Origin of the sequence: Psychrobacter sp., from assembly GCF_049295055.1 — a bacterium.
Taxonomy (GTDB): domain Bacteria; phylum Pseudomonadota; class Gammaproteobacteria; order Pseudomonadales; family Moraxellaceae; genus Psychrobacter.
Map to the genome: position 1 here is coordinate 115,344 of NZ_JBAQQF010000053.1, position 57,671 is coordinate 173,014.

Below are 57,671 nucleotides of genomic sequence, written 5' to 3' on the forward strand. Positions count from 1 at the left end.
CGTATAACTTTGGTTCTTATCATATTCAATAGTATGAATGGGGGAGGTATCAGGCGCATCGATGCTTTGGATATTATTACAGCCGGCTAAGGCCATGGTTGCTGATAATCCTAATAATGATAAATATGATAGCGATGACAGCCATGATAATGATGAAAACCAAGATTTGGATAAATACTTCATAATAATATTTCCTTATAAATAGCGCTCGATAACTTCCTGTTATTGACAGTCAGCTTTAACCATATAAGTCATAAAGGGATCTAAATTCATAGTAGCTTATTTATCAGCAGTCATCCACTGAATGATCGTCAATAAAAAACCCAAGCTTAATAATAAGCTTGGGTTTGAATTTTAATACTATAAAAATATTCGCAACTTTAGAGTATTCTGCTAAATACGGTAGTGTTATTTAACAGGCTTATCGTCTTGATTAAGCTGGATATATTTATCGAAATTTTGGGCATAATCAGTCAAGTTGTCGCTGAGCATTTGACGATATTGTTTGGTGTAAAACTCAACAATATCATCTTTTTCTTTGGCGAAATCATCACCCTTTACAAAGCCAATAGAAGCAACAGACGAGCTATAGCGTGCAGCGGCATAAAGCAATGAAGCACCTACTTGTCCTGAATGCGCATCAGAACCCAATTGACTGTTTGCTACACCGATAATGGCATCGGCACGTTGATAAAACGCCTGCATTTCAGGGGTGATTTCAAGCGCGGCGTCAATCTCGTCATTTTGAGTATTATTTGGCATGTTGTCTTGAGACATAAGCGACTCCTAATAATGGTCGGTGAATTTATATTTATCACAGCAGTCTAATGACTGAATAAGATAATAAGTAATTAAGGATAAAAAACGTTTAAGCACAAATTTTATAGACCAGCGTCCGCTTTTAAAATGTCAGCTTTGTCTGTTTTTTCCCAAGTAAAGGCCGTTTCAGAACCTTGGCGACCAAAGTGTCCAAAACTAGCCGTTTGCTGATACATCGGCTGTAATAAATTCAGCATACGGGTAATGCCATACGGACGTAGGTCGAAATGTTTACGGATTAAACGAATGATCTCATCGTTGCCGATTTTATTAGTACCAAAGGTATTGATCGAAATAGACGTTGGTTCAGCAACGCCAATTGCATAGCTTATTTGGACTTCACAGCGATCGGCAATACCGGCGGCAACTAGATTTTTGGCGACATAACGTACCGCGTAAGCTGCACTGCGATCGACTTTTGAAGGATCTTTACCACTAAATGCACCGCCGCCATGACGCGCCATGCCGCCATAAGTATCAACGATAATTTTACGACCAGTAAGACCGGCATCACCGACTGGGCCGCCAATGACGAATTTGCCTGTTGGATTAATATGATAGCGCGTACCAGCATGCAATAGATCCGCTGGCAATACTTGCTTAATAATGGATTCCATTATCGCTTCTTGCAAATCTGCTTGTGAGATACTTGGATCATGTTGGGTCGATAGCACCACCGCATCAATAGCAACGGGTTTATTGCCGTCATATTTAAGGGTAACTTGTGCTTTGGCATCCGGACGTAACCATGGTAGCTCACCTGCACGGCGCAATTCAGACTGACGCTGCATCAAGCGATGCGCATATTCGATAGGAGCAGGCATGAGAACTTCAGTTTCATTACTGGCATAGCCAAACATCAAACCTTGATCGCCTGCACCTTGCTCTTCAGGGTCACTGCGATCGACACCTTGGGCAATCTCAGGAGATTGCTTGCCAAGCATATTAATCACAGCGCAAGTCTCGCCATCGAAGCCTAAGTCTGAATGATGGTAGCCAATACCGTTCACGGTATCACGGACAATACGCTCAAAATCGATGTTGGCGGTTGTGGTTATTTCACCGGCCAATACGACTGCGCCAGTTTTGACCAGTGTTTCACACGCCACACGCGCATGAATATCTTCACGCAAAATAGCATCAAGGATAGCATCTGAGATTTGGTCAGCCATTTTATCAGGATGACCTTCGCTCACAGATTCTGAGGTAAATAAGTTATATTCGCGCATAATAGGATCGCTTAGTTGCAAGGACTGTAATCTATAAACTCAGTCATTATTAAATGTTAACAGAAAAATAGGAGATAAAATTGAATCAAAAAATTATGCCATTTTAACGTGAATTGAGGTAAAACTCTAGCTGTTGATATTAATGAAGAGATACTGTGTAGCAACTGGACAAAAAGACTGAAGAGTATTATGATTTTATCTCATATGTTGAAGTAAATAAGCATTTACTGATTCTGTTAACCATTTAATTAATTCGTCATCCATATATTGATATTCGTCAGGAATATCTAGAACAATCAGTCTTTTATTATTAAGTTGGTCGCGGAAATGGTCAGTGATATAACTTTTATGCTTATTTTCCATCACAAATATGATGTCTGACCAATTAATATCTATCGAATTTATAAGTTTACGAGCTGATTGGCTAATACCAGCAGAGCGAACATTTAAATTAGGATGGTCTTGGTAAATTCTCTCAGCAGTTGGACTACGCCATTGGTTTTTGCTGCAAACAAACAATAAATTCATTAAAGCCTTCATTATAAAGTGTATTTATACTTCTACAAACGCCGCTTTATCCTTAAACATACATTCGTCATAGACAGGACAAGCGCCACATTTCGGCGTGCGTGCTTGACAAGTATAGCGCCCATGCAAAATCAGATAATGATGCGCATCAACGATAAAGTCGTCTGGAATGCGTTCAACCAGTTTTTTTTCAACGATTAAGACATTCTTACCTGTCGCAAGCCCCGTCCGATTGCCAACGCGAAATATATGGGTATCGACTGCCATCGTAGGTTGCCCAAAGGCGGTATTTAACACCACATTTGCCGTCTTACGCCCAACGCCAGCCAGTGATTCCAAGTCTTTACGGTTATCAGGAACGGTACTATTAAATTTCTCTATCAAATCACGGCAGGTTTTGATCACATTTTTAGCTTTGGCATTAAATAAGCCGATATTTTTAATATACGCTTTAAGTCCTTCCTCACCTAATGCCAAAATGGACTCAGGCGTGTTTGCTAACGGATATAACTTGCGAGTGGCAATATTGACACTCACATCAGTTGCCTGTGCCGATAAAATCACCGCGATAAGTAGTTCAAAATTGCTGCCATAGTTCAGCTCAGTGACTGGCTCATCAATCGTTGCTGCCAATTTTTCAAAAAACGGACGTACGTCACGATTGGGCATGCGCCTCGATGGTGGTGTATCAGCAGTTTTATGTTTGACGGTTTTACTCATGGCATTGACTATTACTTTGATTATGAATGATAAGAATTGATAAGTTGATGGCTTTATATGATAAAAAATTTATCTGTTATTAAAGCTGTAAAAGTTCTGCTTGCAATGCCTCAAGCTCTGCTTGTTTACTATCATTTGCTCGCATACTAAGCTGCTTTTCTAGTTTTTTAATTTTGCTGCGTAGTTTGGCGGCGGCAATGGTGTTTTTTGCTTGCGCTTCACTGATATTTAACGACTGACTAGCAGCATTATTTAGTTTCGCTTCTACCATACTGACCACGGGTCTGTCGTTGCTGCTATCAGCAAGCTGCTCACTGACTCGTCTTAAATGGGTATGGTAACGCTGGCGCAAATCATCTTGCTCAAGGGTGCGCTCAGGGGTCGAAAGCGTGCGCTCAACCGTGACCAAATCAATGCAATCAACAGGGCAGGGCGCGATACATAGCTCACAGCCGGTGCATAAATCGGTGAAAATAGTGTGCATATGCTTGCCAGTACCAACGATGGCGTCGACTGGACAAGCGGGAATACATTTTGTACAGCCGATGCAATCATCTTCACGGATGACGGCTCGCACTTCAACAGGACGCTGAGAAGTAACATCTAGCGGCCATTTTGAAGATTCAGCGCTTAGTGTTGGCATACCAGCATTGATAATCTGCGCAATAGTATCTGTTACAGGCTGACCACCAGGCACACATTTATTATGTGGCTCACCATCCATAACGATTGCAACTGCATATGGTAAGCACCCATCGGCATGGTCGCAGAGACCGCACTGTGTTTGCGGTAGGCTGGCATCAATACGCGCAATCTGTTCCTGAATATCGGCAGGCAACGTTTCTATATTCAGCGAATCGAATAAGATTGGCAGATTGATTAATCGGATATTGATACTGCTTTTGCTAACGGTGCTTTGCATGTGCTTTAAAACCTTCGTATCAGTGCTAAATGCTTATGATCATTGAGCGCTGATAGTAGAATAAATAAGATAATGGCGATATGGATAAATGCCGAATGATGCATGATGCCATGATATTATAGATTAAAGCGCTACACCTTGCTCATTGGCAATTTGTGCAATCAGCTCATAAGCAATGCTACCTTTAAATGGTATCTTTGGCAGATTTGAGAGATCGAAAAAGTCGGCGTGTGATAGCTCATCTTCTTGTATAACAATGTCACCACCCGCATAAGATGCTCGAAAACCCAGCATCAAATTAGAAGGAAACGGCCACGGTTGACTGCTCACGTAGCGAATATCGGATAAGCTAATACCCACTTCTTCTGCCACTTCGCGTACCACCGCATGCTCTAGACTTTCACCGGCTTCTACAAAGCCTGCAATTAAACCGTATTGTAGACCTTGTTCAGAGGTCGTTTGCTGAACGTAACGATGGTGATGAGCGAGCAAAATTTGTATTTCACCCGTTTGCGGATTGGGTCGGGTAATGGCGGTAATAATGCAAGGCTGTACCCGTGGATACTGCCGCAATCGGCAAACTTGACATACCATGGCGCGCTCACCATGCTTAGCATGAACAACTGGCGCCGCGCAACGACTACAAAACCGCGTATCTGCTTGCCAACGCAAGAGCTGTATGGCTTTGCTAATTTGGGCAGAAAGCGCGACTGGTAGCTGAGTAATGAGTAGGCGATAAGGGACAAAGGCGTTAATACTGATTTCTAAGTGATTGTTGTCTGAACTTCTAGTAGCCAAGTTATTACTTTCTAAAGCATCGCTTTCTAAAATTATGGGTAAGGAAATATTATTTGCTATTGCATAGTCATAAGTAATGGCGCTGGCTGCTTCAGCGGTTATATCATTATGGCGAGTATTTGCATTCGCTTTATTTATAGTATCTGTATCGTCACTAGATAGCCAGTGAGTGGGCGCTAAGCTTTCAAATAGTGCTACCTGCCCAATTTGATAAGCTTGCTGATAGTCGCTAGCGCTTGCTTCGGTAGGATTATCTGATTGAGGCAACTTAACCTGCAAAGGCCACCAGCCGTTAGGCGTCTGACGACATAAGATGGTTTCGTCATTAAGTATAAAGGCAAAGGACATAAAACAAGTTTCCAAACGGTCAAAGATAAGCTCACACCAGCTTAGATATGAGCCTACTAAAATTATTTATTAAGCAACAAGCAGCGGACTCAAGTTATTAAGCAGCAAGTAACTGGCTCAAGCTCTGCTGTCCGACATCAAGTGCCTGCTTACTGACTGGGCGATTATTTTCAAAACCATCTAGATGATGATCTACTGCCATCATCACATCAGCGATATAAGCTAATGTGCCATCATCAATACGGGTCCCACCATTGATACGTTGCTGCAAGTAACTCGCCAACTGGCTAAGCATACTAGCAGGCGTTGGCAGTTGCAAAAATCGTACGGCACCAGACACTTGACGTAGCATTTCAGGAATGTTTTGAATATTAAGTACATCGCGTTCAGGCTCAGCTAGATAGTCATTGATGCCTTGCTCGGCACTAGCAATAGCCGTACGGCTTTCTTGTATCAACGTATCATAGGCGGTGTTGAGCTGGTGCAATGAAATATGTGGATTATTCAAAGGCAGATAGATTGCACCTGGCGTATGCATTTCTGCCATCGCGATGGTGGCATTTTCAGCATGCATCAATGCCAATAGTAAATGGTCAAAATCTTCAGGAGAAGGCGCACGCCACGTAGTCACCGCTTCTGCTGCTTTCGTAAGGCTATTGGCAGCATTTGATAGACCCAGCAGATGTAATGATGAGCTCAATGTGGTCAGATCTTCAATGATTTGAGAAGTCTGCATATCAACAGGATTGATGGAGTCGCCACGCGCATAGCTATCGACGTTTTCTTTAATGGTATTGATTTGAGTCTGAATGATCGTATTCAAAGTGTCGGTGAGCGCGCGGTTAGGGCCGAACAAGAAGCGCTCCATTTGTTTGCGTTGCGGATCTTCTAGCTGATTTGCCGCATATTGCTCACGTAATATTTTTGCTTCTTCAACATCACGCTGGCAGGCAAAACTGACCAAATCTGCGAAACGCGTATCCATCACAGGTAAGTAGCTTTGGAACTGCTGTTCTAAGTAAATGAGTGTGTGTTTTTGGCTCAAGTTAAGAGGTAAAATGGTTGCGATATCAGTGACCGCTACGGCTGCTGCTTGCCAAAACAGACTGCTGCTATTTACCGCTATCAAAGCGCAAGCCGCTGACATTGCATCCAGTTTTTGCTGATCGTCTTGGCTAATGTTACCGTCTTGATTAATCAAAGCTACGCCAAGACCAGTACGATAAGCATAGGTCAATAAGTCACTATCAAGATTTAGCTCATTAAGCGCTTGAAAGTTTTGTTCAGGATTGGCAATGATAACGCTACTATTACCGAAAGTAGCAAAATACTCTGCATCAATAGGCGCAACTTGACTATGAGCATTGAGCTTATTAATAATAGGTAATAATAAAGTCGGCTCTACTGATTCTGTCAGCAGCACGAACTCAATATAACGATCAAGCGTCATAATGGCTTCTGACAAATCCATAATCAATTCGACATTGCTATTGTCGCCACTATCATAAAGTTGTTGTAAGCCCTGTACAACCGCTATGTTAAGCGTTTCTGCACCGACCGAAGATATGAGCTGAAAAATACAAGTCAGCTGTTTTAATACAATAATAGAATCTAACAATAAAGGTGCTTGGCTATTGTCGTCAGTAAATTCGCCCAAATGAATCTCAGTGTCTTTAAGTATGACATTGATCTCATCGTGCAATAAATGGAGCGATGGTAGATTAAAGTTAGTCACACTCAGCGTTGGCGCAGTTAATTTCATTTGGTTGGATTTATTCATAGTTGTTTTTCCATAAGATACTGACGAAAATAGCAATTATTTAAATAATAGACTAAAAAAGGTATGTGGCTAAGGATTTAACGCTTATCATTATAATAATCAAGACTATATCTCCTAATGGCCATTTTAAGAAGCTATTTTAATGTCTGTTACATTTTGGCTCTTAGCTCAGGATAGTCTTCTGCGAGCGCAGCATACCAAATTTGATTGGCGTTCTCATTAATACTCGACTCAAGCAATAAGTTGGCTAAACTTGCAAAGCTAGCATGGGCAGTCTGTCCACCATCTGCTTGGGTATCTTCCTCAATCGCTAACGTGACCTGTCCACCGGTCATCGCCAGATAAACTTCCGCTAAAATCTCTGAATCTAGTAATGCCCCGTGAAAAGTACGGTCTTGCTTGCCAACATCTAAGCGGCGCACGAGAGCATCTAGGGTGTTTTTTTGCCCAGGATATTGCTGTTTGGCCATTACCAGCGAGTCGGTCACTTTTACCCGCTCGGCAAAGTCATGCATACCAACTTTGGCAAACTCCATATTTAGGAAGTTCATATCAAACGTGGCGTTATGAGCGATGACCTCTGCACCGTCCATAAAATCATAAAGCGATTGAGCAACTTGATTAAAGGTTGGTTTATCGCTCAAAAACGCTTCAGAGATACCGTGAATCCGAATAACTTCTTCATCCATGCCGCGCTGTGGATTGATATAGACGTGTAGCTTTTCGCCGGTAAACTTACGCCCGATCATCTCCACAATACCAACCTCGACAATGCGATCGCCCTTTAACGGATCAAGACCTGTGGTCTCAGTATCCATGATAAGTTGGCGGTCCGATTCATGACGATTGATAGGCTGAGGTAGCAGCGCTTTAAAATGTGGATTGGCACGGCTCGTGTCGCCATCGAATTTTGGTATTTCAGTATCCATACCAGCTTCTATATCAGTATTTATATTGGGCATATTAGCGTTTATCGTGGTATCAGTCATAATAGTCTGGGCTTCCAGTATATCTTTGGTAGTCATTGGTTTACTAATATTATTCTGATAGTAATTTACTTCTATTATGTTCTTTTTATTCACCATATCATCGACATGATTTCTATCAGCAGCAGAGTTTTTTGCTACATAGCTGTCTAATATGTCGCTTTCTAGAGTCTGGCTTTCTAGCATAGGATCATCTGATGGCTCTTCATCAAGCTCATCATTCATCATATCAAAACCCAATGGATCGAACTTTAGCCAATCATCGCTTGTAGAGGGGTTTTTATCAGAGGCTATTTGCTGAACAGACACTATGCTTGCTCTTTTTTTTTAGCAGTATCTTGTGTTTCCACTATCGATAAACCTTCACTACTAGACGTTACGCCCAAATTTGCTAGCTCATCTGCCTTTTCATTACCAGCATGTCCAGCATGACCTTTGACCCAATGCCAATCAACATCGCGTGGTTGGCAAAGCTCGTCTAACTGTTGCCAAAGGTCTTGATTGGCGACTGGTTTTTTACTGGCTGTTTTCCAGCCTCGTTTTTTCCAACCTTCAATCCATTCGGTGATGCCTTTTTTAACATAGCTTGAGTCTGTCCAAATCTCAAGATTCTGCTCATGTGGACTGTATTTTAATGCTTGTATTGCGCCCATCAGCTCCATACGATTATTGGTCGTCTGACTATCGCCACCATACAAATCCTGCGTACGCCCGTCACTAAATATAAGATGCGCGCCCCAACCGCCAGCGCCAGGATTACCTTTACATGCACCGTCGGTATAGGCAACCGTCGTATCTGATTTGGCGGCCAACGGATTCACGGCGTTATTGGTATTGAATTGCTGCGCTGAGATAGGATTGTCTGACATAAAAATTTGTTGACCTAATAAGGATAATTATAGGGTAGCGCGAAGAGGTTTTGCTCACGTTTTTTACGATGGCTATTCCTGCGTATGCTGAGGCTAAGTATAACAAATCTAGCATTAGGATGGGCAGTTGCCATGCACAAAAACGCAAAACCCTATATCATAACAGTAACCATGCCGTTTTCTGTTAAAATATAAACGCTCATGAAACATCTACTGAGATGCTGAGTATTGTCAGCGTGATGATGTTGTAAAAATGCCAGCAATTATAGTAATGCCAGTAATGCTACATATTTTGATACTGTTATTTGATGGTAATGCTTGATGATAATGTTCGATAATAGTGTTAGACGATACTGTTAAATAGTAACGCATAAACGATAACGCGTAAACAGTACCGCGCCCAATCAAAGCTTTTAATGCACGAATGCAGGATAACCCTACTATGTCCTTACGCTCAAAGTCCTTACGCTCAAATATTTTTTATAAAAATCTCAGCCACTTAATGGTTGGGGTAGCTGCGAGCAGCGTACTATTTTTGACTGCTTGCAATGACAGCAGTAGCAGCAAAATCGATGCTAAAACAGTCGAGACTGCAGCAGATTTGTCGGTCTTTGAAGGTTGTTATACTGTCAGTCACGACGAGCCTGCGCAAATAAAAGTCAGCCAACAGGGCGGCTCGTGGGTGATGCAAATGAAAGAGCCAGCTAGCGCTAAGCGCGTTTGGGATGACGCTGAGCCATTAGAGGTGATTGAAAGCAGTGATATACCAAAGTTTTTCTCTATCGACCCTGATAACGTCGACGCAGTCATTGGTCGTCCGGATAGAGTGCTGGTACTGGCGCATGTCAAACCCGTTTATGCTAATATCGATCCGCTACTAGATAGTGAATATTTATCTTATATCTATAAAGGTGCCAATACCATTTACCGTGTCGAATGTGATGACGTCAATACTGATATTTTAGCCAATCCACATGCCAATATCATTATTGATAACGTTAACGATAGTGTTTAGGTAAGCGTTATAAATAAGTATTCAATAAATAATTATCGAAAACATCTTTTGTTATAAGCCATCCTATTAGTAAAGTTGGACAATATGAATTTTTTCAGTTATGTGGTGTTGGGTGGATTCTCTTATGCCGCCGGTTGGGCAATCAGAACCTATGTACTCAATAAACAGCCAAAACCTGAGCAGCCTTATAATCTAAAGCATCCAGCCATCTTGGCATACTTAGGCGGCTTCTTTATTATTATGCTGATTGTCTCATGGCTAATCGGTCGCTATATACTTGGGCATATCACTATTGATTTGCCATTTATTATTATGAACAGCATAGTGGCTACTTTTGTGTATTCATTCGGTCTTAATCCCGAAAAGTCTAATTATAATGTACCTGACTAGAGCACTTAAATAAGCAGCTCATAATAAGTAACTCATATAAGTAGCTTAGTTAATTAGCTAACTTTAATAAAAAAAGCCACGACCGATAAGTTAATTATCAGCCGTGGCTTTTTAATGTCTTTAAACGCCTAGGATTTTTTCTTTAAATTAGCACTAGGTTTGGCAGTAGACTGACTTTTCTTCCACGTTTGATACTTTTGCAAATCCTTTTCAATCAGTTTTAAGCAAAAGGTAAGTACTAAAGCATCGTCAATATGACCAATAAAAGGGATAAAGTCTGGAATGATATCAATAGGGTTGAGGGTATAGAGTAAACCGACAATTCCCGCTGAAATGGTCTTGTAAGGAATATCGCGATAGTTGCCTTTATAGTAATCTTTAATCAAACTCATAAATAGCATCAAATCTTTGGTAAAGCGTTCAAGGTGGCTGCTATCTTTTAGTTTTTCTTTGAGCTTCTCTTCCTCGTTAATGATGTATTCAAGATCAGCATCTAATACTTCATCCTTTCCCTGTTTATCAGTCGTTTTATTAGACATTATTATTATCCTCATTTAGTAGCAGTCGGTATTCTCATATTACAACAAAGTTATGACGTGTGCCAATATTGCGCCATAGTGATTTGTTGAATTTATAATTGTAAGTATGCAGGTTACTTGAGCAATGTCATGGCCTGAGATAGCGAAAAAGTAAATAGGAGTAAAAGTTAAGCAACTATGCGCTTTAGCAAATAAGCTACAATACGCTGTTGTCATGTTTTAAGCGAATGGGTAGTAAATATAAAAACCCTTTAAAACTATAATAAAGACTATTTAAAATTATACCAAGATAAAAATTGATAGGTAGTAGCAAGATATGGCTTCAAAGATACCGTCTGCACAGCAGTTAATAAACGCTAAAAAAGAGAAAGAATACGCCGTAACTGAAACAGCGGATGGGCTGAGTAGGCGACAATTTTTACGTCAAGTCGGCATAAATGCAAGTGTTGGATTACTAGCGACCCAAGGCATAACTCAGGTGCTGGCTTCTAATACAATTGATGCAAATAATAGTACGTCACTTACCAAAGATGATCTGCCAACTGCACTTTTGGATGAAAGCTTTGCATCACAACCAATATCGTCGCAGACAGTACAGACGCAAATGGGCTGTATCATACCAAGTATTGAGACACGGCTTTTTGCCAGCTCCAACGTTGGTGGTAGTAATGAACGCAATCAATTGGCATTAGATCGCATGGCTTGTGCGGGCTTTAAAGTAGATAACCCTGCGATTACCAATCGGCAGTACCTGCGTTTTGCTGGTACGGATTCACAGCGAGCCAGCGATCTACAAAATATCGCCACTGGTGCCATCGCAGCACCCAAATTATTGCTTGGCGTACGTGGTGGCTATGGTGCGATGCGCTTATTGCCGATGATTGATTGGTCGACATTGGGTAGTATCATGAAGGAGCGCGGCAGCATACTCGCAGGCTTTAGTGACGTGACCGCTATCCAGTGTGCGTTACTGGCAAAAGGAAGCATGAGCTCGCTGGCTGCTCCGATGCTCTATAGCGAGTTTGGCAAAACCAAACCCGATCAGGTTAGCTGTCGACAATTTGCAGAAGCACTAACCAACCCTAATTTAGCAATCACCATTCGAGATGCGTCTTTAACCAGTTCAAGTTTACCTAGTATTTTGGCAACTACTGAGTCGAAAACAATAACGGGCACTATTTGGGGCGGCAATCTGAGTGTGGTCTCAGCGCTGGCAGGTAGCGAGTATTTACCACGGATTGCTGGCGGCATTGTGTTCTTAGAAGATGTGGGCGAGCAAACCTATCGTATCGAGCGCATGCTGTATGATTTGTACTTAGCAGGCGTGTTTAAGGGTCAGCAGGCGATTGTATTTGGTGCCTTATCGGGTACGGGTGAGGACAGCTATGATAAGCGTTATGATGTCGCCACGGTGATTCGTCAATTGCACAAGCTGACAGGATTACCGATTTATAGTGGCATGAGCTTTGGTCATATTGGACAAAAACACAGCTTCCCACTTGGGGCGATGTGTCAAATTAATCCTAATGCAGCTGATGGCTATCAGTTGGCATTTACTGACTATCCAACGATTAAAGCCGATGCGGTTCATGTCGAAGGGTTATGGCAGACTGCTTAATGTTAATTAAGAATACTAAATTGCAATTCGTGAGAACTTATCCTGATATTCTTTTGGTGTCAGCTCAGTGGCGCGTTTAAACAGACGAGTAAATGATGAGATGTCATCATAGCCAACTTGCTCCGCTAGCGATTTTATCGTCACATCGCCTGATTCCAATAAGCGTTTTGCCTGCTCGATTCTCACCGCTTGAATATATTCAATCGGACGCATGGCGACAGCGGATTGAAAGCGTCTATTCAACGTGCGCGGTGTGATATTGACCATGGTAGCCAAGCTGCTGACTTGGATGGGCTGCTTGAAATTTTCTTCAATGAACTCTTGTACTTGCTTGACCAGTTGGTCTGCATGCGGTTTATGCAAGGTCACATTGGTATAGCTGTTTTGATTGCCTCTTTTACTATCGATGATCTGGGTTTTTGCCACTTGAGTCGAAATCTCACGCCCGCAATAACGCTCTATTAATAACAATCCCAAATCATAAAAGGCACTACCGCCTGCCGCACAAAATATATTACCTGACTGATTTTTTGACTCGCTTTTTGATTGAGTGACGAACTGATTTTCTTGTAAATCAACCAGCGGAAAATCTGCCTTAAACTTATTGGCATAGCCCCAATGGGTCGTCGCTGTTTTATGATCTAATAATCCTGCCTCCGCCAAAAAGAAAGCGCCGCTACAATTACTGGCGATATCTGCTTTGGTATTCGCTAGCCGTTTTAAATGTGGCAATAATTCACTATTTTGCCTCAATACCTTATCAATTGAATCGCCAATGGTTGGGATTAATAATAAATCACACTCCATCACCTCGCGAATATCGCAATGCGCCTGTATGATTAAGCGATTGCTACATCTAATATTTGCCCCGCCTAGGCTCGCTATCTGTACATTAAATCTGGGTTCTACGGCTTCATCTAAAAATCGTTGCCAACTGACACCGGTAAATGAAAATAGATCCAATGCGCCAGCAAGTACGCTACCAAGCACGCCATCGAAGCCAAGAATAATCACTTTAAAAGGTTTAAAGTAGGGCATAGATATCTGAATTCCTTTATCTGTTTTTCCATAGCTATCTTTTGATAACTGCTGTCTAAAATAACGGTTTTCTTGGCTAATAACCTCTGTATGTCTCTAATTGTATATATCTAGTTTTATGTCTTATTTGACCATAATTATGTCATAAATGACAATACGGCAATGGGTTAAATTAGACTAATATTAATTCATCACTTATTTATCACCATCATAATAGGGACATGACTATGGCAGCAGATACGCTTATCAACGACTTTGAGTTACCGTTTCAATTGTACGATGTATTGGGTACTGAAACTTTAACCGAGCATCCTAAGTTTGCAGAACACAGCCGCGAAACGTTTGATGCGGTATTGGACACTGCCAATAAAATTGCGACCCAGCTATTCTTACCTCACAATCATATTGCGGATAAAAACGAGCCACAGTTTGATGGTAAAAAAGTGACCATGATAGACGATGTGAAAGTCGCCTTTGATGCGTTCCGTGAGTCAGGATTTATCGCTGGTCGTTATTCATTTGAAGATGGTGGCATGCAATTACCCGAAACGGTGATGACAGCGGTGGCAGGCTATTTTATGGCCGCCAATCCATCAACGACGGCTTATCCATTTTTAACGACTGCGGCGATTAATGTCATCTCACATTTTGCCAGCGATGAGATTAAAAATGCCTTTATGCCGCGTATGCTAACGGGCGAATTTACGGGCACCATGGCATTGACTGAGCCGCATGCTGGCTCGTCGCTTGCTGATATCAAAACCACCGCTGTTAAACAAGACGATGGCAGCTATCGTGTCAAAGGCAGCAAAATTTACATTTCAGGTGGCGATCATGAGCTATCTGACAATATTGTCCATTTGGTATTGGCCAAAGTACCGGGCGGTCCTGGTGGCGTCAAAGGTATCTCTTTATTTGCCGTGCCGAAGTATCGCTTAAATGATGATTTATCGGTTGGCGTGCGCAATGATGTGCATTTAACTGGACTCATTCATAAGCTAGGCTATCGAGGGGCGACTTCTACCGCATTAAGCTTTGGTGATGTAGGCGAGTGTCACGGCTATCTTATTGGCGAAGAACATTTCGGCTTGCGTTACATGTTTAAAATGATGAATGAAGCGCGTATCGCTGTTGGTTTTGGCGCAGCGATGATTGGTTATCGCGGTTATCAGTATTCGCTCGATTACGCCAAAGACAGAATGCAAGGCAGAATCGCACCGAATAATAAACCTGAGGATCCAGCCACCGCTATCATTCAGCACGGTGATGTGAAGCGTATGTTACTTGCGCAAAAAGCCTATTCTGAAGGCGGGATTTCATTGTGCTTGTATGGCTCAAACCTGATTGACCGTATCAATACTTGTGAAGATGCAACACTAAAAGCTGAGCTATCAGAGTTATTAGACCTGCTAACTCCAGTATTAAAGGCATGGCCGTCTGAATATGGGCCAAAAGCTAATGATTTGGGTATCCAAGTATTGGGCGGTGCAGGCTACACGCGTGAGTATCAGGCTGAGCAGTTTTGGCGTGACAACCGTCTTAATCCCATTCATGAAGGCACAAATGGCGTGCAAGCATTAGATTTGTCATTCCGTAAGTTATGGCAAAACAAGGGTCTTGGGATTCAAATTCTAAAACGTGAAATCACCCAAGATTTAGAAAGCGCAACTACTCTAAAAACCACACCAGAAGCCGCGAAACTTGCTGGTAAATTAATGCCGTATATGGGTCATTTACATGAAGTGTTGGTACATTTAAGCAAAATTCTCCAGACGGAAAAAGCACTGACGCTAACTGGAAATGCACAAGCATTGATGAATATTTTTGCTTCCATCGTAGTGAGTTGGATTTGGATTCGCCAAGCCAGTAAGGCCGAACAGTTATTAAATGATACAGCGGATGTTGAAAAACAGAATTTCTATCACGGCAAGCTACAAGCAGCAAAATACTTTATCGATTGGGAATTACCATTAATTAAGCGCGATATCGAGCTGTTAAATAATGACAATGCAGTATGTACCGATATGCAAGCAGAATGGTTCTAAGAGATTGTTTGGGAGATGTTTAATATAAGAACATCCTCTAGTAATTTATATATCGATTTGGTTTAAAAAGACCATAGTGATGCTGGGATGAATTTTTCGAAGCATCTGGAGTGCAAAGCACACAGCAAGCGAGAAAAATTTATACCAGCAGAGCGTTCTTTAATATATTTCTTTTATTTCGACCAAAGCATATGAATGACTTTCTATAAAAACTTTAAAGGAATAAACAATGACAACAATGAATAAGCAATGGCGTTTAAAAGCAAGACCTGTTGGTGAGCCGAGCGCTGAGACTTGGGATTATACTGAGTCAGAATTACCAACTATTGCAGACGGTGAGTTATTAATTAAAATTGAGTATATCTCAATGGATCCAGCGATGCGTGGTTGGTTAAACGATGCCAAATCTTATATCGCACCAGTACAGATTGGTGAGGTGATGCGCGCTGGTACCGTGGGCAAAGTGATTGAAAGCAAGCATGAGAAGTTTGCAGTCGGTGATTATGTCGCAGGTCACAATGGCGTCCAGTCGTATGCAGTTAGCGATGGCACGGGACTATACAAAGTCGATCCAAACCTTGCGCCGTTGTCTTATTACTTAGGCGTGCTCGGTATGCCCGGAATGACTGGCTACTTTGGGTTGCTAAAAACGGGCGAGCCAAAAGCAGGCGAGACTGTCGTCGTCTCTGGCGCTGCTGGAGCCGTAGGTGGCTTAGTTGGACAAATTGCCAAAATCAAAGGCTGCCGTGTGGTTGGTATCGCCGGCGGTGCTGAGAAATGTAAATTCTTAATTGATGAGTTGGGCTTTGATGCGGCAATCGACTATAAGAATGAAAATGTGAAAAAAGCGTTAAAAGAAACCTGTCCAAAAGGCGTCGATGTATTCTTTGACAACGTAGGTGGTGATATTTTAAATGATGTGCTCACGCAAATTAATCTGCATGCGCGTATCGTAATTTGCGGTGCTATTAGCCAATATAACGCCACTACGGAAGTAAAGGGTCCATCAAACTATCTATCATTATTGGTCAATCGTGCCCGGATGGAAGGCATTGTGGTCTTTGATAATATTAAAGAATACCCGACGGCAATGAAAGATATCGCTAGCTGGATACAGTCAGGCGAGTTAAAAGTAAAAGATCATATCGTTGAGGGTATCGAGGCTTTCCCTGATACGTTAATGATGCTCTTCAAAGGTGAAAACTTCGGAAAACTGGTACTTAAGGTAGAGGGATAAGTCATGACACTGAATACAAATGGAATTGAGTCAAGTAATCTAGCAGATATGCCAGCTTCAAACGTAGCAGGTAAACGGATTTTAATCACCGGCGGTGCGTCTGGTATTGGCGCGGCAAGTGCGTTATTGCTAGCGAGTCGCGGGGCTAAAGTCGTGATTGGCGACTTAGCAGAAGATATGGGCGTAGCCGTTGCTAAGCAAGGGCAAGATGCTGGTAATAGCATTGTCTTTAAAAAGGTCGATGTTACCAGTGGCGATGATGTACGCGCTTTGTTTAAATTTGCCATGCAAGAGCTTGGCGGTCTTGATGTCGTAGTCAATAATGCCGGCATTGATCATAAGCCTGCGCCGATGCATGAGCTAAGCGATGAGGATTTTGACCGTAATATAGCCGTTAATTTAAAAGGCGTCTGGCATTGTATGCGTGCCGCCGTCACTTGTATGGCTCCCAATGGCGGTGGTCATGTGATTAATGTTGCCTCCATCGCTGGTCTGCGTTCTGCGCCGTTGCTGTCAGCTTATAGCGCTGCTAAGCATGGCGTCATGGGGCTGACTAAGTCTGCTGCCCATGAATATGCCCGCGTCAATATCCGCTTTAACGCGGTCTGTCCAAGCTTTATCGATACGCCAATGGTGCGCAATACCATGGCGAAGATGAACGAGCGCGCCCAAAAAGCAACTATTAATGCCAGTCCATTACGCCGTTTAGGTAAAGTCGATGAAGTGTCTGGCGCGATTGCTTGGCTGGCGAGTGATGAGAGCAGCTTTATGAATGGTCATGCCTTTACCCTTGATGGCGGTATGTTAGCTTGATAGTTTTATGACAATCCCAAAAATATGATTAGCGGTGTCAAACTCGCTTAGTCTACGAATTGTAGTACTTGCACTCGTTTTCCTTGCTACTCAAATTTTTGGAAATATCGATAATTTCTTAAAAAAGTTAATAAATTTTGTAGAGCTGATAGTGACATTGCCCAGCTCTGCTATGTCTCCAAAATATATAAGCGATATAATATTTTTAAAAATACAAGGAATAATGATGAAAGATTTATTTGATTTAACCGGCAAGATTGCTTTAGTGACTGGTGCCAGCCGTGGTATTGGTGAGTCTATTGCCCGTTTGTTAGCATCAAGAGGTGCGCATGTGATTGTGTCTAGCCGTAAGATTGATGCTTGCCAAGCGGTTGCCGATAGCATTGTTGCTGATGGTCATAAAGCCAGCGCCTTTGCTTGTCATGTTGGCGAGATGGCGCAGATTGATGCTATTTTTGAGCATATTAAAAGCGAATTTGGTCAAATTGACATCTTAGTCAATAATGCCGCTGCCAATCCTTATTATGGTCATATCTTAGATACGGACTTAGCCGCTTTTGATAAGACCGTCGAAGTCAATATTCGTGGTTATTTCTTTATGTCGACAGCCGCTGGCAAGATGATGCGTGAGCAGGGCGGTGGCGTGATTTTAAATACGGCTTCAGTTAATGGCTTAGTCGCTGGTGATAAGCAAGGTATCTACTCAATCACCAAAGCCGCTGTTATTAGCATGACTAAGTCGTTTGCCAAAGAGTGTGGGCCGTTAAATATTCGCGTCAATGCCTTGTTGCCAGGTCTAACTGATACTAAATTTGCCTCTGCTTTAACGACCAATGATAAAGTCTTAAAGATGGCACTACATGCTATCCCACTAGGACGCGTGGCTAACCCAGATGAGATGGCTGGCACGGTATTATATCTAGTGTCTGATGCTTCAAGCTATACGACGGGTGCAACGATAGTCGTCGATGGCGGCATGTTGGCTTAGTTACTCTATCGTCATTCAAAAATGGCTCTTTTTAAACCGTATGCTTATAAATGGCATACGGTTTTTTATTTCGTTATAGTAAGTACTAATGTTTTAAGTATAGTAGAGTCACTTTAAAACCAATACAACACTGCTGATATAAATTTTTCTTGCTTGCTGTGTGATTCGCACTACAGAGGCTACGAAAAATTTATCTCAGCAATACTTGTTTATCAATGTATCGATTTTATATCGTACTGACTATAAATAGTATTTATGAGTGGAGCCAAGCATGCAAGTAGCTATTATTAACCGTTTTACTAATACCAAGACTTGGTTATTCGTTCCCGCTACTCGTATAGATAGAGTGGCAAAAGCGTTTGCTAGTGGTGCAGATGCGGTGATTGTTGATTTAGAAGATGCGGTTGCTGACGTTGATAAAACACAAGCTCGTACATCAATAAAAAATTATTACGACAGTGAGGACTATCAGCCTATTTGGGTGCGCATCAATCAAGCGGGTAATGAAGATTTTGAGCAAGACTTAAAAATGTGTCAGCAGATGCCGCAGCTTGCTGGGCTAATATTACCAAAAGCGGAGCAAGCAGCAGATATTGAAAAAGTTCATAACGCGACTGGTTTACCAATTATTGCATTGATAGAGACAGCGCTTGGTTTGTACCAAATCGATAGCATGACAAAAGCTTCGGGACTGCTCGCATTTAGCTATGGTTTTTTAGATTTATGCAATGATTTACAAGTGCAAGTGGGAACTCTAGCAGCAGATATTATTGCCAATCAGATTCGCTATCAGCTTTTGCTCAACTCAAAAGTACATAATCTATTAGCGCCTATTGATACGGTTTATACCGATTTTGATGATGATAAAGGGCTTGAGCAGCGAGTTCAGTTGTGGTCGCAAATGGGCATGTCCGGCATGCTTTGTATTCATCCAAAGCAAGTGGCTGTCGTCCAGCAATCGCTACAACCGACTGATGCTGAGATTGAATTCGCTAAACAAGTAGTAGAGGAGTATCAGCGCAGTGGGCAAGCCGTATTTAAAATAGATGGCAATATGGTCGATGCACCCGTGATTGAGCGCTGTCGCCAGCTATTAAGTTAACTGTTAGATCAGTTATTGACGAAGTAGCAGGAAAGCAAATAATGGTTTATCATTCACCAAACTTATTTATGATTTAAAAAGAGCTCTATGATTTTTATCAGCAACAGCATTAGCCTGAATGATAGCGACGTCGAGATTAGCGCGATACGTGCGCAAGGAGCAGGCGGGCAAAACGTCAATAAAGTGTCCTCTGCGATTCATTTACGTTTTGATATTAATGCATCAAGTCTGAGTGATGTCCACAAGCAACGTTTGCTAGACAGTAAAGACAGCCGGATAACCAAAGAGGGTGTGTTTATCATTAAGGCGCAGCAATTTCGTACCCAAGAACGCAATAAAATCGATGCCTTTGAACGGCTGCAAAGCTTTATTATAAAAGCTACTTATATAAATAAAACACGCAAGCCTACCAAACCAAGCAGAAATGCAAAGCGTAAACGCGTCGATCAAAAAACTCAGCGCGGCAAGACAAAAGTGTTGCGCAGTAAGGTGGATTTTTAAGTAGAATAACGTTAATTTAACGATAAAAAATACCAGCCTATTTAAGAGGCTGACATTTTTTATAGGATTATTTACTATCAGTTTTTTAGCTAGCCGAGCCTTCTACCTAACTCAGGAAAGCGCTTTATCATATATAGCATCAGTAGCAGCGCTATACTAGCGATAGCCGCACCTACATATCCCACACTTGATATTGAGATATGCGTCACCGCATAACCGCCAAATAAAGCACCCGTACCAATCCCTAAGTTAATAATCCCTGAGAACATCGACATCAGCATATCTTGCGCATTGACATCGACCATGATGACTTTAGCTTGCATAGAGATAATCAGCAGCATGAGTGCAGCGCCCCATAGTAAGGCAATTAAGCTGAGCGCCCATACTGAGGTCACAGCAAGCAACAGCGCAAGCATCGATACCAAAATCAATATCGTCGATATCAGCATCAACCTAGTATTAAATCTATCGCCCCAGTGACTGAATATCACACTGCCCATAATCCCTGCGACACCAAATAATAACAATACGAAAGTAGCTGAGTTTTCACTGATGGCGCCGACTTCGCGCATAAAAGGCTCGATATAAGAATAAGCGGTATAGTGTGCGGTAAAGACAATTAAGATCAGCACATATAGGCTGACTAATAAAGGATTTTTGAGTAACTCTGGGATTTTTCTGAAAGATCCTTCAAACATACTGGGCAGAGTAGGTAATAGCCTTGCTTGCAATATAAATACGATAAAAGCAATCAAGCCAATACCACCAAACGTCGCTCGCCAGCCGAACCATTGACCAATCAAACGTCCTAATGGCACACCAAGCACCATCGCTAATGAGGTTCCAGTCGCAAGTACACTAAGTGCCAACGCCTTTTTGCCTTCAGGTGCCACGCGTATAGCAATCGCTGCCGTGATGGACCAAAATATCGCATGCGATAGCGCAATCCCAACTCGGCTGATAAGCAGCACTTGAAAGCTCCAAGCAAACACTGATAACACATGGCTGGCAATAAAAACGGTAAATAAGGCTAAGAGTAAACTCTTGCGCTCAAATCGACTGGTCAGTAGCATTAGTGGCAAGGACATGGCTGCGACAATCCAAGCATACAGCGTCAACATCCAGCCCGTTTCTGCTGTGGTAATAGAAAAGTCTTGGGCAATGTCGCTTAATAGAGCGACAGGGACGAATTCCGTAGTATTCATAATGAATGCGCTAACGCCCATCAAGAACACTTGAAAATACTGAGTCCGGCGAGTGTGTGGGCTCGCCTCAAAGTTATGTGTCATAGAATCCAATATTGAGAAGATGGCAATACAGCAAAATGTGCTTAAAAACGGAGTTAAGGGGTATCAAGAAATGTAAGAATGGAGGGCAAGATAGCAAGTCAATAACAATAGTTAAAGTAGTTTTTTGATAATAAGAGTGATTATGTAAAGAGAATTGATATTATTAAATAGGTATCAGTTTTATTAATATAGAGTTGAATGTAAGAATCAAGTTCTACAAGGTATAGACGTTGAATACGAGAAATAGCCTAAGTATTAAATATAGAAATCACTAGATGATGAAACCTCTTCAAATAGCCAGTCGCGAAAGGCTTTAATCTTTATCATATTTACAGATTTGGGTTGGTAGACGACGTAATAGGCAAGTGGGGAGATAAAGGTAACCTCGGGGAATAGTCGAACCAAGCGTCCGGCAGCAATGTCATCATCCGCCATTACACTGCGAGCCAAGGCAATACCATGCCCATTAATCACCGCTTGTAGTACTGCCGCAGAGTTATTGATTTGCATACCACGCGACGTATCTATTTTGGTTAGGTTTTCCTCTGTTAAACCCGCTTGTTTGAGCCAGTCATCCCACGATGCAAAGCCAATATAACCGTCCATTGAGCGGTCATGGATGAGTGTTTCTTGGGTTAGATCAAGAGGGTTTTTCCCCTGTAATAGCTGCGGAGAGCAAACAGGGTACATTTCTTCTTCCATGAGCTTCTCACTCATCAGACCTGCCCAAGTACCGGAGCCGTACCGCACCCCGATATCTACTTCTTGCAACGCAAAATCGACTGATTTAGTGCTGGTGTCAAGACGTACATCGATATCTGATTGTAGGTTTTGGAATCGATCAATACGTGGCAATAGCCATTTGGCAGCAAAAGCAGGACTGACAGTGACCGTCAGCACACCGCTGTTTGAGCCTTCTTGTAATTGTTCTAATCCAAGTGCCAATTTGTCTAAACCAGCTTTGATATTCGGTAGGGCCAGCTCTACTATTTTGGTAGGAATTAAGCGAGACTTACCGCTGGTTTTTCGATAGAACAGCGGTGTACCTATTGAATCCTCCAAATTACGCACCAGTTGACCGACTGCAGCAGGCGTTACATTTAGCTCTTGTGCTGCAGCAGAAAAACTTTGATGACGCGCACTGGCTTCCAAAGCACGAAGGGCATTTAAGTAGAGCGCTTTATTCATAGCGATAAACATTTTCTTTTAGATAAGTGAATATTATCTCGTTTGTCAAAGGATGTAAATCAGTTGATAATCGAAGTCAATAAAACTTATGCTTGGAAAGTATACTATGCTCATTAATGCAGATTTTTCTTGTCGAGCCTCATTACTGCCTGAACAGCATCAATGGGTTAAATCACCACAACAAGGTGTCGAGCGAGTGATGCTTGATCGCGTTGGTGCAGAAAAAGCACGTGCAACCAGTATTGTACGCTACGCCCCCGATTCACACTTTCCTCATCATCTTCATCCCGGTGGTGAGGAGATCTTAGTATTGTCCGGTACGTTTTCTGCAGATGACCGCCATTATCCTGCTGGCTGGTATCTACGTAATCCTCCAACCTCAGGGCATCAGCCTTATAGCGATGAGGGCGCTGTTATTTTTGTCAAACTTTGGCAGATGTCAGCAGACGAGACGCATCATGTGGCTATCGATACCAAAGATGCCAAAAATTGGCAAAAAAAAGGTAGCCGTGATGTCTGTGAATTATATTCAGACACAACAGAGAAGGTAAGTTTGCAGCGTTTAAATGCAGGCGAAGTATTGTTTACAGATAAAATTGCTGGTGGTGCTGAGCTATTGGTGCTAGAAGGTACCTTAATCGAAGCTGAACAAACTTATCAACGTGGTGGCTGGATACGTTTGCCTGTCGATGCGACGTCAGAAGTAGTAGCGGGCGCGAATGGCGCCATGGTTTATCTAAAAACTGGTCACCTCTCTCAAGTCATCGGCGCTGATGTGGAAGGCAGGTAATATGAAAACTGTACCAGTAGCAATTATCGGCGGCGGCTTAAGTGGGCTGTATGCCGCCTTTTTACTTGAGCAAAAAGGTGTTGATTATATTCTTTTAGAAGCGCGTCCGACGTTAGGTGGTCGTATCGTTACTGCTAGATCCGCTAAGATTGAAGACGGTTTAAATGTAGAGCCGTTAAATGCTGATAACTCAAACACGGCGCAAACGCTAGACAGTTTTGATTTGGGACCCTCTTGGTTTTGGCCAGATTATCAGCAGCAGTTGGCGCATCTTATCGATGAATTACAATTAGAGTCTGTTGCGCAATTTGAAGAAGGTGACATGATGGTTGAACGCTCCCCCGATGAGTTAGCGGTTCGTACACGCGGATATAAAAGCTCACCACCGTCAATGCGCCTCAAAGGTGGTATGGCAGCCTTGATAGAGGCTCTCTATCATCGATTGGATACATCACGTATTTTAACCGGTCAAATAGTACGTCAGTTAAATAACACAGAAAAGCATATCGAGATTAGTAGTGAGGATGCGTCTGGGCAAGTAACGATGTGGCGAGCGCAACATGTGTTACTGGCGCTACCACCGCGTTTGGCTCAAGAAAGTATCACGTTTCAACCTTCGTTACCCGCTAATCTAGAGACGCAGTGGCAGAGAACAGCAACTTGGATGGCGCCGCACGCCAAATATGTGGCAGTTTATGACACGCCTTTTTGGCAAAAAAAAGGGCTTTCAGGAGCAGCGAGAAGTGCGCAAGGGCCCATGGTTGAGATTAATGATGCTTCAGTAGTAGATGGTAGCGGTGCGTTGTTTGGCTTTATAGGAGTACCGGCACCAGTACGTCAAAGCCTGTCTGATGATGTATTGAAGGCGCATTGCCGTGCGCAGTTGGTGCGCCTATTTGGGGCGCAAGCAGAGACACCTAAGAGAGAATATCTCAAAGACTGGGCACAAGAACCGTTTACAGCGACTGCTGCTGACGTGAGTAGTGATGGTCAGCATGCGGCAGCACCTATATCAAAAGCGACGTCTGGCGTATGGAAAAACTGTTTGACGGGTATCGGTAGCGAATGGTCAGCGCAGTTTCCAGGTTACCTTGCTGGCGCGATTGATGCCGCTAGCATAGGAGTAGAAGACATCCCTGAGTCAGTCATGTATTAATTAACCATGTTTATTTCAACATAAAAAATACCCTCTAAACCATTATTTTTCGATTAAGTCTTCCTTGCTGCATTGGCGTTTCACTTTTATAGCAAGGATAAACTTCAGCTCAAGACAAAAAAAATCGTGTCAAGTAAAGCTAACTCATTAGTTCAATTCTCTATAATGATCTTATTTAAAATAAACAAAATACATATTAACCCTTCACATTGCTAGATTATTTCTATAAAATACCGACCGTGTGGTTTCTTTAATGTATATACATTATTAATATGGCTTGATTTAAGACAGGTATCCTAATTATGAGTCCTACCACTGTTGCTTACACATACCTTGCCATTGCCATTATTTGCGAAGTAATAGGCACCACTTTTTTAGTAAAGTCAGAACAGTTTACCCGTTTGGTACCGACATTGATTATGGGTGTGCTTTATGCCATCTCGTTTTACTTGCTGACGCAAACGATCAAGACCATACCGCTTGGTATCGCTTATGCGTTGTGGGGCGGGTTGGGAATCGTGCTGACATCGCTCGTTGGCTTGGTGTTTTTTAAACAAAGTCTCGATACGGCAGCAGTGATTGGTATCGCTATGATCGTTGGCGGTGTCGTAGTGATGAATTTACTGTCTAATTCTGTAGTGCATTAGCCATTAGCATGGAGATGAAAATGGAAACTGAAAACGCTTATAAACGTAAGAAACAACCAGAGCTCATCCGTCGAGCGCTACTCGATCAAGCAGCACGGATAACTCTAGAGCAGGGTTTGTCTAAAGTTACCTTCCAAGCGGTCGCTGACGCAGTCGGGGTGACCAAAGGTGGTGTCATGCATCACTTCGCTACCAAGAATGCGCTGATACTTGAAGTGTTTAGTGATGCGATGGCAAAATTTGAGGCAGAAGTAGATGCGGCGATGGCTAAAGACCCTGTGCGTTACGGCTCTTTTACTCGCGCCTATATCGATGCCACTATCAGTTTGGGTGCAAAAGGTCAGGAAGAGTTTAATAGTCAAGCAACGTTATATGTGTTGATGTTAGGAGATATCGAGCTACGTGAATTGTGGGCAGAGTGGTCAAATAAGCAGTTAAAGAAGCATGAAGCAACTGATAATACCGAAATACTCTGTATGGTGCGTCTGGTCGCCGACGGTATTTGGCTCTCTGATTTTTCAGGTATCAATATATCGGACAAAACGTCATTGCGTGAGCGTTTGATAAAAATGACGCAGCATGAGCAGGATTAAAACGCTGCTTTCAAATAATTTATTAAAGAAGTATTTTTTATCAGAGAAGCATGGAAAGAAAAGCTTGTAGAAATAGGCTATATAAATTTATTTTTAAAACTTAAAACTTAAAACTTAAAACTTAAAACTTAAAACTTGACGAAATTATTCGGTTTCTCTTTTATAGAGTTAGCCAGTCGTCGTAAGGGAAACCCATGATTAGTACAAATACAAATACAAATACAAATACAAATACAAATACAAAAACTGCTATAAGCAACTTAGCAGACATTATCAATTTAAACCAAGTTCAAACCGCTTATGTTAATGGTCGTTATCTACCTATCGATGAATCTTTAGCTACTTTTGAAGATATTAATCCAGCGACGGGTGAGCTATTGGCCACCATTCAGCAAACGAATGATGAGCAGATTAACGAAGCCGTTGAAGCAGCACAAAAAGGTCAAAAATTGTGGGCTGCAATGACAACGGTTGAACGTAGTCGTATTTTGCTAAATACCGTTGCCATATTGCGGGAACGCAATGATGTGCTGGCATTGCTTGAAACCAAAGACACCGGTAAGGCGCTCTCTGAAACCAAGTATGTCGATATCGTCACCGGTGCTGATGTCATTGAATATTATGCTGGTCTTGCACCGATGCTTGAAGGTCGTCAGATTCCGCTACGTGATACCAGCTTTGTTTATACCCGCCGCGAGCCACTCGGTGTCGTCGCAGGTATTGGCGCGTGGAACTATCCTATCCAAATCGCGATGTGGAAAGCAGCGCCGGCATTAGCTGCTGGTAATGCGATGATTTTTAAACCATCAGAAGTGACCCCTCTAACCGCACTCAAGCTAGCAGAAATCTTCACGGAAGCGGGCTTACCAGATGGCGTATTCAACGTCGTACAAGGGGATTATAAAGTTGGCGAAGCATTAACCCAGCATCCTGATATCGCTAAAGTCTCGTTTACTGGTGGCGTACCCACTGGCAAAAAAGTCATGGCAAGTGCCGCATTATCGTCGCTTAAAGACGTGACACTGGAGCTTGGCGGTAAGTCGCCATTAATTATATTTGATGATGCGGACATCGATACCTCCGCTGATATTGCGATGATGGCGAATTTTTATAGCACGGGTCAAGTCTGTACCAATGGCACGCGTGTCTTTATTCCTAAAGCATTACAAGCTAAGTTTGAGCAAGCCATCTTATTGCGTGTTGAGCGTATTAAGTTAGGCGATCCGATGGATGAAAATATCAATATGGGTCCACTAGTCAGCTTTCCGCATATGGAAAGAGTGCTTGGTTATATTGAACAAGGCAAAGCTAGTGGTGCACGATTATTGACTGGCGGTGAGCGTATCACGTCAGGCGAACTTGCCAATGGCGCCTTTGTCGCTCCAACCGTATTTACAGATTGCAGCGATGATATGACCATCGTACGCGAGGAAATATTTGGTCCGGTGATGTCGATATTGACTTATGAAACCGAAGAAGAAGTTATTCGCCGTGCCAATGATACCGAGTATGGCTTGGCTGCAGGGGTGGTGACTGCTGATTTGACCCGAGCGCATCGAGTGATTGCTCAGATTGAAGCCGGTATTTGCTGGTTAAATACCTGGGGCGAGTCGGCAGCACAAATGCCAGTCGGCGGTTATAAGCATTCGGGTATCGGCCGCGAAAATGGCATTGAAGCACTTGAACATTATACTCAGACCAAATCTATCCAAGTCGAATTGGGTGCGTTTGAATCGGTATTTTAATAGTTGATATTGAGAAAACCCTTGAGCAATCAGGGTGCTGAATAGGGGCGCATTTGCCTTTCTTACTCAGTCACCTTGATACTAAATGATTTATATTTTTTCAATATTATGGAGCGTTTTATGACATCAACACCTGAGTATGACTATATCATTGTCGGCGCAGGCTCAGCAGGCAATGTGCTGGCTACGCGATTGACCGAAGATGCCAGCATTAAGGTATTGCTATTAGAGGCCGGTCGTCCAGATCACCGCTTAGACTTTCGCACGCAGATGCCAGCGGCGCTTGCCATGCCTTTGCAAGGAACGACTTATAACTGGGGTTATAAAACCGATCCTGAACCTTACATGAACAATCGGGTGATGGACTGTGGTCGCGGCAAGGGGTTAGGTGGCTCATCTCTAATTAATGGTATGTGCTATATCCGTGGCAATGCCTTGGACTTTGACGACTGGGCCAAAATTAAAGGGTTAGAAGACTGGACGTATTCGGACTGTTTGCCATATTTTAAAAAATTAGAAAATCGTGATGCTGGCGAGAACGACTATCATGGTGTGGGTGGTCCTGTTGAAATGACCACATCAAAGCCAGGAGTCAATCCGTTATTTCAAGCCATGATTGAAGCTGGTGTGCAAGCAGGCTATCCGAGTACTGAAGATTTGAATGGCTATCAGCAAGAAGGCTTTGGTCCGATGGATCGCTTTGTGACGCCTAATGGTCGCCGTGCTTCTACAGCTCGAGGTTATCTTGACCGCGCTAAACCGCGTAGCAATATCACCATTTTAACCGGTGCATTGACTGATGTAATCTTATTTGATGGCAAACGTGCTATCGGCGTAAAAGTAGAGCATCAAGGTCAGATCAAGAACTTCCATGCATCTCGTGAAGTCATTATCTCATCGGGCGCAATTGCCTCACCGCAATTATTGCAGCGTTCAGGTATTGGCCCTGGTCAATGGCTGAAAGATTTGGGTGTCAATGAGATTCTAGATTTACCAGGCGTTGGTAATAATCTACAAGACCATTTAGAGCTGTATATGCAGTATGAATGTAAGCTACCAGTCTCGATTGCTCCTGCCAATAAATGGTGGAATAAGCCAGCGATTGGCGCTGAATGGTTATTCAATGGTACAGGACTTGGTGCCTCAAATCAGTTTGAAGGTGGCGGCTTTATTCGTACCGATGAAAAATTTAGCCATCCTAATATTCAATATCACTTTTTACCATTAGCTGTGCGCTATGACGGTCGTAGTGCAGTTAATTCTCACAGTTTCCAAGCGCATGTAGGCTCATTACGTTCGCCAAGTCGTGGTCGCGTCAAGTTGACATCGAAAGATCCAAGCGCTCATCCGAGTATTTTATTTAATTATATGTCGCATGAGCAAGACTGGCACGAGTTCCGTGCTGCCATGCGTATCACCCGCGAGATTATGCATCAGCCAGCGCTCGACCCTTATCGTGGTCGTTCTATTGCGCCAACCGATGATTTGGTGACCGATGCGCAATTAGATGAATACGTCCGTGAAAATAGCGAGACGGCTTATCATCCATCGTGTACCTGTGCGATGGGCGAAGGCAATGATTCGGTAGTTAATGGAGAAGGTCTGGTACATGGTATCGATGGCTTACGCGTCGTCGATGCGTCGATTATGCCAAATATTATCAGTGGTAATCTGAATGCGACCACTATTATGCTGGCAGAAAAAATCGTCGATAAAATGCGCGGTAAGCAATTACCATGCTCAACGGTAGATTATTATGTTGCCAATGGCGCACCGCTCAGAGCTGAGCCAATGCGGATTTATGGTTCACCCGTATAAGCAGTTGAATATTCAATGATATAACACAGTTTCAATGAGAAGGCCTTTCTAGATAAAGGCCTTTTTTATCAGCGTTAATTTATAAAGAAGATGATCACCATGATGGTTGTATCTACTTTCATTTTTATATGAAGCAAGCTTTACACAGCAAATTTTTATTTATTAGTACTGCTTTGTGCGTCATGCGGTTATCAGCTCATAACGGACAAAGCAATACCACACACTGGTTAATCTATTTATTGAGGTCTTTTATGTACAGCTCGCCATCAGAGGGTGCGACAAAACCCCTGACTCTAAATAAGACAGTTTTTTTAGGCTCAGCTATTATTTCTATTTTATTGATTATCTGGACCATTTCGTTTCCAGATTATAGTCAGAACTTGCTTAGTGCTGGTATGGCTTGGGTATCAGAAAGTTTTGGCTGGTATTATATGCTGGTCGTTGCCGCTTATAGTATTTTTGCATTATTTGTTGGTCTGTCTAAATATGGTGATATCAAACTTGGTCAAGACCACGAAAAAGCGCAGTTTCCCTTTTTAACTTGGGCAGCCATGCTGTTTTCAGCCGGTATCGGTATTGATTTATTATTTTTTGGTGCATCTGAACCTTTGATGCATTATTTAACGCCGCATACAGGGCTAGAGCCTGCCAGTGCAGAAGCGATGCGCGAAGCACTATCACAGACTTTTTTACATTGGGGTTTACATGGTTGGGGTATTTATGCGCTCATCGGTATGGCATTAGCTTACTTTGCTTACCGTAAAAATATGCCGCTGGCGCTACGTTCGCCGTTGACACCGATATTTGGCGAGCGCTTAATTAAAGGCTGGCTTGGTGATAGTATTGATACCTTTGGTGTGGTCTGTACCTTGATGGGCATTGCGACCAGTTTAGGTATTGGTGTCTTGCAGGCAAATGCTGGACTGACTCATGTCTTTGGTATTGAATCTAGCAAGATGGTTCAGACGCTAATCATCGTAGGTGTTGTCGCGGCCGCCGCTATCTCTGCGATGACCGGTGTTGAAAAAGGCGTCCGTCGTCTGTCTGAATTCAATATGTTGTCTTCGATATTATTATTGCTAGTGATATTAGTCCTTGGTAATACCGTTTATTTGCTGAATACTTTTACTCAAAATATTGGTCAATATTTCCAAACCATTATTTATAAAACTTTTGATGTTTATGCTTATGACGGTACTGCTGGTGCCGAATGGAAGTCAGGTTGGACGATATTTTTCTGGGCATGGTGGGTGGCTTGGGCACCGTTTGTCGGTTTATTTATTGCCCGTATCAGCCGTGGGCGTACGCTGCGTGAGTTTGTCTTTGGCGTGATGTTTATCCCACTTGGTTTTATCTTTGCCTGGTTCTCTATCTTTGGTAATTCAGCGATAGATTTGGTTGCCAACGGTGCAACCGAACTTGGTGAGATTGCGGTCAACGATGCTGCGATGGGTATGTTTGCCTTGTTTGAGTACTTCCCTTACAGCAACGTCTTATCATTTGCTGGCGTGGTTATTGGTTTGGTGTTCTTTGTGACTTCAGCGGATTCAGGCGCTTTAGTACTCGCCAACCTAAGCTCAAGAGGCATGACCAATGATACCGATGCGCCTGTTTGGTTGCGTCTGTTTTGGGCAGCGGCAACCGGTCTTATTACCCTAGGTTTATTGTTTGCTGGTGGTTTTGAGTCATTGCAATCCGTATCCGTGATTGCAGGCTTGCCATTCTCACTTATTCTTGTGCTTTATATGATGTCGATGTGGAAGTCATTAAAAGAAGAGGGCAATAAGCGCAAGGCTAGCACGATTGGTATGGCAAACGTACTTGATAGTGGCAAAGGCTGGAAAGCGCGCTTGCAACGTATTGTCAGCTTCCCAAGTCATACGCAAGTTGAACGGTTTTTGCAGCATATCGTAAGACCGGCAATGATTGACGTTGAAAATGAGCTGAAAGCCGGGGGTCTAAAAACCTCTTTAGATATTCGTAATCCTGCTCATATCGGGCAAGATATCGATGAAGGTCTAGATGAAAGCAGTGGTCAAATAGATGGTCTAAGTTTGCGAGTTGGACATGGTGATGAGGATGACTTTATTTATGAAGTCAATTTAATCAAGGCTGAACGCCCTAACTTTACGATGAAAACCTCAAGCAAGCATACAGAGTATTACTATCGTGCTGAGGTGTTCTTAAGTGACGGTTCGCAAGAGTATGATTTGGTCGGCTATACCAAAGAACAAGTATTGGTCGATATCTTGCATCAGTATGAGCGCCATTTGCAGTATCTACATTTAGAGCGTTAATAGCTTTACCAAAGTCTATCCTACAGCTTGATAAGTTCTAGTATTTAAATAAAAGTATCGTATTAATAAACCCATAAGTTGGACACAGCTTATGGGTTTTTATATCGTTTTGGGGCATCAAGTGCCAATTACTAAGCATCGAATTAGTTACTAAGTCGATAAGGTGAAATAAAGCGACACAGGTTGTCGTACAGATTTTTATCTACTTTCTTTTTACCGGTTTTTGTACTATAGTTATTGAGTCAGGAGAAGTTAATAACATATAGCAATATAGAGTTTACCCTCGAAGCGCAACGCTTCATATCTAACTCTGCTGCTTATTAAATCTAGATTTCTCGATCGCTATCAAAGCTTAATACTCTCAACTTAAACAAAAGAAATATTCAATATAGCCAATCTGCATATTTGGCTAACGCCCTTTTTATTGTTTAAAAACTGAATGCTGAATAGATTACTGTAGTTACTCAAAAAATAAACCTCTTTATTTTATATTTATGACGTTGCTCAAAAAGCTGCGGACAGGCGATGCTGACTTGAAATTCGCACTAATACTAAAACAAAAAATTAAAAATGCTGCTACCAAACTAAATTTAAAATAATAAGGATAATTCTATGACAAATACAAAATATATTTTTGAGCAAAAACGCATAAACGATTTGCAGTGGGCATATGGCGCAAAACTGGCTGGAATAACAACACTCGCAAATGATGAAAAGGGGCGCGTACGAAAATCCCCATTGTTTTATCTTACGACCGTGTCTATTAATAGTTATGAAGATGATATTTATTTTGTAAATAACACGGATCAGACGCTACACTTTGTAGCGCCGTTCAGGCTTTATCGAAACATAGCTGAAGCAAGGGCTAAGCTTGGTGATATAAGTGTTGAGAACATAAATAAAGTGAAGCTTTATTCTGACGATATGGATTGTTTATATACTAAAGTATTGCCCAATCAAGGCGTGCGTATCGGCAGTTATCATATTATGTATGATAGCGATGAGATGATGCAGTGGTTTATTGATGTGCCTTATAAAGGAGTTGAGTCACACTCTGGCATTTGGCACTTTAATGTAGTCGAAAAAGGTGGGATTGGTCAGGCGTATCCACTGCTGTGGGATGATTTTAGCAAACCCTCACATATGGTCAGTTGTGATTTTCTAACTGAGCGTACTGATATACCGATTGAACCTTCAGTTTATGAAGAACGCTGTTGGGTATTTGATAATTTAATAGAGTCGCTTGGCATTTCGGAAGCGTTATTTGTATTGGCGATTAATGATGTGTTGTACCGCTATGGCATAGGCTGGAATGCGCCCTATAACGAGTCTGATATACAGGCAAAAGAAATAGGCAGTAAATTACAAACCCTGAAACCTAAAAATGTTGAGGCGGTGCAAACCATTGTCCAAGCCGTTTATGATTTTTGGTTTAATAAAGGTTTTGCAAAAAATGTCTCAGTAGAGGCTTGTACGGATATTTTTGCTTTGTACCAAGAATGGCTGGCTAATGATCAAAACTAATCATTGGGAAATAAGTGAAAAATAATAAGAAAAGGAGAGTGCAATGATGTTGCCTATTGAAAATAATGATACATTTTTACTGTTTTTCCATGGTCTTGATTCGAGTAATGAAACCAGTAAATATACTTGTATGACACGTGAGCCTAAATACTGCCAAACGGTTAATTATCGAGATAATTTTGAAGCAGTTTTTGAGATTTACGATGCGTTGATTCAAGAAAAGATGAGCCAGTATCCGCGAGTAGTATTAGCAGGGCATTCGCTTGGTGGTTGGTTTGCCAATCATTTTGCCCATAAATATAACTTGCGCGCGCTATTGATTGCGCCCTGTATTTACCCGAGTGAGGTCTTAGCCGACCGCATTCCAGAAGTGGCTGATATGAAACTGTCCTTTCCAACCTCAAATGCTCAAATGATCCGAGTAATGGTCGAAGTGGATGATGAATGTTTGGATGTAGCAGTTGCCAGACGTACGTTAGTGAATTTACCAGAAAACTGGGCAGTGGAATACTTTGAGCGTGGTCATCACCGTATTGCTCGCAGTAGTGAGATTTGGAGTCATCTATTGGATTTGTGTGAAGATCCTCTTGTTTGGATAGATACGGCGACGTTTTATGGCGAAGATTAACCGTCACGACATAATTTGATGTGCTATCATTATTAAACGTCTTTATTAGACAGCGTTATTAAACATCAGTATTATAAATCGTTATTAACGACGATTGTTAAGACCTATCGTGGGTTTAATGGTTGGTTGTACTGTCATTGTGGATCACTTATCAATGACAGCATAACCAATCTTGCAACTTCCAGCACGATATAAAATAACCCTGGTAAAGCGCATGAGCCTTTTCTCCGACAAAGTCATCCATGCCTTATTTGATTTGCCGAATTTGGCTTATTATTATACTTTTATTGTCGGAGTTATAGGAGTCTCACTTGTTTACTCTCCCTGCTGCTCATTCAAAATATACCCGCTGTTATCGACCGCGGCATCCGCTTGCGCAATCTATTATTACGCAAATTGATAAGCGTGAGCAACGTCCGCAAGATATTACCAAAGCGATGGGTTACCCATTAAAACATACCATTCCTGCCTGTGACCGTCTGCGTCATGTATTGTCTAGCGCAACCTTGGGGTTAGATAGCAGCTATATTGATGCTTACTTTACGCCAGATAAATTCTTGGAAAAATTGTTTGCAGTACTCGAGATGGATGCTGATACGTTTGAAGAAGATATCGCCCAAATCAAATATCGTTTGTTGCATCCTCGTCAACCGCTGCCTAGCTATAGTCTGCAAGCCGATGTGGATTTTACCTTTAATGGCAGCTCAAATTGGCTGTCTCGTTGGGGTGCTTCACTGTCTACTCATGTACAGTTACCAAGTGGACTCGCCAAACTGAGTGAAGCAGAGCGTGAAGCACTGATTAAGAAAAGTATCCGCGAGCATTATCGACAGTATGAAGGCAATGTGCCGTATGAAGGTGTTTTAAAAGGCTATCAATTGACCATATCGCAAAATAACGAGATCGTCGATGAAGTGATGTATAAATTACCAAGCTCTACTAAAGCTTAATAGTGGCTTTATAAAAGAAGTAAATTAAGATGAAAGTTTCAGGTTGATATTATGAACAAGCTGATAGCTCAGTTGAATGAAAAGCGATTTTAAATATTGTTTAAAAAATAAAAGCGCCAAATGCTATTAAGCATTTGGCGGTTTTTTGCGTTATTAATATTGGTTAAAAAGCACCGCTAAGTCCGATAAATACACTGGTTGCCTTGTCATCATCACCTTGTGAATGGGTGACACCAGCATTAGCATTAAGTAGACCGAAGCTTTTTGATACGCCTAGTGTCATACCAAAGTTATCGTCGTCGGTTTCTACCATTGGGGTATCAAAGCTGATATTCGCTATGGTATTGAGACGTGCTGAAGCGGCTTCACGATTATCACTCAACTGTTTTTGATAATGAATATCACCAAATACATTAAGCGTATCGGCTAGGTAGTGATTGGCTTTGACGCCAAGCTTGCCATAAGTAGTGGTATATTTTTGCTCATCGAATTGCATGGCGATGCCAGACATTTCTTGCTCTTTTAGCGCGTCTAATCTTACACGGCTAGCGGTTGCGCCGATATATGGTGTAATAGCGATACTACTGAGCTGCATCGGATAGCCTGCCTGTACATTGGCATAATAACGCTTACCATCAGCATTTGATTTAAATTCTTGTTTATTGCCACCAAGCGTGACCGCACGTGTGACATCAACATCCATATTACCAAAGCCAACAGAGCCATTAAGTTGTACACCGCCAAGATTATCTAGCGTATTGCTATGATAAATACCGAAGCCAACTTCTTCTAGTTCAATATTACTTAAGCCAGTACGAACCCCTGAGTTCTCAAACTCCTTTTGGGTGATGTTGCCATACAATCCTGTGACGGCGTTTGCGGAATTAGGGTGAGCAAAGTCTACACCCAATAATATTTGCGTATTGCTATCACCTTCAAACCCTGCAATATCTTGATTTTCAAATTCACCGGTTGCCCACAAGTTACGGGCAAGTTTCTGCTCACTACTTTGGATTTGATTGATGTGAGATTGCAAGCGCTCGTTGGTTGCGAGTCCCGCTGTCGTCGCAATGTGCGGCAGTACGCCAATGAGACTAGGTGCGGTTACGACGGCGCTGGCATAGTCAGCAATCATTTGATGCGCGCGTCCTGTTGGATGGATGCCATCAGCAAAAAAATAGCTTTCATTAGCACCTGGCGTTACTAAGTTGTTTGATCCACATAATAGTGAGCTTGCTGTCGTACAAGTTGCTTGAGTGACATTCGTAAAACCATAAGCAGTAGGATTTGCAGCGACTTGTTGTAATAAACTAAAGGTATCTAGCGGTATAATATTTGCGCCGGTAGCGACAGCACCACTATACATAGATTGGTTATATAGATTTGCTAACATAGTGCCAGACGATTGGAAACCTGCTCCTGCAGCGATAGCAGTAGGTGTCAGCCCTATATCAGGGATATTCGGTACTAAAATATAGTTTGCACCGTTATCTTTTAGCGCTTTAATGGCTGCGACTTGGCTACCAGCAGCAGCTGAAACCGTATTGATAGCAGTAGCAGGATTGGTGGCGGCTGCAAGTAAATCGTTTGCGCCTCCCCACACGACATACATGCCATTAGAATCCACTTTATTATTAGCAAGATAACCACTAACTTGAGTATTGACAGAAGCAACAGGAACATTAACCCCAAAATCAGTATTGACGATATCTACGCCAGCTCTTGCCCCACCAATAGCATAGTTATTGCCGGTTTGAGGACTACCAACAGTATTGGCAACAGAAGTGGTACCAAGCTGTTCAGCAAACGAGGTTGCCCATACATTATCGGGATTGGTGGTAAATTGACCCGATTCGTTAAAACCCAGCCCTAAAGGAGGAGTGCCCTTAGTAATGGGGCTAAAATAACCGCCATCGGTTAAGCTATCACCAAAAAATGTCACGCTATTATAAAGCTCAGCATGAGCCATACCTGCTACAGATAGTGAGATAGCCAGCATGCTTTTAGTAAGGGTTTTGAGGGTGCTAGGGTTAACAATAACACGAGAGATATTAAGAGGCATATCGACTTCCTTGTCGTCAATGTGGCGGGTTTATTAACAAAGTGTAACTGCTTTCGAAAAACCTAGCAATCTATTTAACGGCAAAGTTTCATATAAGTTAAATAATCTAAAAGCTTTGTAGAACAATATCGTTCTCGGCATTTTTTATCTTAAAAAGTAAGGATAGCTTGAGAGATTAATACAGTATGAAGAAAGCGCCTTTCTGCTAAATGAGTAAGCACAAAAAATTTGTATGAGGTAACATTACTATCAGGAATGAATTGTATATTTATATAAAAAAGGAGTTAAAAAATGAAAGGAATCACACGTTTTTCGAATAGCTTAATGGAGAAGTATTTACCAGATCCATTTTTATTCGTTATTATTTTAACAGTCGTTATTTTTGCACTCGGCTTAGGCTTAACTGATTCTTCACCGGTACAGATGGTCGCATTTTGGGGTGAAGGCTTTTGGGCGTTACTCGCATTCTCGATGCAAATGGTATTGGTGCTAGTCACTGGTTTCGTATTGGCGAGCAGCCCGATATTTAAAAAAGGGCTGGGTAAACTGGCAAGTTTCGCAAATTCGCCAGGTAGCGCAATTATTTGGGTAACTTTAGTATCACTTGCAGCCAGCTGGATCAACTGGGGTTTTGGATTGGTTATTGGTGCGTTATTCGCCAAAGAATTAGCGAAGCGTGTTGAACATGTCGATTACCGTTTGCTGATTGCCAGTGCTTATTCTGGCTTTATCATTTGGCATGCTGGATTTTCGGGCTCTATTCCATTATCCATTGCGACAGAAGGACATCCATTCGCCGATAAAATTGGCATTATTCCAACCAGTGCAACCATTTTTGCCAGTTATAACTTAATCATCGTCGCGGCATTAGTGATTATTGTCCCTTTGTTAAACCGTTTGATGATGCCAAAAAAAGAAGATACGGTTACAGTAGATCCTAAACTACTCGTTGATCCGATTATTGAGGAACTTCCAGCAAAATCAGATATGACACCAGCAGAGCGTTTGGAGAATAGCTGGATTTTATCGATGGTCATCGGCGCATTAGGTATTGCCTTTATTGTCTATTATTTTGTCCAGAATGGCTTTGCGTTAACGCTCGATTTGGTTAACTTTATGTTCTTATTCCTTGGCATTATATTCCACGGAACGCCTCGCAAGTATTTGATTGCCGTGCAAGAAGCGGTCAAAGGAGCGGGCGCCATCATTGTTCAATTTCCGTTCTATGCAGGAATTATGGGCATGATGACAGCATCGGGTTTGGCAGCTGTTATGTCAGATGCGTTCGTCAGCGTTTCGACGGCGGACACGCTACCACTTTTCGCATTCTTAAGTGCAGGACTCGTCAACTTTTTCGTCCCTTCAGGTGGTGGACAATGGGCAGTTCAAGCGCCAATTATGTTAGAAGCGGCAGAAATGCTTGGTAGTGATCCAGCGAAAGTTGCCATGGCTGTTGCATGGGGCGATGCTTGGACAAACATGATTCAGCCGTTTTGGGCATTGCCAGCGCTGGCAATCGCTGGACTAAAAGCCAAAGATATCATGGGTTTTTGTGTCATTGTATTGGTAGTCAGCGGTGTAGTGATTGGTTTAGGATTGCTGTTCTTGTAAGCTGTTGTTCTTGTAAGTTATTGTTTTTATAAATAAAATATAGCGTTTAGGCCTTACCAGTTTTTGGGGTAAGGCTTTTTAATTATTTGGAGCAGCAAACGCAGTCTTGAGTACATCATCTAATCAAAATGAAAACATCAAAAACCCTTTCACTTTATACACTGCATTATATGAAAAGACTTCTTTGATATATATTAGAGAAACGATAGAGAAAAACCTAGCAAACTAAGCTCTATCCGTATTCACTTAATCTCTGATGCTCACTTATCTACTCAGCAAACATATTTTCTTTTACTATAAAAAACGGACTGTATCAGTATATTTATACGGACTCTAATACTTGCTCACATGCTTGAGCTAGATAAGGATCAACACTGTCTTGTTTAAGCAGCCATTTAAGATAACCAGAACCCTCAGAACTGGTTGCTAGATCTGCGATAGCCTCACCTTTATGTTTACCAAAGCTTAAATGCGTGGGTATGCGTGCCATTTGACTAAAATCATATAAACTATCTACATCAGTGATGACATGACCTTGTTCATTAGCCAGGTCAATCAGACTACCAAGCACCAACTCAGTGAAGTAAATGTCAGCAATAGCCGCATGCGCATCCTTTGCTTGATCACGCGCCACCTCTCGATGGAAGTGATAGAGAAGGGATACTAGCTTATGGCTTTCCAGTGTGGGAAGCAGATAGTTAGCCATAGCATTTGTACAAATCAACTTAGGAGTATGCGTCACGCCAGCATTTTTAAGAACTGCCATATCAAAATCAATATTGTGACCAATCAAGTACTCAACACTGCTAGGCAGTCTAAAATCTGTGTGAGGCGGCTCATCCACAACATCTTCATCACATATATGTGATATCGCCATAGAACCCAAGCTGATTTCTTTCAGAGGATTAAAGCGCTTAGCTCGGGGAGCTTGTAAGACAGCTACCTTGCCACCGGCGATCTCAACAATAGAGTAGGCCGCTTCCGTCATGTGCGGCTCAATCAGCCCTGTTGTTTCGGTGTCGAGTATGTATGTGGTCATAATTAGCCTTGATCGGTTTTATTTGTTATAGATAGTTGCATTATATCAGTCTATTTCGAGTGTTTACTAATGGATTAAAGGCTTAGATATAGATAGATAGCTCCATTAATGGAGATGCCAAGTCACCTTCTAAGTATTTATCATTCATAAATTTAAAATCTTTTATAGTCTTAATTTTCGATTAAGCACGTCCTAAAAACTTTCGCTCTCTAATTTTCTTTTATACCATAAACTTATATACATGAATTTTATTCACCTTTAATTTAATTTAAGTCGTTTTTATTCATGTCATGATTTAGGTATGATTACCTCATACACAAATTTGGCTTTATCTAAAAATAATTAGGGGTGCAATCATCGTGAATAATAAAGAGAAAGAATTTAGCTGTTCAATTAAGCGCATACGTTTTGATGAAAACTATCATCCTGCAGACAGTACGCGTCTGACGACTAACTTTGCCAATTTGGCACGCGGCGAGCATCGCGAAGAGAACTTACACAAAACGTTGAGAATGATCAATAATCGTTTTAATGCGTTAGCGCATTGGGATAATCCAACAGCAGACCGCTATTCTGTTGACGTTGATATCGTATCTGTCGACATGGATATTGAAGGCAATGGCAATACTTTCCCTATCATTGAGATGTTACAAACAACGATTATCGACCATAAAGACAACACGCGTATTGACGGTATGATTGGCAACAGCTTCTCCTCTTACGTGCGCGATTATGACTTTAGCGTCGTCCTATTAGACCATTTTGATAAAAATCCGAAATCTCCACCGCCACAAGATTTTGGTGATTTACATGGCAAACTGTTTCAATACTTATTGAACTCAGAGGCATACCAAGCCAACTTTAATAAGCAACCAGTGATTTGCCTCAGTGTGTCAACCAGTAAAGCTTATCACCGTACTGCCAATCAGCATTCGGTATTAGGGGTTGAATACAGACAAGACGAATACTCGTTAACGGATGACTATTTCCATAAAATGGGCTTAACCGTTCGCTACTTTATGCCTGCCGGTAGTGTTGCGCCTTTAGCCTTCTATTTTGCGGGTGATTTGCTAAGTGATTACACGGATCTTGAGCTGATCAGTGCGATTAGTACGATGGAGACTTTCCAAAAGATCTACCGACCTGAAATTTATAATGCCAATTCTACCGCCGCTCAAGTGTATCAACCCAGTTTGAAGTACCAAGATTATTCACTGACTCAAATTGTGTATGATCGCGCCGAGCGCAGCCAGATGGCAGTAACGCAAGGTAAATTTACGGAAGAACAGTTCATCAAGCCATACGGAGCAATCCTTGAGCAATGGGCTGCAAGCTATTCTGTGAAAGAAAGTGCGGTTAAAAAACGCGCGGCTTAATAGTATGTTATCAGCTAGAATATAAAGCTAGTCCGATGTAAAAATTATTCAGTGAGACTGTTATACATTTTTCTTGCTTGCTGTGTCTACGCTGACAGAGGCTGCAAAAAATGTATAACAGTCTTTCCTCGAAACACCATACATTTACTTAGTACCTACTATAAAAACCAAAATATAAAAGATGAATCAATATGACAACATCACCAAAACTAATATTATTACCAACCTCAACCGCTGGCAGTTTACCGAAACCTTCTTGGCTTGCAGAACCTGAGACAATTTGGTCACCTTGGAGATTAGAAGGTGACGGGCTTATTGAAGGCAAACAAGATGCTTTACGTGTGTCATTGCAGGAACAAGTGCAGGCAGGGATTGATATTGTCAGTGATGGCGAGCAGACTCGTCAGCATTTTGTGACCACCTTCATTGAACATCTTGATGGCGTTGATTTTGAGAAGCGTGAGACTGTTCGTATTCGTAATCGCTATGATGCGAGTGTGCCGTCAGTGGTTGGTGCGGTGAGCCGCCAAAAGCCAGTGTTCGTTGAAGATGCGAAATTTTTACGGGCGCAAACCAATCAGCCGATCAAATGGGCGCTGCCAGGGCCGATGACGATGATTGATACGCTATATGACGGTCATTATAAAAGCCGTGAAAAATTGGCTTGGGAATTTGCTAAAATATTGAATCAAGAAGCGCGAGAACTAGAGGCGGCTGGCGTTGATATTATCCAGTTCGATGAACCGGCCTTTAATGTATTTTTTGACGATGTGAATGACTGGGGTATTGCCACGTTAGAGCGTGCCATCGAAGGTTTAAAGTGTGAGACGGCAGTGCATATTTGCTACGGTTATGGCATCAAAGCCAATACCGATTGGAAAAAGACTCTAGGTTCAGAGTGGCGCCAATATGAGCAAGCATTTCCCAAACTGCAACAGTCTAAGATTGATATCGTCTCATTAGAGTGTCAAAACTCGCATGTGCCTATGGATTTGATTGAATTAATTCGCGGTAAAAAAGTAATGATTGGTGCCATTGATGTGGCAACCAATGCTATTGAGACCCCTGAAGAAGTAGCAAATACGCTACGTAAAGCCCTGCAATTTGTTGATGCTGACAAGCTTTATCCTTCGACCAACTGCGGTATGGCACCGTTATCGCGCCAAGTGGCACGAGGCAAGTTAAATGCATTAAGTGCCGGTGCAGCAATCGTTCGTAACGAGCTGACGGCTTAAGCAGCAACGAAAGACTAGCGATAGTCAAATTTAGGATTGAAGCAATGATTGAAGCAACTGACTTTAAAAATGCCATGGCGTTATTAACGACTGCTGTCCATGTAATCACCACAGAAGGTAACTCTGGTGCTCATGGGTTTACGGCATCTGCGGTGTGCAGCGTAACCGATACACCGCCAACCTTGCTGGTTTGTATGAATCATTCGTCTCGCTCACACGCCCATTTTGTTGACAATAAAATTTTAAGTGTCAATGTATTAGGCGCACAGCATGAACAACTATCCAATGCCTTTGCCTCCAAACTGGGTTCAAAAGAGCGATTTAAACAGGGTTCTTGGACGCAATTAGCAACAGGTGCGCCTGTTTTAGACGATGCGTTGGTCAGTTTTGATTGTGAGATTGAGGACATTCAGCAAGTTGGCACCCATAGTATTTTTATGTGCCGCGTTGTCGCCATCAAGCATTCCGAACAGCAGGGCGGGGCTGATGAAAGTTTGGTTTATTTTAATCGTTCTTATCATCAAGTGGGTCAAGTAGAAAACATTTAAGCTGACTTTCTGATATTGATTCTCTAATTATTATTTAACTTAATCATCTAACTATGGTCATCTCAATATAAAAAAGATACAGTGAAACTGGAATGAATTTTTCTTTAGCCTCTGTCTGCTTAGGCATAGCAAGCTAGAAAAATTTATATCAGTTTTACGTTGTCAGATAACGTATCTATTTTATTTATTATCGACTATAAAACTATCATTTAACTTAGAAGTAATTATCCCGTGGAATTAATCATTTTCTTAATAATAGGGGCGCTAGCAGGATTTGCTGCAGGTCTTTTTGGCGTGGGCGGTGGCACGATTATCGTGCCATTACTATTTATCGTTTTTACCCAAATGGGTTACAGCCCTGACAATATCATGCATTTAGCGTTAGGTACTTCTCTCGCGACCATTATCGTCACCTCTATCAGCTCGTTAATGGCACATAATAAAAAGGGCGCTGTGATGTGGCCTGTCTTTAAAAATCTGACACCAGGCTTAGTCATTGGTTGCTTTTTAGGGGCAGGGATTGCAGGACAGATATCTGGGCTGTATCTTCAGCTTATCGTTGGGGTATTTTTACTTTGGGTCGCTTATAAGATGTTTATGGGTGGCAAAAAACCAGTTGCTAGTAATACTAATAACACTGCTAGTGATAATACGGTACTGCCGTCAAAACCTAAGCAATTAGCGGCAGGCGGCGTTATCGGTATCGCTTCTGCCATTTTTGGCATCGGCGGTGGCAGTTTAACCGTACCGTACCTCACGCGTTATGGGGTGGTCATGCAAAAGGCAGTTGGAACGTCAGCAGCGTGTGGCTTGCCTATTGCCATTGCCGGTGCGTTAGGTTTTATGATTTTTGGGATGCAGCAGGAAGTTAATGTGCCCAATACCATTGGTTTCGTGCATATTTATGCATTTTTAGGTATTAGCAGTATGAGCTTTTTCACTGCTAAGTTAGGCGCGAAAGTCGCTCATATATTATCGCCAGAACTATTGAAAAAATGCTTTGCCGTGTTATTAACCGTTGTAGGGTTTTATTTTCTTTATAAAGGTATATTTTAAGTATTCATACTTATGTCTCTAAAATACGAAGCTCGCTAGCTGAATCGTCCAAAATTATAGTGTGAAGCACACTATCACGATTTAAATAACCCAAATCCTCGATATAAATACCCCGCAGCTGGATGTTTAAGTCCTAACTAGGTTAACCAATCTGTTTAATCAGCGCATGACATAAGCTGATTAAACAACATAGCTTTTTGGGCAATTCTTGAGGCCTCTATGTTGAATATATCGGCTAGAACCAAATACAATCACTACTCCAGCGTATTTTTTGCCTTAAACGGTTCTGAGAATTGCAGTATTAGAAAATTGACCACCGACAAAATTATCGCTATCTCATAGCGCCCATAAGCCACTGAAATACCAATAGCAGCGGTATTCCATAGACTCGCTGCCGTCGCCGTACCCTTTACCGTATTATCGCCTTTAAAAATAGCACCACCACCGATGAAACCCATACCCGTAATAATCGCGTACATGATTCTCGCTTCAGGCTCTGAGCCGTGATAAATATCTACAGCGACGAGCATGAAAGCGCACGATGCAATACTTACTAAAGGAAAGGTTCTGAGTCCTGCACCCTTATCTTTCATCTCACGATTTAACGCAATCGGTAGCGACAATATGAAGGCAATGCCTAGTTGAATAAAATGGTATCCCAGCAGTTTTAAGCTTAAATCGAATTCAAACATCGCTCATCGCACTCTTTAAAAGTTAGTTTTAGGTGTAAAGAAACTGATAATACCTAAAAATAAAGATTTTGATAGTTAGGAGTTTGTATCATTGGTAGCGACAGACTGAAGTTGTTTATAATGTTTTATAAATTGGATGAAAGGACACGAAAAATATTATAAGTACTGAGCATAAAGCCGACAAGGCATAAAGCATTCGAGATCAGCATCGTTAGTTAGTGCATGTGAGCTACTGTATGGGAACGAACATAGAATGATTTCAGAGTAGCTAAATCAAGATGCAACTTACTAAGTAGCAGCCTGACACAAACTAACACTTCAAAGCCCTGAGCAGAGCCAGTATCATAGCAACATTGAATGACCCCTAAATTATTTGTTGATCATAACAAAAGGAAAATACAGTGTCGCAGGCTCAACCAACTATCGAACAAATACCCGAACTTGGAAAAGAACAAAATACGGCGTTAAGAAACCTCACTATCATGGGCTACCTAGAAGGTACTTCATTCTTATTGTTGCTCTGCATCGCCATGCCACTAAAATATATGATGGGCATCTCAGAAGGTGTGAAATACATCGGCATGGCACACGGTATATTGTTCATTGCTTATATCCTGATACTTATAGTTGCAGCCATCAAAATAAAAATGCCTCTCTGGGCTATACCCACAGGCGTACTCGGATCGTTCTTACCATTTGGCCCGTTTATATTCGACCATTTTTTAAAAAAGAGCTTAAAGAAAGTCGTGAAGAAAGCAGCTTAAAATAAGTATTGCTGTAAGGGTGTCTTATATAGTTGATTCTGTTTAAAAACGATACAGTGCTACGGCTATTAATTTTTTTTAGCCTCTGTCACGCTTGCGAACAGCAAGCAAGAAAAATTTATAGCAGTAGCAGTAGCAGTAGCAGTAGCATGTTCAGACAGATGACCCTTTTTTTATTTGAACGCCTGTACATGTCGAATTGGCGCTGCTCTTTTGATAATAAAAACTACTTAAATATTACTGACCATAGTATCAAGAGATAAAATCGCCGCCAGTTCCTCATCACTTATCAGCTTCTCTTGCTTGACCAATTCGGCAACATCTAAGCCACTGAGTATTGATGACCACATCGAATCCCGTTTAAATTAATTTAGTATTACTAAAATCCTCCAACGTAGCGAGTTTTGTAAACTCAGTAAGTTAGATGGATACTTCTATCTAAACTGTAAGTGTCACCACATTGCCTACATTACAATAACAATGTGTACTTATTATCCTCTTTAACAACTATCAAATTTCCCATGTGGATTGGTTTTTTAGGTATGACAACTATCCTGCCATAGGGAGTTAAGAAGTATATCAATAGTGGATGTGATTGAGCAGATTCGAAATCAATAATAAATGATCTAAGAAAATCATGTACTATGTGGGGTTTTAATTTTTAGGCTTGTAAGCCCATTAAATAATCCGCGTTAAAGTGAGTTTTTAGCTTAGCAGATACAAGCAGATAACGAGATTGGCTCGCATTGATTAGCAAACACCATTGTTAATTAGTATTTATAAGATGACTCAGTATTCTTCAGACAATAACATATTTAGAGGACTACTTATTTGAATGCTATTTACACAAGAACATTTTATACAAGAAATTTGATATAAGGCACACCGCTATGGAACAAAGACAAGACACGATGGAAGAAGCACAAAATACTGTAGAACACAGGCCTGTATTTATGCCTAGAGTGAACAGTGACAATCTGGTGAAAACGGATATGGTCAGGTTTGAGCGTCATGTGGGATTTGCAAGTAGACAAAAGAAAAAATCTATCCATGATCTGCATCAAGTTATTCGCAAGAAATACGGCTTTAGTAATGTTTTAGAGCTATCTAGTAAATCTGGCAATAAACTAAGCTTTCCGCTGAGTCCCTTGAGCCTAAAGATTACTAATGAGCAAGACGGGCAGCAGTATAGTGTCGAAAACGCCTTTCAAAGCAGTATGATTTTTGAGAATGGTGGTCCCTATAGCGACTTGCTGACAGTCCAACCAAGACAGGCCAAAAAAGACGAGCGCTTAATAACTTCAGGTGAATTAATTAGCTATGATTATTTTGGTATAGAGTGGAGCGTAGAGCCGCTAACTGCGTTTTATGACTGGCTGTATGTGAATGCCCTAAAGCAAAATCCGCAGCTGCATGAAGAGGTGATGCAATATCAAGCCTTTACTGATATTACATTTAATCCCAAAAAGTCCATTCATTGTGCGGCATATGCGCTGGCGATGTTTGTAGCGCTCAATAAACGAGAGCTGCTCGATAATGTTGAAGACCCAGCGGTGTTTTTTAACTTATATCAGGATTTTAAAGTGAGTAATACTGAGCATCTCTTGGAAGAGGGTTGGCTCTAATAGCTAAACTACTATTGTTCTGTTAATAAAAAAGCCAGCTACACAAGGTATCTGGCTCATTGAGATATAAGGTAAGACGAGGAGAGGTGATATAGTTAAACCTAACGTCCACCTAATAAACTTATCGCTTAAGCGTTATTCTTTTTCTCGTAGGCTTCAAATGCTTCTTTGCTTTTAGGGTCAGGACAATTTATAACCTCAATACCTTGCTGTCCAAAGTCTTTTTTCAAGCTTTCATATAGAGGTGCTGTACCCCAGCTGTAAGCATCGCCCAGTTCGTCATCTGCTGCAAACACCACACGCGATATTTTAACTTGTAGCATGGCTGCCATGCACATGCCACAAGGCTTACCACTTGCATACATGGTAATATCCGAGTCACGTGGCAGATTAAGGGTTTCTCCAGACTGACGAATGGCTTGCATTTCTGCATGTGCCGTAGGATCTTGATTGATATAAGCCTCATTGACGGCTTCGGTAATTACTTCTTGACCTTTTGTCAGGACTGCGCCAAAAGGTTCACCGCCTTTTTCTACGTTTGCAATCGCAAGATCAATAGACCTTTTTATCATTCTTTTATCAAAATCAGTTAATTGAGCATTCATTGTTTATTCCTTTATCAATGAGTGTTATTTTTATTTAAAACTTTAACCAAAGTAATCAGTACAGTTGCTACGATATGAGCGTGCTAAATACGCTATAAACAGCGCTTTTATAAGGAAAATAAGCGTTAGTGCTTCCTACTTCCGAAACAGAGTATCGCCATCTCTATGAGGGTTGTCAAGGCAACCGAGTAATGCTGTCAAATCCGTAGATATTAAAACTTAGGACGTTTTAATCAGGCAGCCTGACGGTAAAAATAAAATGACATCGGTCTTGGTGTTTTAGCTAGAAGCTTGTCTTCACACAGGATTAACAACATCGTAAAAGGGTTATATCATTGTCTTAGCTTATGTCATCAATTAAGAAGATTGCTTTAGTACAAAGTATGCTTAATCTATACTTAGGTGGCTGAATGGAAATATTACGAAGCTATATAGCCTAAGCAAAGCAGTATAAAAGGAAATATAAAAAGCAATAAACAGGAGTAAGTATGAAAAGCGTAATGTTCATAGGCTATGGATCTATGGCGAGAAAAGTACATGAGATGCTACCTAAAAACATTGTCCTATCGATAGTATTAGTCAGCCACAGAAGCGCAGAGAGCATAAAGGCTGAGATAGGCGAGTCTATAGAGGTGATTACCTCGGTAGACGACTTAGTAAAAATGCCTGATTTAGCGATTGAAATGTCCGGTCAGAATGGACTCAAAGAACATGCTATTAAAATATTAGAAAAGAGCATCCCACTTGGGATTATTTCTGTCGGTGCCTTTACTGATGAGAAGTTTGCTGTATCGCTCGCTGATACTGCGGAAGAGCATAATGTGAAAATCCATATTTTAGCAGGGGCAGTTGCTGGGATTGATGGTATAAACGCTGCGAGTTTGGCAGGGCTTAGTAAGGTGATTTATCAAGGTAGAAAGCATCCATCGAGCTGGAAAGGCAGTTATGCTGATCAGCTTATTGACTATGATAGTTTAGCGGAACCTACCGTATTCTTTACTGGTACCGCTAGAGAAGCTGCTGCTTTATTCCCTGACAATTCAAACGTTGCTGCCACTATTGCGCTGGCAGGGGTTGGCCTCGATGACACTATGGTAGAGTTAATCGCTGATTCAACGCTTGAGCACAACATTCATCATATAATGGCTGCAGGGGTATTCGGTAAGCTTGAGATTATTATGACCGGATTACCATTAGCCGAAAACCCTAAAACTTCAAGCTTAGCCGCCTTTAGTGCTTTGCGTTTGTGCTGTCAGATAGATCAGGTTACACAAATATAAATCATAGTTAAAACCACTATAGAAAAGCCGTGTTTGTATATTAATTATAATAACCTTCTATATGATTCTGGATACATTTCTAAGTTTTTGCCCATCTCTGCTAAAATGGGCACTGAATTTCCTATATAATGTCAGCCATCTCGTTGTTGATAATTCATTCAATTTAGGCTTTTTTCTTAGCAAAAAAGGCCTTTTTTAGGTAAAAACGGTGCTTTATGTTTAACACTTCCTCGACTCGTTTAAATAAGTACATCAGCGAAAGCGGTATTTGCTCTCGACGCGACGCTGACCGCTTTATTGAACAAGGCAATGTGTATCTCAACGGTAAGCGTGCTGCGGTGGGTGCGCAAGTGGTTGCTGGAGATACGGTGAAGGTCAACGGGCAGCTCATTGAGCCGAAAGAAGCGGATGACTTTATTTTCATTGTATTAAATAAGCCAGTCGGTATTGTGAGCACCACGGAAAGCTCCGAAAAAAACAACATTGTTGATTTTGTCAGACATAGCGTACGTATTTTCCCGATTGGGCGTTTGGATAAAGATTCCCAAGGTTTAATCTTTTTGACCAGTAATGGCGATTTGGTTAATAAGGTGTTACGTGCTGGTAATAACCACGAGAAAGATTATGTGGTGACGGTGAATAAGCCAATAACGGATGATTTCATCCAGGGTTTGGCTGGTGGCGTACCTATGTTAGGGAAGATGACGAAAAAATGCCCGGTTACTAAGGTGTCGGCTAACGTGTTTAACATCACGCTAGTACAAGGTTTGAACCGTCAAATTCGTCGTATGTGTGAGCATTTTGGCTATGAAGTCGTGAAGCTTGAGCGTACGCGGATTATGAATGTGAATCTTAAGGGTATTCCCGTTGGAGACTGGCGAGATTTAACGGAAAAAGAGATGTCTGTTTTACTTAAATCTATAGAAGATTCTTCCTCGGAATCTAGCGCTCCAGCTAAGAAATCTCGTAATACGCCTCGAAAAAAACTTCGTACTGATGATTCGTCAAAAGCAAAAACGTCTTCAAAACCAGCGGGCGCAGCAAAGGGCAATGCTAAACATCCCAAGGATGGTGCGAGAAAACCAACGGGTTCTAAAGGTAAAGATTGGCGTCCTTTTAGTGATGGCAAGAAATCCGGCGGCAAGGGTAAACCTGCTGCCAATGGCAAGCGCCCCTCTAAAGGTCGAGGTTCTTCGCGGTAGTGGTCTTTGCGACCATAAATTGAGGTGTGGTAGTTAACTAATTAGGACACATGATAATAGATGCTGTACACAAATCCAGACAAGTTAAGCTGTGTGGATTTTTTGACGGTTAACACTCATTTATTTTCTTTATCTGTTCGCCACAAAGTATGCTCACATATTGCGCATAACCAACTGTCTTTTGCACGTATATGAAGAATATTTGCGGGTACTTCAGTCGCACAAACATAACCGCGGTGCCCACACATAACATCATCTAATCAGGCATAGCACTGAGTGATCGTCTCAAATAGGGTCTTCTACTAAATTAAAAACTCGAGTAGCTTGATGTGGTTCATATTACAGGTTTTTTACATATTACCGAAAGTTTGATTATCAGCATAGTCTGGTAAGGCAACAAGACTGCTAATAGCAACCAATAACCATACATGATTCGATTTCATTACTTAAGCTATTAATAATTAAAAATATTAATGAAGTATTAAAGCTCAAACGTACAAGTGATGTCGTTATATTCAGCATTTAAAGCTCTTATGTTCGTAAGTGCATTGCTATAGTCAGGGTTAAAAAATTCATCAAAGCTTTTGGCAATCCCAACATCACTTGAGGTGCCCGCATTCGCTTGGTCTGTGATAGCATAGATATAAAGCGGTTGATGTCCTGTCTTTTGCCATTTGTAAAAGCGTTGCGAGAATAAATCATCTTCCTCTGTATCGCAGTTTGATTTTACTGGTGTGAGCTCATTTGCTCTAAAGAGATCTTCAGTCTTATATACAGCGCTACCTGTCTCATCTTCCATCACACCCTGACCTGAACCAATGGTTATTAGTACCGGTTTCGCCTTAGTACCATATATTGCCATACCACCATGTTCGTCTAAACCACCCCATATAGAGTAGCTTGGATCTTCAGGTAAGTACTCATTTTTAGTGGGCGTTTTAGGGTCCCATTTTTGTACATCAGGTGTGCTTGCTAATGTATCCCAACTCCACTCTGCATTTGGCTTAAGCGCAAGCGAGTCAGTAATGCTAGCAAATCTAGGTGGGTTTTCTTCAACGACAACCTCTGCATCTTCTGCTGATTTCTCGGTTTCAACTGCATCCGTTGAAGCAGTCACGACAGGTTCTGTGGTAACTGCCTCTTTAGCAGTGGGTTCTGGCTTAGTCTCCTCTACGGCCGCTTTGTCAGAACAACCAGATAAAGCAATAAAGCCCATAAAAACAGCAGCTGAAAATAGACGATTTGATAGCACTATATAATTCCTTTAAAAGTGTAAAAGCAGTTAATAACTATTCATGAATAGCAAAACGCATTTATTGTGGGCAGGCTACTTTTTTATCTGACTTATTAATACAAACCGTTTGCTCATTGATAGTCGCAACTTCTGCTACACCATCTTCGAATATGAAATAGTTGGCACCCATATAATTGACGCTATACCGTTCAACATTGCTATCAGCATATTTAAAAGGAATAATGGTTTTGTTCACGCCATTGATAAAGCCCCACTTATTACCTTTTAAAACACCAGCAACGCCCTCACGAAAAGGGCGTATTTCATCATAAGCAAAAGGTATAGCGACTTTACCTGTCTTAGTGATATAGCCCCATTTACCTGCTTTCCCCATACCAGCCAGTCCTTCAGAGAACCCGTAAACGCCGCCAAAGTGGCCATTCGTACTATCATACTGCGGAGCAATAATTTCTTTACCATCCTTGTCAATAAAGCCCCATTTACCTGCTTTTGACATCACAGGTGCTGTACCTTCGCTAAAGGGTTCAATAGAAAGATACTTATTAGTCAAAGGCATAATGACTTTGTTAGAAGTATCGATAATGCCTAATTTTCCACCTTTGGCAACTATGATACGACCTTGCGATGGAGATTCAGCCCATCTCTCATCGTATTTGCTATCAGGATCTCCTAGGCTGTCATAGACCATTGGTACAACCAGTTTACCTTGAGTGTTCATATAGCCGATTTTGCCATTTTTCATCACTGCAAAGACACCGTTTTCAATACCATAGTAGTCTACATTTTCATAACCTTTTAAACTTAGTAGTGCCTTTCCTTGCTTGTCCAATAGGGTTTGCACGCTATAGTCAGCGTTGTGTCCAACAAAATATTTATCATCTGCTGTGCAAGATACTTCAGCGTATTTTGTTTTTGGTGGCTTGCAATTATCTACATAAGCTTGGGCAGATAATGTAAAAGAGCAAAGGCTAAGTGCAGCAGCGAGAGAAAGCAAACGGCTAGGGGATAAAATCATAATTTGTATTCCTTGTTATTGAATGAAGGTGTTTTTTCGAACTCGATTTGTATTCGAAATTATATCGATTAATTTAGCGTTAAAATATTGATCCGACGAACGGTAGTTACTGGTTCAGCCTTTAAAATAAGATACTTCACAGGCATAAAGTAAGATATAAAACCTTTTTTATTTTTACTATCTTGCCACTCTAACTTTGAGAAATGACGTTATGGGTGTAGACCGCTCTCATACCTGACTATGGATCTATCAGAACAAATCAGAGTAGTTTGCATAGTTTTTTCGCTTAAGCTCTTTACCATTTTTATCAATCGTAATCGCCGTAATTTGACCGTCCTCACCGTCTTGGTAGACAACCATAGTACCGTTTTCAAAATAGCCACCAATGACATCGGGTGAATCTCCACCTGGCTCAAGAAAAGCATGATCATATTGTGGTTCTATAACGACTTTGCCTGATATATCAACGAATCCCCACTTAGCGTTGTCATAGTCACCTTTAGCGACCGCAGCTCGCCCTTCAGAGAAGTCCATTGCCTGATCCCAAATGGGCGCAATTATTTCTTTGCCTTTGGCATTAATAAAGCCATTTTTTTCTGAGTTTGCCGGTGTGAAGCTTGCTAAACCATCTTTGAATTCCCCTAAATGGCTGTATTTAAAATCAAGAACCGTTTTACCAGAACGATCAATTGCGCCGTATTTGTAGTCTTTTGATACTGTTGCTAGAGCGTTAGAAAAATCTGAGGCACTTTCATATTTAAAAGGAATAACTGTGTTTCCTTTTTTATCCATATACCCCCATTGGTCTTTATTTAGAACAGCGATTAAACCTTCATTGAAATCTCTTGCATCCAGCATCCAGCCATAATCTGCTTCGATATTTACTGGTATCACAAGCTCGCCTGAGTTGTTAACGTATCCAATGTAATAGCCTCCGTCAGAATCAGACTTTAGATTCTTTTTGAGCAGATAAGCCATGCCATCATGGAACGCACCGCAAAAATCATACTCTGCTTTTACGATCACTTCTCCTTCAGTATTCTTAAAGCCGCATACTTCTGAGTACTCACCACTAGTCACAGTATATTCAACCAGTTTAGAATCAGTCTTTACGGTTGGTGACTCATCTGACTCTGGTGCCACTTCTGTATTCGGCTTTGTATTTAATTCTGTCTCGATTTTGTTTGATTCAACGCTCATATTATCGGTAGTATTTACGGTGTCTGGAACAGACTCGTTTTTACTACAACCACTAAGGGCAAAGCTTGTCATCACTGACAAAACAATAATTTTCCTTCCTAACATCCTAATTGTCCTTTTTATACTCTTATATTGTTTGCTGAAGATTTAGCGCTAATTTGACGTCAAATTTTAGTAGTAAGTGTCTTTTTGAATTTAATAGTGCTGCTGAACGATTACTTAAATAAAGAAACCATTGTGATACATGACGTATATCCAATTTAATAATATGGTTATATTCTAGCAACAATTAACTTGGTTTCATATACAAACATTAGTTTAATTCAAAGTGAATTTGATAAAGGAAATAAAGGCTATTTTATTTAGGTTTAAGAGGCCAATAGGTGGAATAATTATTCAAGATATAAACATCAACCTAAGTACTATTTATCAGTACAACAATTTAAAGTAGATGACCCTAGCTTCCGCGAAAAATAATTTTGAATGTATGCATTTTATTTAGATAAAATCAAACCTAGAGAATAATTTTATAGGTTGCTCGTTATACTAGCCTGTATGATAAATATATAGGCTTAGCATTATGAATATTTCTTCAAATAACCATGTAGCCCAAAATATGCTTCCTATAGCACAAGCCTGTGCAATCACCTTCCAAGGTAATGCCAGTAATAACCTGCAACAAGACGCTTTTTTCTTTTTAGATAATTGGTATCAAGAAGACTTAGGCGTGATGGCAGTGACATCAGTCGAGCTTCCTTTTTGTTTAGCAGTCTCTGACGGTGTTGCCAGCTCTAATTATTCACAGCATTGTTCAAAGGCGATAGTAAAAACGATTAGTCGGCTGTGGGACAATAAGAAAAAGCTAACCTCAGAGGGTATTCATCAGCTGATTAATAGAGCTAAGCATTCATCCAGGCGTCATGGCGCGGCAGCAACTCTCGCAATGATTGTTGGAGAGCTAAATAGTGATGGAACTATAAATGCGACGATAACGCATGTAGGCGACAGTCGTGTTTACTGGCTGCCTAAAGGAGACTCACAATGGCAGTGCCTGACACGCGATCATAACTTGTTAAATGAACTCATTGACCAGCAGGCAGAGGAGCAAGGTCGCCAAGCAGAGTTTGCAGACTATAACCGAGAAGGGATGGCGGGGAGCTTATATAGCATTACTGAATGCTTTGCCTTGACCACTGATGACAGCTATACAAGCAGTGAAGCACCAGAGAGCATCTCTCGAACAATTGAGATTAATAGTGGTGATTATATCTTGGTTTGTACGGATGGTATTCATGACTTAGTACCAAGTCATGACTGGCAAACTGTCAGTGCGGAGACAGATTTACAGGGATGGCTAATCACTCTTAAAAACCAGGTTTATGATTCAGAGGGCGATGCCTATGATAATGGGACAGCGATTTTGGTTCGTTTTGATTGAATATTTATTTTAATAATGAAGCTATAAACTTACCATTGAACGATTTAACTGAGAAACCCATATGCCCACACATGCTATCGCCAGCAATACAAAGTCGACACGTCTATTTGCTCTATATCAATGTCTGCCTCGGAGTGAAGCTGATGCTATGTCATTAACAGAGCTTATGGTTGGTTATGGTGATAATCCAGATAATTTCGCTAATGAACGTAAAAACTTAGAGAACGATCTGATTGCCTTAAACCAAGTTTTTAACGATATTTTTTATAGTGAAGCCTTGGTTCGAGTACCAGCATGGGGAAAAAATATTAGTGGACAGACAGCACGCTTTTATATTGAGCCGAGCTTCAGTATCGATATTATTAATGAGCGAACGGTGTTTTTTTGGGAGATGCTAGATAAATATACGGCAAACTATTTGCCGATATCTTTTAAGCAAAGCATTACAGATAAACTTACCCAATTAGGCCGGCAGAATAAAAATAATTTTCATCAAAGTAAGCTGGGGAAGTGGCAAGATTATCTCATTACTTTACCGAGTATAGTGCAAGCACCGACGCTTAAGAATGATGTGATGGCAAGCATTCACCAAGCTCTGCTAAATAGACTGCAACTTAAAATAAGCTATCAAAATAAATGGCATGGCAGTTCTGCTGAAAGAGTTATCTACCCTAAAGGGCTTATCTTTATTGACAATATGATCTACCTCACAGGCTTTAATCCTACTGATGATCATATCGATGATGAGGTGCTACTAGAAGCGCATCGTAATTTTGCAGTCAATCGTATCACTGAGGCAGGAGTCATAGATAAGATCGTCCCTGATTGGGTAGGGCGAGACAGTCTGTCATTACAGTATTTGCGTAAGCGGGGCAAGTTGGAGCCGACTGATAATGCTCAGATAAAATTGATTTTAAAGGTACAAAAATATGCCTGTCAGCATCTTTATGAGCGTCCATTATCACAAGATCAGCAGATTACTATGATAGATGGTACTTGGAATCAGGTAAGTGCTACTGTTGCCAATACTAAGCGTCTGCAGGATTGGCTGGTGAGTATGTCTCAGCTGGCCGTGGTTATTGAGCCAAGTGAGCTGAAAACATTGATTCTTGAGCGTTTGCAGAGTGCGTTAGCGCTTTATAAAAACTAATTACATAGGAGAAGCACTGTGAGTGAGACTTTGTTTAACGATTTTATCCAAGCTCAAAATACTGTTTATCCATCGGTTATTGAGGAGTTAACCGAAGGGCGTAAGAGTACCCATTGGATGTGGTTTGTTTTTCCACAGGTTAAAGGCTTAGGGCGCAGTGTAAGGGCACAACGCTTTGCAATACAAAGTCTTGAGCAAGCAAAAGAATATTTGCAGCATGACGTGCTTGGCGCGCGGTTAATAGAGTGCGCTGAATTACTGCTATTGCACCCTGATAAAAGCGCTTTAGAAATTTTCGGATCAATCGATACTCTGAAATTACACTCTTCACTTACGTTGTTTACTTTAGCATCTGCTAATAAAAAATGTGTTTTTGACGAGCTTTTGGATCAGTTCTACGCAGGTAATTACGATATAAATACGATAAAAATGTTGATGCAGTTGAGTGATTGGAAAAAAGATCTTTTAAAGAAACAATTTGCTAAATAAGGTATGAATATGAGCACAGTGCAAAATTTAATAAACAATGTCAGCCAAAAGGTTAAGGCGTTAGAGGCCGCGCAAGCACTTTATAGTTGTCAGCTCTCGCCAGACTTTAATACCTTTGACTATATCAAGACCGATGAATTGGGACTTAGTTGTATTTTAGCGGCTTTACTCGATCCACAAGGTAGTCATGCTCAGCAAGAAGCCTTTTTAAGATTATTTATTGAGCATTGCTTACCTAGTATGTTTGAAACATCAGGAAGGCAGAATTTTCTCGATAATATTGAAAAAACGAAAGTTTTTGTTGAGCAAGTTACATCAAAAAGTAATAGCCTACGCCGTATGGATATTTACTTGGAATGTCAGACAGGTGATGATAGCTATGGTATCTGCATTGAAAATAAGCCGTACGCAGCAGATCAAACTAATCAATTAATAGATTATTATGATGAGCTCAAAACAAGAGGTCATACTGACCCTCAAATTGTTTATCTAAATGAAAATAATGATACGCCAAATCCAATAAGTGTCGATCCATTGACATTAAAAGGCTGGATAGATATGAAGCAGTATAGTCATCTTCGTTTCAGTGACTTGATAGGTTGGCTTAAGGCCTGCCAAGTAGAATGTCAAAACCATAGTGTTAGTGAGTTCCTTGCACAGCTAATTAAGTTTATTCAAAAACAGTTCATGGGGATAGAAGATATGAATGAAGACAATGCAGTTTTAGATATTATTAAAAAAAATGCAGCGACCATCGATGCCAGTATCAAGGTCTCTAACACTGTAGATCGAATGAAGAAAGAGCTTGTAGCAAAGCTGAAAATAGACTTGTTAGCAAAATGTAAAAAAACTGATTATGAATTAGATGTCACTTATCTTGGTGAAGGTAAAAGGTACGAACAGATTAGATTTATAATCCCTGGCTATGATGTGGGATGGGTTTGCTTCGAGTTCGATAATGCAAATTTCGACCATCCCATTTTAGGCATTAAATTTATTTCCACAGACGCAGCAAGAGCTTGTCCATATACGGAAAAAATGAAATCAGTCTTAAATACCGTGCTAACTGATAAAAAAGTAAATTCGTCTTCACAATGGCCAGCATATTATTACTTTTAT

At 41.3% G+C, this 57,671-nt stretch carries 51 protein-coding genes and 1 pseudogene (2 of these 52 cut by a window edge); 32 read left to right on the plus strand and 20 right to left on the minus strand.

Annotated features, from left to right (window positions below):
* The 9 genes and pseudogenes from WAZ74_RS08215 to dnaQ form a co-directional block, all read right to left on the minus strand.
* On the minus strand, positions 1-183 hold the 5' portion of the coding sequence (locus tag WAZ74_RS08215; protein ID WP_422307697.1) for a hypothetical protein. 201 nt of this gene lie to the left of the window's left edge; the window shows 183 of its 384 coding nt (coding positions 1-183); it begins with the start codon at positions 181-183; the stop codon falls past the left edge of the window.
* A 225-nt stretch (positions 184-408) separates the two neighbouring features.
* Positions 409-777 carry a DUF3144 domain-containing protein gene (locus tag WAZ74_RS08220; RefSeq protein WP_422307699.1) on the minus strand — a complete coding sequence of 123 codons (369 nt, stop codon included), beginning with the start codon at positions 775-777 and terminating at the stop codon, positions 409-411.
* A 104-nt stretch (positions 778-881) separates the two neighbouring features.
* Positions 882-2,048 (minus strand): methionine adenosyltransferase, encoded by a 1,167-nt coding sequence (gene metK, locus WAZ74_RS08225; RefSeq protein WP_422307701.1) that lies wholly within the window; start codon positions 2,046-2,048, stop codon positions 882-884.
* Positions 2,049-2,243: 195 nt separating this feature from the next.
* Positions 2,244-2,576: a low molecular weight protein tyrosine phosphatase family protein gene (locus tag WAZ74_RS08230; protein WP_422307703.1), complete on the minus strand. Its 333-nt coding sequence runs from the start codon at positions 2,574-2,576 to the stop codon at positions 2,244-2,246.
* 24 nt (positions 2,577-2,600) lie between these two features.
* Positions 2,601-3,296 carry an endonuclease III gene (gene nth, locus WAZ74_RS08235; RefSeq protein WP_422307705.1) on the minus strand — a complete coding sequence of 232 codons (696 nt, stop codon included), beginning with the start codon at positions 3,294-3,296 and terminating at the stop codon, positions 2,601-2,603.
* A 79-nt stretch (positions 3,297-3,375) separates the two neighbouring features.
* Positions 3,376-4,218 (minus strand): RnfABCDGE type electron transport complex subunit B, encoded by an 843-nt coding sequence (locus WAZ74_RS08240; RefSeq protein ID WP_422307707.1) that lies wholly within the window; start codon positions 4,216-4,218, stop codon positions 3,376-3,378.
* Positions 4,219-4,341: 123 nt separating this feature from the next.
* On the minus strand, positions 4,342-5,364 hold the full coding sequence (gene nudC, locus WAZ74_RS08245; RefSeq protein ID WP_422307709.1) for an NAD(+) diphosphatase: 1,023 nt from the start codon (positions 5,362-5,364) through the stop codon (positions 4,342-4,344).
* A gap of 97 nt (positions 5,365-5,461) precedes the next feature.
* Positions 5,462-7,144: a hypothetical protein gene (locus WAZ74_RS08250; RefSeq protein ID WP_422307711.1), complete on the minus strand. Its 1,683-nt coding sequence runs from the start codon at positions 7,142-7,144 to the stop codon at positions 5,462-5,464.
* 149 nt (positions 7,145-7,293) lie between these two features.
* Positions 7,294-8,999, minus strand: a pseudogene (dnaQ, locus tag WAZ74_RS08255) (DNA polymerase III subunit epsilon).
* 442 nt (positions 9,000-9,441) lie between these two features.
* On the opposite strand from dnaQ, the gene WAZ74_RS08260 reads away from it, so the two are divergent.
* Positions 9,442-10,014: a hypothetical protein gene (locus WAZ74_RS08260; RefSeq protein ID WP_422307713.1), complete on the plus strand. Its 573-nt coding sequence runs from the start codon at positions 9,442-9,444 to the stop codon at positions 10,012-10,014.
* An 84-nt stretch (positions 10,015-10,098) separates the two neighbouring features.
* Positions 10,099-10,404, plus strand: coding sequence for a hypothetical protein (locus WAZ74_RS08265; RefSeq protein WP_422307715.1), 306 nt, complete (start codon positions 10,099-10,101; stop codon positions 10,402-10,404).
* Between the two features lie 128 nt (positions 10,405-10,532).
* Here WAZ74_RS08265 and WAZ74_RS08270 read toward each other — a convergent pair whose 3' ends face one another.
* A complete protein-coding gene (locus tag WAZ74_RS08270) occupies positions 10,533-10,943 on the minus strand; it encodes a YkvA family protein (protein ID WP_422307717.1) in 411 nt (136 codons plus the stop codon).
* A 316-nt stretch (positions 10,944-11,259) separates the two neighbouring features.
* Between WAZ74_RS08270 and WAZ74_RS08275 the strand changes: the two genes are divergently transcribed.
* On the plus strand, positions 11,260-12,561 hold the full coding sequence (locus tag WAZ74_RS08275; RefSeq protein WP_422307719.1) for an LD-carboxypeptidase: 1,302 nt from the start codon (positions 11,260-11,262) through the stop codon (positions 12,559-12,561).
* 15 nt (positions 12,562-12,576) lie between these two features.
* Here WAZ74_RS08275 and WAZ74_RS08280 read toward each other — a convergent pair whose 3' ends face one another.
* Entirely contained in the window at positions 12,577-13,599 is a 1,023-nt protein-coding gene (locus WAZ74_RS08280; RefSeq protein ID WP_422307721.1) for a GlxA family transcriptional regulator, read from the minus strand.
* 227 nt (positions 13,600-13,826) lie between these two features.
* Between WAZ74_RS08280 and WAZ74_RS08285 the strand changes: the two genes are divergently transcribed.
* The 6 genes from WAZ74_RS08285 (at position 13,827) to arfB (ending at position 20,285) form a co-directional block, all read left to right on the plus strand.
* On the plus strand, positions 13,827-15,644 hold the full coding sequence (locus WAZ74_RS08285) for an acyl-CoA dehydrogenase (protein ID WP_422307723.1): 1,818 nt from the start codon (positions 13,827-13,829) through the stop codon (positions 15,642-15,644).
* 229 nt (positions 15,645-15,873) lie between these two features.
* The gene (locus WAZ74_RS08290; RefSeq protein ID WP_422307725.1) at positions 15,874-16,881 is read left to right on the plus strand and encodes an NADP-dependent oxidoreductase; all 1,008 of its coding nucleotides are present in this window, start codon (positions 15,874-15,876) and stop codon (positions 16,879-16,881) included.
* Positions 16,882-16,884: 3 nt separating this feature from the next.
* Complete coding sequence (locus WAZ74_RS08295) at positions 16,885-17,694, plus strand: SDR family NAD(P)-dependent oxidoreductase (protein WP_422307727.1); 810 nt, start codon at positions 16,885-16,887, stop codon at positions 17,692-17,694.
* 223 nt (positions 17,695-17,917) lie between these two features.
* Positions 17,918-18,682 (plus strand): SDR family oxidoreductase, encoded by a 765-nt coding sequence (locus WAZ74_RS08300; RefSeq protein WP_422307729.1) that lies wholly within the window; start codon positions 17,918-17,920, stop codon positions 18,680-18,682.
* Positions 18,683-18,953: 271 nt separating this feature from the next.
* Positions 18,954-19,784 (plus strand): HpcH/HpaI aldolase/citrate lyase family protein, encoded by an 831-nt coding sequence (locus WAZ74_RS08305; protein ID WP_422307731.1) that lies wholly within the window; start codon positions 18,954-18,956, stop codon positions 19,782-19,784.
* Positions 19,785-19,871: 87 nt separating this feature from the next.
* Entirely contained in the window at positions 19,872-20,285 is a 414-nt protein-coding gene (gene arfB / locus WAZ74_RS08310) for an alternative ribosome rescue aminoacyl-tRNA hydrolase ArfB (RefSeq protein WP_422307733.1), read from the plus strand.
* Positions 20,286-20,374: 89 nt separating this feature from the next.
* Here the strand turns inward: arfB and WAZ74_RS08315 are convergent, their stop codons facing one another.
* Together WAZ74_RS08315 and gcvA are read right to left on the minus strand one after the other, a co-directional pair.
* Complete coding sequence (locus tag WAZ74_RS08315) at positions 20,375-21,574, minus strand: sugar transporter (protein ID WP_422307735.1); 1,200 nt, start codon at positions 21,572-21,574, stop codon at positions 20,375-20,377.
* Between the two features lie 255 nt (positions 21,575-21,829).
* A complete protein-coding gene (gene gcvA / locus WAZ74_RS08320) occupies positions 21,830-22,762 on the minus strand; it encodes a transcriptional regulator GcvA (protein WP_422307737.1) in 933 nt (310 codons plus the stop codon).
* A 106-nt stretch (positions 22,763-22,868) separates the two neighbouring features.
* Between gcvA and WAZ74_RS08325 the strand changes: the two genes are divergently transcribed.
* From WAZ74_RS08325 to WAZ74_RS08370, 10 genes are all read left to right on the plus strand, one after another.
* The gene (locus WAZ74_RS08325) at positions 22,869-23,552 is read left to right on the plus strand and encodes a cupin domain-containing protein (protein ID WP_422307739.1); all 684 of its coding nucleotides are present in this window, start codon (positions 22,869-22,871) and stop codon (positions 23,550-23,552) included.
* A 1-nt stretch (position 23,553) separates the two neighbouring features.
* On the plus strand, positions 23,554-24,708 hold the full coding sequence (locus WAZ74_RS08330; RefSeq protein ID WP_422307741.1) for a flavin monoamine oxidase family protein: 1,155 nt from the start codon (positions 23,554-23,556) through the stop codon (positions 24,706-24,708).
* A 302-nt stretch (positions 24,709-25,010) separates the two neighbouring features.
* Entirely contained in the window at positions 25,011-25,355 is a 345-nt protein-coding gene (locus WAZ74_RS08335; protein ID WP_422307743.1) for a DMT family transporter, read from the plus strand.
* A 20-nt stretch (positions 25,356-25,375) separates the two neighbouring features.
* A complete protein-coding gene (locus WAZ74_RS08340; protein WP_422307745.1) occupies positions 25,376-25,948 on the plus strand; it encodes a TetR/AcrR family transcriptional regulator in 573 nt (190 codons plus the stop codon).
* A gap of 194 nt (positions 25,949-26,142) precedes the next feature.
* Positions 26,143-27,693, plus strand: a complete 1,551-nt coding sequence (gene betB / locus WAZ74_RS08345) for a betaine-aldehyde dehydrogenase (RefSeq protein WP_422307747.1) — start codon at positions 26,143-26,145, stop codon at positions 27,691-27,693.
* Positions 27,694-27,813: 120 nt separating this feature from the next.
* A complete protein-coding gene (gene betA / locus WAZ74_RS08350) occupies positions 27,814-29,511 on the plus strand; it encodes a choline dehydrogenase (RefSeq protein WP_422307749.1) in 1,698 nt (565 codons plus the stop codon).
* A 251-nt stretch (positions 29,512-29,762) separates the two neighbouring features.
* Complete coding sequence (gene betT / locus WAZ74_RS08355; protein ID WP_422307751.1) at positions 29,763-31,808, plus strand: choline BCCT transporter BetT; 2,046 nt, start codon at positions 29,763-29,765, stop codon at positions 31,806-31,808.
* Between the two features lie 612 nt (positions 31,809-32,420).
* Positions 32,421-33,332, plus strand: coding sequence for a hypothetical protein (locus tag WAZ74_RS08360; RefSeq protein WP_422307753.1), 912 nt, complete (start codon positions 32,421-32,423; stop codon positions 33,330-33,332).
* Positions 33,333-33,375: 43 nt separating this feature from the next.
* On the plus strand, positions 33,376-33,960 hold the full coding sequence (locus tag WAZ74_RS08365; protein WP_422307755.1) for a YqiA/YcfP family alpha/beta fold hydrolase: 585 nt from the start codon (positions 33,376-33,378) through the stop codon (positions 33,958-33,960).
* Between the two features lie 311 nt (positions 33,961-34,271).
* The gene (locus WAZ74_RS08370; RefSeq protein ID WP_422307757.1) at positions 34,272-34,910 is read left to right on the plus strand and encodes a hypothetical protein; all 639 of its coding nucleotides are present in this window, start codon (positions 34,272-34,274) and stop codon (positions 34,908-34,910) included.
* 163 nt (positions 34,911-35,073) lie between these two features.
* On the opposite strand, the gene WAZ74_RS08375 is transcribed toward WAZ74_RS08370, so the two are convergent.
* Complete coding sequence (locus WAZ74_RS08375; protein WP_422307759.1) at positions 35,074-36,972, minus strand: autotransporter domain-containing protein; 1,899 nt, start codon at positions 36,970-36,972, stop codon at positions 35,074-35,076.
* Positions 36,973-37,263: 291 nt separating this feature from the next.
* Between WAZ74_RS08375 and WAZ74_RS08380 the strand changes: the two genes are divergently transcribed.
* Entirely contained in the window at positions 37,264-38,583 is a 1,320-nt protein-coding gene (locus WAZ74_RS08380) for a short-chain fatty acid transporter (RefSeq protein ID WP_422307761.1), read from the plus strand.
* A gap of 322 nt (positions 38,584-38,905) precedes the next feature.
* Here WAZ74_RS08380 and WAZ74_RS08385 read toward each other — a convergent pair whose 3' ends face one another.
* The gene (locus WAZ74_RS08385) at positions 38,906-39,622 is read right to left on the minus strand and encodes a 3'-5' exonuclease (RefSeq protein ID WP_422307763.1); all 717 of its coding nucleotides are present in this window, start codon (positions 39,620-39,622) and stop codon (positions 38,906-38,908) included.
* Positions 39,623-39,981: 359 nt separating this feature from the next.
* Between WAZ74_RS08385 and WAZ74_RS08390 the strand changes: the two genes are divergently transcribed.
* The 4 genes from WAZ74_RS08390 (at position 39,982) to WAZ74_RS08405 (ending at position 43,837) form a co-directional block, all read left to right on the plus strand.
* Positions 39,982-40,998, plus strand: a complete 1,017-nt coding sequence (locus WAZ74_RS08390; protein WP_422307765.1) for a DUF1852 domain-containing protein — start codon at positions 39,982-39,984, stop codon at positions 40,996-40,998.
* 191 nt (positions 40,999-41,189) lie between these two features.
* Positions 41,190-42,233, plus strand: a complete 1,044-nt coding sequence (locus WAZ74_RS08395; RefSeq protein ID WP_422307767.1) for a methionine synthase — start codon at positions 41,190-41,192, stop codon at positions 42,231-42,233.
* Between the two features lie 44 nt (positions 42,234-42,277).
* A complete protein-coding gene (locus tag WAZ74_RS08400; RefSeq protein WP_422307769.1) occupies positions 42,278-42,781 on the plus strand; it encodes a flavin reductase in 504 nt (167 codons plus the stop codon).
* Positions 42,782-43,012: 231 nt separating this feature from the next.
* Positions 43,013-43,837 (plus strand): sulfite exporter TauE/SafE family protein, encoded by an 825-nt coding sequence (locus tag WAZ74_RS08405; RefSeq protein WP_422307771.1) that lies wholly within the window; start codon positions 43,013-43,015, stop codon positions 43,835-43,837.
* A 254-nt stretch (positions 43,838-44,091) separates the two neighbouring features.
* Here the strand turns inward: WAZ74_RS08405 and WAZ74_RS08410 are convergent, their stop codons facing one another.
* On the minus strand, positions 44,092-44,529 hold the full coding sequence (locus tag WAZ74_RS08410) for an MgtC/SapB family protein (protein WP_422307773.1): 438 nt from the start codon (positions 44,527-44,529) through the stop codon (positions 44,092-44,094).
* 401 nt (positions 44,530-44,930) lie between these two features.
* On the opposite strand from WAZ74_RS08410, the gene WAZ74_RS08415 reads away from it, so the two are divergent.
* Both WAZ74_RS08415 and WAZ74_RS08420 read left to right on the plus strand, forming a co-directional pair.
* Positions 44,931-45,293 (plus strand): DUF3817 domain-containing protein, encoded by a 363-nt coding sequence (locus tag WAZ74_RS08415; protein ID WP_422307775.1) that lies wholly within the window; start codon positions 44,931-44,933, stop codon positions 45,291-45,293.
* Between the two features lie 911 nt (positions 45,294-46,204).
* The gene (locus WAZ74_RS08420) at positions 46,205-46,918 is read left to right on the plus strand and encodes a DarT1-associated NADAR antitoxin family protein (protein ID WP_422307820.1); all 714 of its coding nucleotides are present in this window, start codon (positions 46,205-46,207) and stop codon (positions 46,916-46,918) included.
* A gap of 128 nt (positions 46,919-47,046) precedes the next feature.
* Here WAZ74_RS08420 and WAZ74_RS08425 read toward each other — a convergent pair whose 3' ends face one another.
* Positions 47,047-47,523 carry a nucleoside deaminase gene (locus WAZ74_RS08425; RefSeq protein WP_422307777.1) on the minus strand — a complete coding sequence of 159 codons (477 nt, stop codon included), beginning with the start codon at positions 47,521-47,523 and terminating at the stop codon, positions 47,047-47,049.
* A 488-nt stretch (positions 47,524-48,011) separates the two neighbouring features.
* On the opposite strand from WAZ74_RS08425, the gene WAZ74_RS08430 reads away from it, so the two are divergent.
* Both WAZ74_RS08430 and rluF read left to right on the plus strand, forming a co-directional pair.
* A complete protein-coding gene (locus WAZ74_RS08430; protein WP_422307779.1) occupies positions 48,012-48,803 on the plus strand; it encodes an aspartate dehydrogenase in 792 nt (263 codons plus the stop codon).
* Positions 48,804-49,018: 215 nt separating this feature from the next.
* On the plus strand, positions 49,019-50,005 hold the full coding sequence (gene rluF, locus WAZ74_RS08435; protein WP_422307781.1) for a 23S rRNA pseudouridine(2604) synthase RluF: 987 nt from the start codon (positions 49,019-49,021) through the stop codon (positions 50,003-50,005).
* Between the two features lie 481 nt (positions 50,006-50,486).
* On the opposite strand, the gene WAZ74_RS08440 is transcribed toward rluF, so the two are convergent.
* The 3 genes from WAZ74_RS08440 to WAZ74_RS08450 form a co-directional block, all read right to left on the minus strand.
* Positions 50,487-51,257, minus strand: a complete 771-nt coding sequence (locus WAZ74_RS08440; protein WP_422307783.1) for a hypothetical protein — start codon at positions 51,255-51,257, stop codon at positions 50,487-50,489.
* Between the two features lie 61 nt (positions 51,258-51,318).
* A complete protein-coding gene (locus WAZ74_RS08445) occupies positions 51,319-52,275 on the minus strand; it encodes a WG repeat-containing protein (RefSeq protein ID WP_422307784.1) in 957 nt (318 codons plus the stop codon).
* Positions 52,276-52,524: 249 nt separating this feature from the next.
* Entirely contained in the window at positions 52,525-53,580 is a 1,056-nt protein-coding gene (locus WAZ74_RS08450) for a WG repeat-containing protein (protein WP_422307786.1), read from the minus strand.
* Between the two features lie 475 nt (positions 53,581-54,055).
* Here WAZ74_RS08450 and WAZ74_RS08455 point away from each other — a divergent pair, with 475 nt between their 5' ends.
* From WAZ74_RS08455 to WAZ74_RS08470, 4 genes are all read left to right on the plus strand, one after another.
* Positions 54,056-54,913: a PP2C family protein-serine/threonine phosphatase gene (locus tag WAZ74_RS08455; RefSeq protein WP_422307788.1), complete on the plus strand. Its 858-nt coding sequence runs from the start codon at positions 54,056-54,058 to the stop codon at positions 54,911-54,913.
* A gap of 61 nt (positions 54,914-54,974) precedes the next feature.
* Positions 54,975-56,063, plus strand: a complete 1,089-nt coding sequence (locus WAZ74_RS08460; RefSeq protein ID WP_422307790.1) for a helix-turn-helix transcriptional regulator — start codon at positions 54,975-54,977, stop codon at positions 56,061-56,063.
* 18 nt (positions 56,064-56,081) lie between these two features.
* On the plus strand, positions 56,082-56,552 hold the full coding sequence (locus tag WAZ74_RS08465; RefSeq protein WP_422307792.1) for a DUF1810 domain-containing protein: 471 nt from the start codon (positions 56,082-56,084) through the stop codon (positions 56,550-56,552).
* Positions 56,553-56,561: 9 nt separating this feature from the next.
* Positions 56,562-57,671 carry the 5' portion of a PD-(D/E)XK nuclease family protein gene (locus tag WAZ74_RS08470; protein WP_422307794.1) on the plus strand. Its footprint extends 129 nt past the window's final position, so only the first 1,110 of its 1,239 coding nucleotides appear in the window; its start codon is at positions 56,562-56,564; the stop codon falls past the right edge of the window.

Coding starts and splice junctions, on each gene's coding strand:
- WAZ74_RS08410 (WP_422307773.1), bottom strand. CDS start 44,529: ATGTTTGAATTCGATTTAAGCTTAAAACTGCTGGGATACCATTTTATT.
- WAZ74_RS08275 (WP_422307719.1), top strand. CDS start 11,260: ATGGCTTCAAAGATACCGTCTGCACAGCAGTTAATAAACGCTAAAAAA.
- WAZ74_RS08420 (WP_422307820.1), top strand. CDS start 46,205: ATGGAAGAAGCACAAAATACTGTAGAACACAGGCCTGTATTTATGCCT.
- WAZ74_RS08270 (WP_422307717.1), bottom strand. CDS start 10,943: ATGTCTAATAAAACGACTGATAAACAGGGAAAGGATGAAGTATTAGAT.
- WAZ74_RS08445 (WP_422307784.1), bottom strand. CDS start 52,275: ATGATTTTATCCCCTAGCCGTTTGCTTTCTCTCGCTGCTGCACTTAGC.
- betT (WP_422307751.1), top strand. CDS start 29,763: ATGTACAGCTCGCCATCAGAGGGTGCGACAAAACCCCTGACTCTAAAT.
- WAZ74_RS08285 (WP_422307723.1), top strand. CDS start 13,827: ATGGCAGCAGATACGCTTATCAACGACTTTGAGTTACCGTTTCAATTG.
- WAZ74_RS08380 (WP_422307761.1), top strand. CDS start 37,264: ATGAAAGGAATCACACGTTTTTCGAATAGCTTAATGGAGAAGTATTTA.
- WAZ74_RS08335 (WP_422307743.1), top strand. CDS start 25,011: ATGAGTCCTACCACTGTTGCTTACACATACCTTGCCATTGCCATTATT.
- WAZ74_RS08340 (WP_422307745.1), top strand. CDS start 25,376: ATGGAAACTGAAAACGCTTATAAACGTAAGAAACAACCAGAGCTCATC.
- arfB (WP_422307733.1), top strand. CDS start 19,872: ATGATTTTTATCAGCAACAGCATTAGCCTGAATGATAGCGACGTCGAG.
- WAZ74_RS08400 (WP_422307769.1), top strand. CDS start 42,278: ATGATTGAAGCAACTGACTTTAAAAATGCCATGGCGTTATTAACGACT.
- gcvA (WP_422307737.1), bottom strand. CDS start 22,762: ATGAATAAAGCGCTCTACTTAAATGCCCTTCGTGCTTTGGAAGCCAGT.
- WAZ74_RS08365 (WP_422307755.1), top strand. CDS start 33,376: ATGATGTTGCCTATTGAAAATAATGATACATTTTTACTGTTTTTCCAT.
- WAZ74_RS08315 (WP_422307735.1), bottom strand. CDS start 21,574: ATGACACATAACTTTGAGGCGAGCCCACACACTCGCCGGACTCAGTAT.
- WAZ74_RS08230 (WP_422307703.1), bottom strand. CDS start 2,576: ATGAATTTATTGTTTGTTTGCAGCAAAAACCAATGGCGTAGTCCAACT.
- WAZ74_RS08305 (WP_422307731.1), top strand. CDS start 18,954: ATGCAAGTAGCTATTATTAACCGTTTTACTAATACCAAGACTTGGTTA.
- WAZ74_RS08385 (WP_422307763.1), bottom strand. CDS start 39,622: ATGACCACATACATACTCGACACCGAAACAACAGGGCTGATTGAGCCG.
- WAZ74_RS08450 (WP_422307786.1), bottom strand. CDS start 53,580: ATGTTAGGAAGGAAAATTATTGTTTTGTCAGTGATGACAAGCTTTGCC.
- WAZ74_RS08330 (WP_422307741.1), top strand. CDS start 23,554: ATGAAAACTGTACCAGTAGCAATTATCGGCGGCGGCTTAAGTGGGCTG.
- WAZ74_RS08300 (WP_422307729.1), top strand. CDS start 17,918: ATGATGAAAGATTTATTTGATTTAACCGGCAAGATTGCTTTAGTGACT.
- WAZ74_RS08250 (WP_422307711.1), bottom strand. CDS start 7,144: ATGAATAAATCCAACCAAATGAAATTAACTGCGCCAACGCTGAGTGTG.
- WAZ74_RS08425 (WP_422307777.1), bottom strand. CDS start 47,523: ATGAATGCTCAATTAACTGATTTTGATAAAAGAATGATAAAAAGGTCT.
- nudC (WP_422307709.1), bottom strand. CDS start 5,364: ATGTCCTTTGCCTTTATACTTAATGACGAAACCATCTTATGTCGTCAG.
- WAZ74_RS08265 (WP_422307715.1), top strand. CDS start 10,099: ATGAATTTTTTCAGTTATGTGGTGTTGGGTGGATTCTCTTATGCCGCC.
- betA (WP_422307749.1), top strand. CDS start 27,814: ATGACATCAACACCTGAGTATGACTATATCATTGTCGGCGCAGGCTCA.
- WAZ74_RS08430 (WP_422307779.1), top strand. CDS start 48,012: ATGAAAAGCGTAATGTTCATAGGCTATGGATCTATGGCGAGAAAAGTA.
- WAZ74_RS08260 (WP_422307713.1), top strand. CDS start 9,442: ATGTCCTTACGCTCAAAGTCCTTACGCTCAAATATTTTTTATAAAAAT.
- WAZ74_RS08280 (WP_422307721.1), bottom strand. CDS start 13,599: ATGCCCTACTTTAAACCTTTTAAAGTGATTATTCTTGGCTTCGATGGC.
- WAZ74_RS08395 (WP_422307767.1), top strand. CDS start 41,190: ATGACAACATCACCAAAACTAATATTATTACCAACCTCAACCGCTGGC.
- WAZ74_RS08325 (WP_422307739.1), top strand. CDS start 22,869: ATGCTCATTAATGCAGATTTTTCTTGTCGAGCCTCATTACTGCCTGAA.
- rluF (WP_422307781.1), top strand. CDS start 49,019: ATGTTTAACACTTCCTCGACTCGTTTAAATAAGTACATCAGCGAAAGC.
- nth (WP_422307705.1), bottom strand. CDS start 3,296: ATGAGTAAAACCGTCAAACATAAAACTGCTGATACACCACCATCGAGG.
- WAZ74_RS08220 (WP_422307699.1), bottom strand. CDS start 777: ATGTCTCAAGACAACATGCCAAATAATACTCAAAATGACGAGATTGAC.
- WAZ74_RS08295 (WP_422307727.1), top strand. CDS start 16,885: ATGACACTGAATACAAATGGAATTGAGTCAAGTAATCTAGCAGATATG.
- WAZ74_RS08360 (WP_422307753.1), top strand. CDS start 32,421: ATGACAAATACAAAATATATTTTTGAGCAAAAACGCATAAACGATTTG.
- WAZ74_RS08240 (WP_422307707.1), bottom strand. CDS start 4,218: ATGCAAAGCACCGTTAGCAAAAGCAGTATCAATATCCGATTAATCAAT.
- WAZ74_RS08290 (WP_422307725.1), top strand. CDS start 15,874: ATGACAACAATGAATAAGCAATGGCGTTTAAAAGCAAGACCTGTTGGT.
- WAZ74_RS08455 (WP_422307788.1), top strand. CDS start 54,056: ATGAATATTTCTTCAAATAACCATGTAGCCCAAAATATGCTTCCTATA.
- betB (WP_422307747.1), top strand. CDS start 26,143: ATGATTAGTACAAATACAAATACAAATACAAATACAAATACAAATACA.
- metK (WP_422307701.1), bottom strand. CDS start 2,048: ATGCGCGAATATAACTTATTTACCTCAGAATCTGTGAGCGAAGGTCAT.
- WAZ74_RS08460 (WP_422307790.1), top strand. CDS start 54,975: ATGCCCACACATGCTATCGCCAGCAATACAAAGTCGACACGTCTATTT.
- WAZ74_RS08375 (WP_422307759.1), bottom strand. CDS start 36,972: ATGCCTCTTAATATCTCTCGTGTTATTGTTAACCCTAGCACCCTCAAA.